Source organism: Lysobacter yangpyeongensis (genome assembly GCF_042655745.1).
Lineage (GTDB): Bacteria > Pseudomonadota > Gammaproteobacteria > Xanthomonadales > Xanthomonadaceae > Agrilutibacter > Agrilutibacter yangpyeongensis.
Genome location: NZ_JBHSNM010000008.1, coordinates 1 through 55,333, shown reverse-complemented (window position 1 = coordinate 55,333; position 55,333 = coordinate 1). Strand labels below are relative to the sequence as shown.

The following is a 55,333-nucleotide window of genomic DNA, read 5'->3' as shown; positions in this document are numbered from 1 at the left end:
GTGACCCGGAAGCGGCCGAGGCCCCACATCGCCAGCAGTACCAGCGCCGCAAGCGCGAGCATCGGCAGCGACAATCCGTGCGAATAGAACAGCGCGATGATCAGGATCGCGATCAGGTCGTCGACCACGGCAATCGTCGACAGCAGCAGCTTCATGCCCACCGGCACGCGCGAACCCAGCAGGGCCAGCACGCCCAGCGCAAACGCGATGTCGGTCGCGGTGGGCACCGCCCAGCCGCGCATCGCCGCGGCGTCGCCATGGTTGAACGCGGTGAACAGCACCGCCGGCACAAGCACGCCGGCGCTCGCGCACACCAGCGGCAGGATCAGTTGTTCGCGCCCGGCGAGTTGGCCGCTCAGGGTCTCGCGCTTGATCTCCAGCGCGACCAGCAGGAAGAAGACCGCCATCAGGCCGTCGTTGATCCACCACAGCAGCGGTTTGGCGATCGCGAAGTCGCCCGGGCCGATCTTCAGCACGAAATCGCGGAACGCCTCGTACTGGACGCTGGCGGACGAATTCGCGACGACCAGCGCCAGCGCCGCGGCGGCGATCAGGGTGATGCCGCCGGCCGCTTCGAGCCGGAAGAAATCGACCAGCGCCTGCAGCGCGCGCGGCAGTCGCCGCGCCGGACCCGGGGAATCGCTCATGCCGCGCTTACTTTCCTGCGAGCAGCCATTCGAAGGCGATCCACAGACCGTAGGCCACCAGCAGGAAACCGCCCTCGCCCTTGCTCACGCGCAGGTCGCCGCGCAGCACCGGATACAGCATCAGCGCGAATGCGAGCGCGCCCAGCAGTTCGTAGCCCAGCGGCAGTGCGAAACGGCCCGGCCCCATCAGCGTCATCGGCAGGGCCAGCGCGTGGTACGCGGCCATGCCGCCGACGATGACGAGGATGTTGAAGACGCTCGCGCCGATGACATGGCCCATCACCATGTCGCCCTGGCCACGACGCGCGGCGGCGATGGCGGCGGCGACTTCCGGCAACGCCGTGCCGATCGCCACGGGCAGCAGGCCGGTCAGCACCGGCGACAGACCCATGCCCTTGCCGATCGCCGCGGCACCGGCGGTGGACAAATCCATGCCGAACAGGTGCACGCCCTCGCCGCCGACGACGAGCAGCGACCCCGCCCACACCAGCGCGGCGCCGAGCACGAAGCGGATCAGGTTCTGCGCCAGCATCGTGCTGGTCTGCGCGTACAGCGCGATCTGCGCGCGCACCTCGTCGCTCTCGCGACGGCCGCGCGCGAGAGCGAAGAAGAACACCGCGACGAAGACCAGCAGGAGCACGCAGCCCTCGATCCGCGACAGCGTGCCGTCCGCGCCCAGACCGAGCACGGCGACCGTACCCAGCACCAGCACGAGCAGCAACGCACTCAGCGCGCGCCAGCGCACCACGATGGGCGCCGCGAACGCGGCCGCGCCCAGCGTCAGCCCGATGTTGGCGACGTTGCTGCCGACGGCGTTGCCGAGCGCGAGTTCGTCCTGGCCGTGCAGGATCGCCGTCAGGTTCACCGCGAGTTCCGGCAACGAGGTCGCGAACGCCACCAGCACCAGCCCGGTGGCGAAGGCCGACAAGCCGAAGCGCTGCGCCAGCCCGGCCGCGCCCTTGACGATGGAATCGCCGCCCAGCGCGAGCAGCACGAGGCCCAGCACGAACAAGCCGATGGCAGTCAGCATGGCGGTTCCCCTCCGAAGATTGCGGCGATCTTACCCTCTGCCCGGACGCCTGCCTCAGCTGCAGCCTTCGACGTAATCGACCTGCGGCGCGATGCCGATGCGCCAGCCGGTCACCGTTCCGCTGCCGTCGGTCTCGAACACCAGGAGGTTCTTGCCGCCGGCAGGATCCGTCACGCGCAGGTAGCGGGCGTTCTCTTCGTACTTGTGCGGCATCTCTTCCATGCCCGGATAACGCGCGCGGACCTGTGCGATGGTCATGCCCACCGCACCGCCACCGGGCGCGATGATCGCGGGTGCATCGACGTCGACCCGGACGAAGCGATCGCCTTCGATCATGAAGGACACCGGCCCGCCCTGCGGCTCGGGCTGCAGGTAGTAGCAGCCACCCGGCTCGTCCGCGGCACCGCGCATCTCCTTGCCCCAGGCCATGCGCACCTCCTCCGGCGTGGCACCGAACTTTGCCGGCCCGAAACCGGCAAAACCGATCGTGTCCGGTGCGGGCATCGGGCCGCTGGGGGCAGGCGACGGTGCAGGTGCGGCGTCGGGTACTGCGGTCTCGTCGGCGCGTGTGTCCGCGGCGGTGTCGGGCGCCGCCGTTGCGGCAGCAGACGTGGCGTCGCGATCGGCGCTGCGGTCCTCGTGGCCGGAGCACGCGACGACGCTCACTGCCAGCAGCACGGCGGGGAATGGTCTGCGCATGGACGAACTCCGGTCGGACCGTGAAAGTCTGCGGAGTGTCGCCGTGCCGCGTTAACCGCGTGCGAATTGAACGCGCCTTCACGGCGCGCGCATGCGGCGCGCCTGCAGACGCGGGACGTCCGGAGCTGACCGCGACGCCAGCGCCGCGGCCGCGCGATCAGGCGGGTGCGAAGTTCTTCTTCAACCCGGCCCAGCACGCCTGGTAATCGCGCTGGCGATGCGCCGCGTCGAGGGCCTGCCGCGTGGGCCGGATCACCGCGCGCGACTCGAACATGAAGGCCATCGTGTCCTTGATGACGTCGGGCCTGGACAGGTCCGCGTTGCTCGCCTTGGCGAAGGTCGCCGCATCGGGGCCGTGGCCGGTCATCGAGTTGTGCAGCGAGCAACCGCCGGGCGCGAAGCCTTCGGCCTTGGCGTCGTACACGCCGTGGATCAGGCCCATGAACTCGCTGGCGATGTTGCGGTGGAACCACGGCGGCCGGAACGTGTCCTGCGCCACCAGCCAGCGCGGCGGGAAGATCACGAAGTCCATGTTGCTGGTGCCCGGCGTGTCGCTGGGCGAATGCAGCACCAGGAAGATCGACGGATCGGGATGGTCGTAGCTGATCGAACCGATCGTGTTGAAGCGGCGCAGGTCGTACTTGTATGGCGCGTAATTGCCGTGCCAGCCGACGACATCGAGCGGCGAATGCCCGATCGGCGCGCGCCACAGGTGACCCTGGAACTTGGCGATCAGCTCGAAGTCGCCTTCGACGTCTTCGTAGGCCGCATTCGGCGCAAGGAAGTCGCGCGGGTTCGCCAGGCCGTTGGAGCCGATCGGCCCCAGATCCGGCAACTGCAGCATCGCGCCGAAGTTCTCGCACACGTAGCCGCGCGCCTCGCCGTCGGGCAATTCGACGCGGAAGCGGATGCCGCGCGGGATCACCGCGATTTCCGGCGGTTCAACCTCGAGCACGCCCAGCTCGGTGGCGATATGCAGGCGGCCCTGCTGCGGCACGATCAGCAATTCGCCGTCGGCGTCGTAGAAGTAGCGACCCTGCATCGGCTTGTTCGCGGCGTACAGATGCACGCCGATGCCGTGCTGCCCGGCGGGCGAACCGTTGCCGGCCATGGTGAACAGCCCGTCGACGAAATCGACCGGCGCCTGCGGCAGCGGCAACGGGCTCCAGCGCAACTGGTCGGGCGTGACCGGCTCGCTGCCGAAGTCGTTGTGGAAGTGCGAATGCAGGTACGGCGCGAAGCTGCCGTGCATCGCCGCCGGGCGGATGCGGTACAGCCAGCTGCGGCGGTTGTGCGAACGCGGCGCGGTGAACGCGGTGCCGCTGAGCTGTTCCGCGTACAGGCCGTGCGCGACGCGCTGCGGCGAATTGCGACCGACCGGCAGCGTGCCGGCGACCGCCTCGGTCGCGAATTCATTGCCGAAACCGGATTGGTAGCCGTTGCTTGCGATGGTCATGGCGAGCCTTTGAGTTTGCCTTTGCCTTGAAGCCCCTCTCCCACCGGGAGAGGGGTTGGGGAGAGGGGCGGCGCAGCGACAATGTCCCAGATCGCCTCCAGCACCGCCGCCCTGTTCTCCAGCACATCGAAATTGGAAAAGCGAAGCACCCTGAGCCCCTGCTTCTCCAGAAACCGCATCCGCACCCGATCCACTTCCACGCCGTGCTGCGAACCATCCAGCTCGATCACCAGCTTGAACGCATCGCAGTAAAAGTCGACCACGTACGGCGGAATCGGATGCTGCCGCCGGAACTTCGCTCCCTGCATACGCCCGGCGCGGAGGTGATACCAGAGTTCCTTTTCCACATCCGTCATGTTGCCGCGGAGCGCTCTGGCGCTTTCCAGAGTGGCTGTCGGCAGGCGTGCACGGGTGCGGGTGTTCTTCCTTGTCGGGTTGTTCATCGGAAGCAGGTCCTTTGCTTCTTCGGCATGTGGGTGTAGGTGGCTTCGTTGCCCCTCTCCCCAACCCCTCTCCCGGAGGGAGAGGGGCTCAACGCTTACAGCACGCCGCGACGCATCTGATCGCGCTCGATGCTCTCGAACAGCGCCTGGAAGTTGCCTTCGCCGAATCCTTCATTGCCCTTGCGCTGGATGATCTCGAAGAAGATCGGACCGATCGCGTTCTGGGTGAAGATCTGCAGCAGCTTGCGCTGCTTGGTCTCCGGGTCGGCGTCGATCAGGATCTTGTTCTTCGCCAGGCGCGGCACGTCCTCGCCATGATTCGGCACGCGCTGGTCGATCACTTCGAAATAGGTGTCCGGCGTATCCAGGAATTCCACGCCCTGCGCGCGCATCGCTTCGACCGTGTCGTAGATGTTGTCGGTGAAGCAGGCGATGTGCTGGATGCCCTCGCCCTTGTACGCGTCGAGGTACTCGTTGATCTGCGACTTGGGATCGCTCGATTCGTTGAGCGGGATGCGCACGATCCCGTCCGGCGCGGTCATCGCCTTCGACACCAGGCCGGTCTTGGCGCCCTTGATGTCGAAGTAGCGGATCTCGCGGAAGTTGAACAGCCGCTCGTAGTAGTCCGACCACTTCTGCATGTTGCCGAAGTAGAGGTTGTGCGTGAGGTGGTCGATGAAGGTCAGCCCGAAGCCGACCGGGTTCTGCTCGGCGCCCTGCACCGGCAGGTAATCCCCATACACCGAACCGCTGTCGCCGTACTTGTCGACCAGGTACAGCATGCAGTCGCCGATGCCCTTCACCACCGGCGCGTCGACGGCCTTGCTGTCGGCCTTGTCGGTGATCGCTTCGCCGCCGTTGTTGACGACGGCGTCGAACACCACGCTCGCCGGCTTCTGGAAGCGGATCGCGAAGCCGCACGCGCACGGGCCGTGCTTGCGCGCGAATTCCGCCGCGAAGCTGTCCGGATCCTCGTTCACCAGGAAGTTGACGCCGCCCTGGCGATACACCGTGATCGGGCGCGACTTGTGGTGCAGCACCGCGGTGAAGCCCATCTTGCGGAAGTAGTCATGCAGCAGTTCGCCCTGGCCTGCGGGCGCGGCGAACTCGACGAATTCGAAGCCGTTGATGCCGAGCGGATTCTCGAACGTGGTGACCTGCATGCCGAGATTCGGACCGGCGCCGGTGGAAGTGGAAGCGGTCTGGACGCTCATGCGGGGACTCCTGTTAACGTGGGTCGCGACAAGGCCCGCCGCGGGCGGGCTGGGCCGGAAAGCACTATAGTTTCATATGAAACCAACAACAAGCCACGATAGCACCGAAGCTTCAGGCAAGGGCAGCCCTTCGTCGGCCCCATCGGATGAACACGCGCGCTGGGAACTCGACCGTTTCCTGCCTTACCGGCTCAGCATCCTCTCCAACCGGGTCAGCCAGACCATCGCCGGCGCCTATGCACGCCGCTTCGGCCTGGGCGTGACCGAGTGGCGGGTGATCGCGGTGCTGGGTCGCTATCCGGGCCTCTCCGCCAACGGCGTCGCCGCGCGCACGGCGATGGACAAGGTCGCGGTGAGCCGCACCGTAGCGCGCCTGCTCGAACGCGGCCTGCTCCAGCGCGACACCCACGACGACGACCGCCGCCGCTCGGTGCTGGAACTCAGCCGCGACGGCTACCGCATCTACGACGAAGTGGTGCCGGTCGCGCTGGAATACGAACGCCGCCTGCTCGCGCCGCTCGACGCCGACGAGCGCGCGCAGCTGGACCGGTTGCTGCGCAAGCTCAACGAAGGCGTGGCGCACCTGGACGTGGAGCCGGATACGCCGCTGCCGCGCGACTGAAGCGGACGCAAACGAAAACGGCGGCCACAGGGCCGCCGTTTTCATTGGTGCGATGCAGGCGTCTTATTTCACGCCATGCATCAGCCGCTGGATCAGCGGCGCGATCAGGAACAGCAGCACGCCGGCGCCCAGCAGCAGCCAGAAGCCGAAGGTGTAGCCGGACTGCGCGGACGCAACGGTCATGCCGGTTTCGCCGCTGACGTGCTTGGCGAAGATGCCCGACAGGTTGTTGCCGATGCCCGTCGACAGGAACCAGCCGCCCATGCCGAAGCCGACCAGGCGCAGCGGCGCCAGCTTGGTGACCATCGACAGGCCGATCGGCGACAGGCACAGCTCGCCCACCGACTGGATCACGTAGACCATGAAGAGGGTCCAGAACGGGATCTTGCCGGCATCGTCCACGAGGCTCGACAGGGCGAACATCAGCAGCAGGAAGGCCAGGCCGTTGAAGATCAGGCCCAGGCCGAACTTGCGCGGGATCGACGGATTGGCCTTGCCCATCCGCATCCACAGCCACGCCAGCACCGGCGCGATGGTGATGATCGCCAGCGAGTTCACCGACTGGAACCAGCCCACCGGGAAGATCCAGCCGCCGAAGTCGCGGTCGACGATCTTGTCGGCGAGGAAGTTGAACGAACTGCCCGCCTGTTCGAAGAACATCCAGAACAGGATGTTGAACACGAAGATCAGCAGCATCGCGATCGCGCGGTCGCGCTGCACGGCGCCTTCGCGGATGCCTTCGATCAGGATCAGCACGCACAGCGCCACGAACATCGGCGCCAGCACCCACCAGTTCAGCGTTTCCGCCTCGATCGTCAGCAGGAAGTAGATGGCAGGGATCGCGATCAGGGCGCCGATCAGCGTGAACAGCACGCGCATCTTGTTCTCGCCGCCGACGGGCGGACGGCCGATGCCCGCCAGCTGGCGACGGCCGAACCAGAACCAGAGCAGGCTGATCAGCATGCCGATGCCGGCGGTGATGAACACCACCTTGTAGGACGGCATCGTCTCGGTGCCGAACACGCGATCGGCCAGCCAGCCGGTCAGGATCGGCGAGATCATCGCGCCCAGGTTGATGCCCATGTAGAAGATGGTGAAGCCCGAGTCGCGGCGCTCGTCGCCGACGCTGTAGAGCTTGCCCACCATCGTCGAGATGTTCGGCTTGAACAGGCCGTTGCCGGCGATGATCGTGGCCAGGCCGAGCTTGAACAGCTCCTGGTTGGTCGTCGCGATCAGGAACAGGCCCGCCGCCATGATCACGGCGCCCAGCAGGATCGAACGCTGGTAGCCGATCACCCGGTCGGCGACATAGCCGCCGAAGATCGCCGCGGCATAGACGAGCGCGAGGTAGGCGCCGTAGATGCTGTTGGCCGGGGCCTCACCGGTGCCGGAACCGCCGTAGAACTGCGCGACGATGTACAGCACCAGCGCCCAGCGGATGCCGTAGAAGGCGAAGCGCTCCCAGAACTCGGTCATGAAGAGCATCCACAGCGGCTGCGGATGTCCCATGGTCTGCTTGAATTCCGGGATCGGAGCGCCCGGTGTTGTCGTGCTTGCGGCACCGCTCATGCGGTTTCCCCCGTCGGTTTGATTCGGAAAAATGCGGCCCGCGGCGGCCGCGGGACGGGCGAGGATTACCGACGGCGGCAACGGGCGTCAAACCCAAAAACCGTGTTGCGCCGCAGCAACCGCCTGTTCATTCGGCCAACGGACAAGCTTGGACAGGCGGATCGGGATGGCGCGCCCGACCGAACGGACCGGCCCGGCCCGGCGACCCCGGACAGGCAGGCGTCATCCCGCGTCATCATCCCGCAGCGCATCGGCCAGCACGGCCGGGAACTCCGGATGCGCGCCGGCCAGGCGTTCGCACGCCTCCGCGAGTGAACACCAGGCCAGCTGCGCGTGTTCCTGCGGCTGGCGCAGCTGCGGTTCGCCGTCCCAGGCCTCCACCACGAACAGCTGCAGTCGCCAGGTCGCGCCCGCGTCGCCGCCGACCAGGATCGCGTCGGGCCGCAGCCGCGTGGCGGCGATCCCCAGTTCCTCGCGCAATTCGCGCCGCAGCGCCTGTTCGGCCGATTCGTGCGCTTCGATGTGCCCGCCGAACACACCCCACGCGCCGGGCAGCCACGCGCGATCTGGCGCGCGGCGGCCCAGCAGCAACCGGCCTCCGCGTACCAGCAGTGCGCCGACGCAATCGTGGACGATCGCGTTCACCGGCATCGATCCGCTAGGGCGATGGCCCGTAGCTCGAACCCGGACCGATCGCCGTGCGCACCTCGAACAGCTCCGGGAAGAACGTCAGTTCCAGCGCCTGCTTGAGGAAGCCGACGCCCGACGAGCCTCCGGTGCCGCGCTTGAAGCCGATGATGCGCAGCACCGTGCGCATGTGGCGGAAGCGCCACAGCTGGAACTGCGTTTCCATGTCGACGAGGTCCTCGCACAGCGAGTACTCGCGCCAGTAGGTGTTGGTGTCTTCGTAGATGCGCTCGAACACCGCGACCAGCGCGGGATCCGAGACGTGCGGCTTCGACCAGTCGCGCTGGCGCTGCGCTGCCGGCACGGCATGGCCCCAGCGGGCGAGATAGAGCAGCAGTTCGTCGTACAGGCTCGGCGATTCCAGCGCGCTCTTCAGCGCGGCATGGCCGGACTGGTCGTGCGCGAACACCTTGAGCATCTGCGCGTTCTTGTTGCCGAGCAGGAACTCGATGGTGCGGTACTGCAGCGACTGGAAGCCCGACGACGGACCGAGCACATCGCGGAATTCCATGTACTCCGACGGCGTCAGCGTCTCCAGCACCGACCACATGTTGGTCAGCTGGTCGAGCACGCGCTTGCAGCGCGCCAGCACCTTGCGGCACTGCCCTACCTGGTCCGCACGCAGATAGGCGATGGCCGCGTGCAGCTCGTGGATCATCAGCTTCATCCACAGCTCGGACACCTGGTGCTGGACGATGAAGAGCAGCTCGTCGTGGTGCGGCGGGTTCGACAGCGGCAGCTGCGCCGACAGCAGGCGATCCAGCTGCAGGTAGCCGCCGTAGGTGATGCGACCGGCCAGGTCGGTGTGGATGCCGGTTTCCAGGTCGCGCTGGTTCTTGTCGACGGTCATGGGACGGGCCTTTGCGGGGCGCAAAGGGTACCGCATCGCCCGCGGCGACCGCCCGCGGTGTGCACCGCGTCACGCCGATGCAACGCGGGCGTGGATAATGGCGCCCGCCTTGCGTCTGCAACGGCGTTCGAAGCGCCGGCCTCCTGGGCCGGACCGGCGCACCATCAAACGGGGAAATCGGTAATGAAACGACATGCACGCGGCATCGCCGCGCCTGCGGTTGTGGGACTGGTTGCGCTGGCCCTTGCGGGCGGAGCGCATGCGGACTGCATCGGCATCGGCGGTCCGGCCTACGCGCAGGACTTCGACACGCTCGCCCTCAGCGGCACCTCCTCGACCCTGCCCTTCGGCTGGGTCCTGCGCGAAACCGGCACCAATGCCAACGGCGCGTACGTTGCCGGCACCGGCAGCGGCAACGCCGGCGACAGCTACAGCTTCGGCGCGGCCGGTTCGGGCGAACGCGCGCTCGGCGGCCTGCGCAGCGGCAGCCTGGTGCCCGCGATGGGCGCCTGCTTCACCAACAACACCGGCGCCGCGATCAGCGCGCTCGACATCGCCTACGTCGGCGAACAGTGGCGCCTGGGCACGCTCGCCCGCGGCAGCGACCGCCTCGACTTCCAGTACAGCCTCAACGCCACCAGCCTGGCGGACGGCACCTGGATCGACGTCGACGCGCTCAACTTCGCCACGCCGAACCTGACCGGCGCCAGCGCCGGTGCGCGCGACGGCAATGCCGCGGCGTTCCGCACCGCGCTCACGGCGACGCTCGACGCGCTGTCGATTCCGGCCGGCGGCACGATCTGGATCCGCTGGAACGACATCGACGTGTCCGGTGCCGACGATGGCCTGGCGATCGACGATTTCGCGCTGGCGGTGCACGGCGCCGCCGGCGGCCCGCCGGTGCTCGAAGTCGGCGATACCAGCGCCGATGAAGGCGATACCGGCACCACGCCGCTGTTCTTCGGCTTCACGCTCAGCAAGCCGGCCGGCGCCGACGGCGTGATCGTCGAGTACGCGACGCACGACGGCACGGCGACCGCCGGCAACGATTACGCCGCGAAGACGGCCAGCGTGACGATTCCCGCCGGCGAAACGTCGGTGATCGTTTCCGTCGACGCGCTCGGCGACACCGCGCAGGAAGCCGACGAGACGTTCACCCTCGACGTCACCGGCGTCACCGGCGCCGACCTCGGCGATGGCCAGGGCGTCGGCACGATCCGCAACGACGATTTCGTCGTCACCGCCATCCACGACATCCAGGGCAATGGCGCGACTTCGCCGCTCGCCGGCCAGTTCGTCACGCTCACCGGCATCGTCACCGGCCGCAAGGGCAACGGCTTCTTCGTCCAGGCCAGCGATGCCGAAGCAGATGCCGATCCGCTGACCTCCGAAGGCGTGTTCGTGTTCACCGGCGGCACGCCGCCGGCCGCCGCGTCGGTGGGCAATCGCGTGCGCGTGCGCGGCACGGTGTTCGAATTCGTGCCGCCCTCCGATCCGGCCCAGCGTCCGCTGACCGAAATCGGCGGCAGCCCGACGGTCGCGCTGCTTTCCAGCGGCCACGCCCTGCCAGTACCGGTGGCGATCACCGCTGCGATGACCACGCCCGACGGCGGCTTCGACCAGCTCGAACCGCTCGAAGGCATGCGCGTCACCGCCGCGAGCCTGACCACCGTCGCGCCGACCGAAGGCAGCGCCACGCCGTACAACGCGACCGGCAGCGTCAACGGCATCCTCCAGGCCGTCGTCACCGGCGTGCCGCGTCCGTTCCGCGAAGCGGGCTTCGACGTGCGCGATGCGATCCCCGGCGGCGCCGGTGCGCAGCCGATCCCGCGCTGGGACGGCAATCCGGAAATCCTCACCATCGACAGCGACACGCTCGGCGGTGCGGCCTACCTGCTCGACCTGCCCACCGGCAGCGTGATCGAAGGCCTCACCGGTCCGCTCGATTACGGGTTCCGCCGCTACACGCTGCACCGCGATCCGGCGGTGGCGATCAACGTGATCCCGGGCCCGGGCCCGCGTGCCGCGCGGATGCCGGCGGGCAACGAGTTCACCGTCGCCTCGTACAACCTCGAGCGCTTCTTCGACAACATCAACGATCCCGACGTCGACGACAGCGTGGCCAATGCCGCGGCCTACCAGAAGCGCCTGCAGAAGGCCTCGCTGGGCATCCGCGACTACCTGCATTCGCCGGATGTGCTGGTCGCCATCGAAGTCGAGAAGCTCGCCGTGCTGCAGGCCCTGGCCGACCGCATCAACTCCGATGCCGTCGCCGCCGGTGAAGCCGATCCGCAGTACGCCGCATATCTCGTGGAAGGCAACGACGTCGGCGGCATCGACACCGGCATGCTGGTGAAGACCGCGACCGTCGGCGCCGGTATTCCGCGCGTGGAAGTCGTCGCGCTCAACCAGATCGGCAAGGACACCACGTGGGAACAGCCCGACGGCACGCCGGGCCTGCTCAACGACCGTCCGCCGCTGGCGCTCGACGCGGTGGTGCATTACGCCGACGGCCGCGCGTTCCCCATCACGGTCATTGGTGTGCACCAGCGTTCGCTGATCAGCTCGGAAGAAGACAGCGCCGGTGGCGATCGCGTGCGCAGGAAGCGCCAGCGCCAGGCCGAGTTCCTCGCCGACTACCTCCAGCAGCGCCAGCTCGCCGCGCCGCAGACGCGCATCGTCACGCTGGGCGACTTCAACGCCTTCGCCTTCAACGATGGCCTGGCCGACACCATGGGCGTGGTGAGCGGTACGCCGACGCCGGACGAGCAGACCGTGGTGCCGGGCGATGGCGCCGACCTCGTCGATCCGGACCTGGTCAACCTGGGCGAACTCGCACCGCCGTCGGAACGTTACTCGTTCGTCTTCGACGGCAACGCGCAGACGCTCGACCACGTGCTGGTGAACGAGGAACTGATCGTCACCACGCGCACGGCGGCGATCGACCACGCGCGCATCAACGCCGACTTCACCGAAACCAACCGCAGCGACGCGACCACGCCGATCCGCACGGCCGACCACGACCCGGTGATCGCCTACTTCGATCCGCGCGCGGTCGCCGACCTCGCGATCGTCGCCGCAGCGGACGCGGCAGCGGTGCCGGTCGACGGCACGCTCGCGTTCACCGCGACCGTGCACAACAACGGTCCGGAAGCGGCGGAATCGGTCGGCGTGGGCTTCGCGCTCGACGCGGTACTGCCGACGATGGCAGTGGCCGCGCCGTCGGGCTGGAACTGCGACGCCGCGCAGGTCGACGCGGGACGCACCTCGGTGGCGTGCCATGCCACCACGCTCGCGAAGGACGCCGACGCGCAGTTCGCGATCACCGCGACCGCCACGCCGGATACCGCGCACGCTACGGTGTCTCTGGCGGCGGCGGTCGATGCGCTGTCGCTCGATCCGCAATCCGGCAACGACCAGGCCTCGGCCTCGCTCGACGTCGTCGCGCGCGTGGATCTCTCGGCGACGATCGCCGGTCCGGCGAAGAAGCTGCACACCGGCGACATCGCGCCGATCGCGATCGAGCTGCGCAATGCCGGCCCGTACACCGCGCAACACGCGACGATGACGCTGCGCGGCGATGCGCCCGCCGGCAACGTGGCGATCTCGGCCCCGGCGGGCTGGAGCTGCACGGTGTCGGCGGTCGACAGCGGCAGCTTCGAGGCGCTCTGCGCCACGGCGTCGCTGCTGGCCATCGACGCGAACCAGCACTTCGACGTGGAGGTGACGGTGCCGTGGCGCTCCAACGCGACCCAGTACCTCACGCTGTCGGCGGACGCGGGTTCGGATTCGATCGAGACCGCGCCGGCCGACAACCGCGGGATCTACCGGAACCGCATCGTCGGCATCGGCGGTCGCTGACGCGAATCGCCACGAAAGGCAAGTGCGGAAAGCGCGGCTCCGGCCGCGCTTTTCGTTTCCGCACGCTGTGTTGCGGACATGCGGCCCCGTCTTGCCGCATTGCGCAACGGTCTGTTTACGCGCGGCGGGTATCATCGGCCGGCTAAAACAACGTGAGCCGGACCGCGAGATGACGATCGCCGCCACCTACCAGATCGAATACCTGCAATACCTCGGCCCCGACGGCAAGCTCGTCGGCGACCTGCCGCCCGCCTTCAGCGACCCCAAGGCACTGCTGCCGCTGTTCAAGCAGATGCTGTTCGTGCGCGTGTTCGACACCAAGGCGATCGCGCTGCAGCGCACCGGCAAGCTCGGCACCTACGCCTCGTGCCTGGGCCACGAGGCCACGCACGTCGGCATCGGCGCGTCCACGCGCCCGGAAGACGTGTTCGCGCCGAGTTACCGCGAGTACGGCGCGCAGTTCATGCGCGGCGTGAAGCCGCGCGAAGTGCTGCTGTACTGGGGCGGCGACGAGCGCGGCAACGACTTCTCCGGTCCGAAGCACGACTATCCGTGGTGCGTGCCGATTTCCACGCAGTGCCTGATGGCGGCCGGTGCGGCGCTGTCGTTCAAGCTGCGCAAGCAGGACCGCATCGCCGTGGCGTGCTGCGGCGACGGCGGCTCCTCCAAGACCGATTTCTACGCCGCACTGAACTCCGCCGGCGCCTACACCGCACCGCTGGTGCTGTGCGTGGTCAACAACGGCTGGGCGATCTCGGTGCCGCGTTCGGCGCAGACCGGCGCGCAGACGCTGGCGCAGAAGGGTCTGGCCGGCGGCCTGCACTGTCTGCAGGTCGACGGCAACGATCTGTTCGCCGTGCTCGAAGGCATGCGTCGCGCCACCGAACGCGCGCGCAAGGGCGAAGGCGGCAGCGTGATCGAATTCCTCACCTACCGCCTGCACGACCACACCACCGCAGACGATGCACGCCGCTATCGCGCCGACGAGGAAGTGAAGGCCGCCTGGGCGCGCGATCCGATCCCGCGCCTGCGCACCTTCCTCACCGCGCAGGGCCTGTGGAGCGAAGACGAGGAAAAGGCCTGGGCCGACGACTGCGGCAAGCGCGTCGACGAGGAAATCAACGCCTACCTCAACACGCCCGTGCAGCCGGTCGAGGCGATGTTCGACTACCTCTACGCCGATCCGCCGCCGGACCTGCTGGAACAACGCGCGGCTGCGCTCGCGCTGGAGGGCCGCTCGTGAACAAGGCCGACACCATGCCCAAGATCGACAACGCCGCCGCCACGTCCACGCCCATCACGCTGATCGAAGCGATCACCCAGGCGCTGGCGTACGAAATGCGCAACGACGACACCGTCGTCGTGCTCGGCGAGGACGTCGGCGTCAATGGCGGCGTGTTCCGCGCCACCGCCGGCCTGCAGCAGACGTTCGGCTCCGAACGCGTGCTCGACACGCCGCTGGACGAGACCACCATCGCCGGCCTCACCGTCGGCATGGCCTCGCAGGGCATGAAGCCCGTCGCCGAAGCGCAGTTCGACGGTTTCATGTATCCGATGGTCGACTTCATCGTCTGCCACGCGGCACGCATGCGCTACCGCACGCGTGGCCGCCTCCACTGCCCGATGGTGCTGCGCGTGCCGTGGGGCGGCGGCATCCGCGCGCCGGAACACCACAGCGAGGCGAACGAAGCGATCTTCACCAACGTCCCCGGCCTGCGCGTGGTGATGCCGTCCTCGCCGGCGCGCGCCTACGGCATGCTGCTCGCGGCGATCCGCGATCCGGATCCGGTGATCTTCTTCGAACCCAAGCGCATCTACCGCCAGTACAAGGAGCTCGTGCCCGACGACGGCGAGGCGCTGCCGCTGGACGTGTGCTACGTGCTGCGTGACGGCACCGACGTGACGCTGGTGACCTGGGGTGCGCAGGTGAAGGAAACGCTCGAAGCCGCCGAGAAACTCGCGGCCGAAGGCATCAGCGCCGAAGTCATCGACGTCGCGACGCTGCGCCCGCTCGACTTCGCCACGATTGCCGAATCGGTCAGCCGCACCGGCCGCTGCGTGATCGTGCACGAGGCCCCCAAGACCGCGGGCTTCGGCGCCGAAATCGCCGCGCGCCTGGCCGAGGAATCGATGTTCGACCTGCTCGCGCCGGTCGAACGCGTCACCGGTTACGACACGCACATCCCGCTGTTCCGGCTGGAGATGAAGTACCTGCCGAGCGTGGATCGCATCGTGACGGCGGCCAAGCGCACGCTGGCGGCGGGCTGAGCCATGGCACCCTCGGCGATCAACTTCGCGGACAAGCTCGGCCGTTTCGCCGAGCACTGGTCGCCGCGGGTGGTCGCCGAGATGAACGACTACCAGTTCAAGCTGGTGAAGATCCAGGGCGAATTCGTCTGGCACTCGCACGCCGATACCGACGAGACCTTCATCGTGCTCGCCGGCACGCTGCGCATGGGCTTCCGCGATCGCGAAGTCGTATTGAACAGCGGCGAGATGATCGTCGTGCCGCGCGGCGTCGAGCATTGCCCGCGCGCCGATGCCGAGTGCCACGTGCTGCTGGTGGAACCGCGCGGCGTGGTCAATACCGGCGACGCCGGCGGCGCGCTGACCGCCAGGAACGACGTATGGGTCTGAGGCGCGCGCGCGTGTTCCGCGACTACCGCACGCAGTACACGCGACCGATCCACTTCGCGCAGGGCGACATCGTCGCGCTGGGCGAGCACGACACCCAATGGCCCGCCTTCGCCTGGACGACCACGGCCGATGGCAACGCCGGCTGGGCACCGCATGCCTGGCTCAGGCCGCTGGGGGATGGCCGCGCCGAAGCCCTGCGCGATTATTCCGCTCAGGAACTGGACGCGGACGCCGGCGAAGTGCTGACCTTGCATGCCGAACTCGGCGGCTGGTGGTGGGCGGAGGACGCCGACGGCCACTGCGGCTGGGTACCGGGCGAACACCTGCATCCGCTCTGACCGATCCGCCCGCACCCAGCGAACGATCCACGCGAACCAACCACACGCACCACGAAACCGCGACCCGAACAGGACAAGAGACATCCCGATGAGCAACAAGACCTTCCTGCTTCCCGACCTCGGCGAAGGCCTCCCGGACGCGACCATCGTCGAGTGGTACGTGAAGGTGGGCGACACCATCCGCCTCGACGACAACCTGGTGTCGATGGAAACCGCGAAAGCGGTGGTCGACGTGCCCTCGCCCGTGTCGGGCAAGGTGCTCAAGCTCGCCGGCGGCCCGGGCGACGTGATCGTCACCGGCAAGATGCTGGCCGAGTTCGAGATCGACCCGAACCTGCCGCAACGCGCGGAGGGCCAGGACACGGGTCACCACCACGGCGGCCACGAAGCCGCGACACCGGCGAAGGCGCCGGAACCGGAAACGAAGACCGAAACCGTGCGCGAAGACAGCGGCACCGTGGTCGGCGCGATGCAGAGTTCCGATGCGGTCCGCACGGAAGCCGCGGTCGCGGTGGGCGGCGTCAAGGCGATGCCGGCGGTGCGCGCGCAGGCGCGCAAGCTCGGCGTCGACATCACTCGCGTGCGTCCGACCGGTGCCGATGGCGTGGTGACGATGGACGACGTGAAGCGCGCCGCCGCCGACGGTTCGGCGAAGATCGGCGCTGCAACGCCGGTTGCGCGCGCCGCAGCGCCCGCGCCTGCTGCGGCGCCCGCGGCTCGCAGCACGCTCTCGCAATCGGGCAAGCCGATGCGCACGCAGCCGCCGGGCGTCACCGCCACCGGCCAGCCCGAGCAGCTCAAGGGCGTACGCCGCAACATGGCGCGGGTGATGGCCGATGCGCACAGCAAGGTCGTGCCGACCACCCTGGTCGACGACGCCGACCTGCATGCGTGGATCGGCAAGCAGGACATCACCGCGCGTCTGGTGCGCGCGATCGTCACCGCCTGCAAGACGGTGCCGGCGCTCAACGCCTGGTTCGACGGCGACAACCTCACCCGCACCCTGCATCCGCACGTCGATGTCGGCATCGCGGTGGACACCGACGACGGTCTGTTCGTGCCCGCGCTGCGCAACGCCGACATGCTCGACGGGGCCGGCGTGCGCACGGCGATCCAGCGCCTGCGCGCACAGGTCGAGGACCGCAGCATTCCGCCCGGCGAGCTGAGCGGCTACACGATTTCGCTGTCGAACTTCGGCATGTTCGCCGGTCGCTACGCGACGCCGGTGGTGGTACCACCGTGCGTTGCCATCGTCGGCGCCGGCAAGCTCTCGCACGACGTGGTCGCGGTGATCGGCGGCATCGAAGTGCACCGCCGCATGCCGATCTCGCTGACCTTCGACCACCGCGCCTGCACCGGCGGCGAGGCGGCGCGCTTCCTCAAGGCGCTGCTGGACGACATGTCACTGCCGAACTGAGTCTTTCCCCTCCCCTTTGCGCGCAGCGCAAGGGGGAGGCTGGGAGGGGGTGCTCTTGATTTGCCCTGCTTCCCTGAAGGTCAATCGTTGCAGCAAAAGCCCCTCGCGCCTGCGGCGCTTCGTACCCCTCCCCAACCCTCCCCTTCGCTACGCGAAAGCGAGGGGGAAAAGGAGACTGCCATGGCCCATCGCAGCCGCCTTGCCGGCTTCATCATCGACTGCAACACCGGCGACCTCGACGCCGCCGCGGATTTCTGGAGCCAGGCGCTCGGCATGAGCGTCGCCGACCGCAACGCCGGCGACGACACCGCGCAGTACCAGCAGTTCGGCGATACGCCCGGCGACCTGCACATCGAGGTGCAGAAGGTCGAGCATCCCTCGCGCGTGCACCTGGACATCGAAGCCGACGACGTCGATGCCGAAGCCGCGCGCCTGGAGGCGTTGGGCGCGAAGAAGATCGCGTTCGTGAAGCGCTGGTGGGTGATGGAAGCACCCACGGGCCACCGCTTCTGCGTGGTGCGGATGAAGCATCCCGAGCAGGGCGAACCGCCGAACGAGTGGCCCTGAAACCGCGTCGCCCGCGCCGGCGCGCTGCGTTCAACCCAGGCCGATGCCGTCGAACTGCTGCGTGTCGTCGACCACGACGCGATCGCGACCATCCGCCTTCGCGCGATACAGCGCCTGATCGGCGCGATCGAAGGTCTGTTCCGGGCGATCGCGCATCGGATCGCCGGCCGCGATGCCGATCGACACGGTGATGGCGAACGGCAGCGGCGCGCGCGCCACGCGCTCGCGGATGCGGTAGGCCACTTCCGCTGCGCCATCCAATGCCGTGCCGGGCAGGTACACGAGGATTTCCTCGCCGCCGAAGCGCACGGCGATGTCGCTCTTGCGAATCGACGCCGTGACCGCATCCGCCACCGCGCGGAGCGCATTGTCGCCTGCCAGGTGCCCGTGCAGGTCGTTGACCAGCTTGAAGTGGTCGATGTCGAGCAGCAGCAGCGTGTACGGCATCCGCTCCGACGGATCGCGCCGGCGGGTTTCGGCCAGCATCTCCTCCATCGCCGCGCGGTTGAGCAGGCCGGTGAGCGGATCGCGGCTCGCGCTCTGCATCAGTTCCTCGTGGCGACGCTGCAGTTCCGCGCGCGCCTGTTCGGCCGTGCGCGCCGCGGCCTCGCGCGCGCTCAGCAACTGGCCCTGTTCGAGCATCAGCCGGCGCAATTCGAGCAGGTGCTGCGTCTGCCGCGCGAGCAGTTCCAGGCTTTCGATCTGCGCGGGCGCGAGATGACGCGGTTCGACATCGGCGACGCTCAGGGTACCCAGCGGATAGCCGTCCGGACTCAGCAGCGGCACGCCGGCATAGAAGCGCGGCGGCCGGCCGCCGAGGCGGCGTCGCTTGGCGGCGGGAAGCGGGTCGATGTCGAGATCGTCGATGACCAGGGTGCGATGCGGCTGATCGATGGCATGGCTGCATAGCGACAGGTCGCGGGAAACCTGCGACTGGTCGACGCCGATCTGCGCCTTGAACCAGACGCGGTCGCGATCGATCAGCGAAATGGACGCCGCGCAGACGCCGCACAGCGTCACGGCGAGGCGGACGATGTCGTCGAAGGCCTGCTCGGGGCCGCTGTCGACGATGGCGTAGGCATCCAGGGCCGCCTGGCGAGCGGCCTCGCTGTCGTTCGTCTGCGCCGGCACCCGTGCGGACATGGCGCACGATTGCGCCGCGACCCCGCGCCAGTCAAGTCGAACGACGGGGTGGCTTCACGCTTCTTCGAGCAGTTGCGCCAGCGCATCGACCACGTCGGCCAATTCGGCCGCGTCGTGCAGATGTCCGACCAGGTCCTCGCCCAGCTGCAGGGCATCGGCCTCGCCCCGCCGCAGCACGCGGCCGCCTTCGCGCTTGAGCCGGGCGATCAGCTGGCCGGCGTCCCGGGGCGAAGCGAACCCGACGCTCTGCAGCAGCACGCGCTCGCCATCGACGAACTTGAAGTAGAAGCGGCCATCGGCCTCGCGGTATTGCTTGAACGCCGGCAGCGCGGCCCTTTCCTTCTTCGCGCCGGCCGCCGCGGCACTGCTGGCGAGATTGCGCAGGCCAACGGCCTCGCGCAGGCGCGCCAGCAGCGGCGTCGCGTGCTGCGCGCGCAGGCGTGCGGCGCCGTCGCGCAGGATCGCCTCGATGTCGCCTGGCTTCGCCATCAGCGCCTCGTACTTCTCGCGCAGCGGCGCCACTTCGCCGTCGATGCGCTCGAACAGCTTCTGCTTCGCATCGCCCCAGCCGATGCCGTCGGCGAAGGCCTGGCGCATCGCCGCGGTTTCCTCCGCCGAAGCGAAGGCCTGGTACAGCTGGAACACGTTGGAGTTGTCCGCGTCCTTCGGCTCGCCGGGCGCGCGCGAGTCGGTGACGATGCCGGCGATCAGCTTCTTCAGCTGCTCGCGTGGCGCGAACAGCGGAATGGTGTTGTCGTAGCTCTTGCTCATCTTGCGGCCATCGAGGCCGGGCAGCGTCGCGACGTGCTCCTCGATCGCCGCTTCCGGCAAGGTGAAATGCTCGCCGTACAGATGGTTGAAGCGCTGGCCGAAGTCGCGCGCCATTTCGATGTGCTGCACCTGGTCGCGGCCGACCGGCACCTTGTGCGCGTTGAACAGCAGGATGTCGGCGGCCATCAGCACCGGATACATGAAGAGGCCGGCGGTGATCGCGGCATCGTCGTCGACACCTTCGGCGCGGTTCCTGTCGACCGCGGCCTTGTAGGCATGTGCACGGTTGAGGATGCCCTTGCCGGCGACGCAGCTGAGGAACCAGGTGAGCTCGGGGATCTCCGGAATGTCGCTCTGGCGGTAGAACCACACCGACCGCGGATCGAGCCCGCACGCCAGCCACGCGGCCGCGATTTCCAGCGTCGAACGCTGCACGCGCGCCGGATCGGACACCTTGATCAGCGCGTGGTAGTCGGCGAGGAAGTAGTAGCTCTCCACCTGCGGATCGCGGCTGGCGGCGATCGCCGGGCGGATCGCGCCGACGTAGTTGCCCAGGTGCGGAGTGCCGGAAGTGGTGATGCCGGTAAGGACGCGGGTACGGGACATTGCGAGCGTGGTTCACGAAGCGGAGCGGCAGTTTAACCGCTGCCGCCCGCCCGACCGGCACGACGCCGGGCGCCAACCCCGTTCGCGGCGCGAAGGCGTTTGGCCGGCTACCTCACCGGGAGATCGCGCCATGTTCCGCCGCTTCGCCACCGCCTTCTGCGTCGCACTCGCCGCCTGTGCGCCGGCGCAGGCCCGCCCGCTCGTCGACATCGCCGTGGTCGACCGCGACCGCGGCGACTGGCTCGCCCCGCTGCATCATCGCGGCCTGGACTGGATCGAAGGCGAGCCCGGCCACCGCTACGCCGTACGTCTCACCAACACCACCGGCGGACGTGTGCTGGTGGTGTTGTCCATCGACGGCGTGAATGCCGTGACCGGCCAGACCGCGCATCCCGCGCAAGCCGGGTACGTGCTCGACCCCTGGGAAACCACGGAGATCAACGGCTGGCGCAAGTCGCTCGACGATGTCGCGCAGTTCGTGTTCACCGATCTGCCCGACAGCTACGCCGCGCGCACCGGGCGGCCGGACAACGTGGGCGTGATCGGCATCGCCGTGTTCGAGGAAGCGCGTCCGTTTCCGTATCGGCCCGGGCCGATCTGGCGCCGTCCGCCGCCGGTCGCACGCGAGGATTCAGGAGCAGCGAAATCCGCGGCACCGGCGACCGAACAACGCGCGATGGCCCGCGATGAAGCCGCCGCGCAACAGACGCTCGGCACCGGCCATGGCGAGCGCGAATGGTCGCCGGTCTCGCGCACCGGTTTCGTCCGCGCGACACGCGCGCCCGCGCAGGTCATCGAGTTGCGCTACGACGATTACCGCACGCTGGTGGCGCGCGGCGTGATGCCGCGGCACTGGCAACCCGACTGGCGCGACGACGACCCCGAGGCCTTCCCCGGCGGCTTCGTCGCCGATCCTCCGCGCTGAGCGGTACGGTTACGCAAACGGGCCGCGAAAGCGGCCCGTTCCCTGGAGATGAAGCGGTCGATCAATGCAGCGAGCGGGTGAAGTCCTCGACCTCGCGTTCGGCGCGTTCGCGATCCCAGCCATAGCGCTCCTGCAGCTTGCCAGCGAGATATTGCGAGTTGCCTTCGTTGACATCGAATACGTCGTCGGTCAGGTCGCCCCAACGCGCCTGGATCTGTCCCTTGAGCTGCGTCCACTTGCCCTGGATGACGTCATTGTTCATGCGTGTACTCCTCGTGGATGTTTTGCGCATCGGCAACGCGATGCCGCGCAAGCGTGCCGGCGAGCGTGTTGCCGATGCATCACGAAGGCGTTAGCGGACGGTTCCGAACGCACGAATGCGGGAACCCTGCGCCCACAAAAAAGGCCGGAAACCGGCCTTTTTTGCCCATTCACCCGGTGCGTCAGCAGTGGGCGTCCTTGCAGTCCTCGGCCTTGTCTTCGACCTTCTCGCCGACCTTCTGCACGTCCTTGCCCGCGCCCGCCATCGTGTTGCAGGCGGTGAGGAAGCCGGACGAGAACGCAACCAGCAGCAGCAGGGAAATCAGACGCTTCATACCTTCTCTCCTTCGTGTCGGGGACTCGACCTGACGGGATTCGGCGTTTGCCTCGTCCGCTCCCGCATCTAACGCGGGGCGGCATGAACTCGCCGTGCAGAGCGGCGAGCGCGATCAGTACGTGTTCAGCTTCCGGAAGCGGCCCGAACGGCGCCCCGAAAAGCAGAAAGGCCGGATCGCTCCGGCCTTTCTTCGTGACCCGCCGCTTCAGCGGCTGGCCTTGTCCTCGACCTTTTCACCGAGCTTCTTCACGTCCTTGCCCAGGCCTTCCATGGTGTTGCAGGCGGACAGGACGGTCATCGAGAACAGGGCCAGCAGGGCCACGGCGATCAGACGCTTCATTCGAATTTCTCCGGCAGTACAAAAGGGCTACGAAAGGGCGGCACGCCGCGCGGGCGCATGGTGTGACGGGCAGGTGAAGCGCGCAAGGCCCGGCGCGCTGCCGCGCCGGTTGCCGTTCAGCGCGTCAGTCGCGCATCAGCGTGGATTTGCCGAACAGGCTCTCCACCAGATCGACCGCGACTTCGGCAGTGCGGTTGCGCGTGTCCAGCACCGGATTGAGTTCCATGATGTCGAGCGAGGCCAGACGGCCGCTGTCGGCGATCATCTCCATCACCAGCTGCGCCTCGCGATAGCCGGGGCCGCCCGGCACCGTCGTGCCCACGCCCGGCGCGATCCCGGGGTCAAGGAAGTCGACGTCGAAGCTCACGTGCAGGTGCGTGTCATCGTCGAGGCCATCGAGTGCTTCCTCCATCGCGCGCTTCATGCCGACCTCGTCGATGTAGCGCATGTCGTAGACGTCCAGGCCGTGCTCCTTCACCAGCCGCTTCTCGCCTTCGTCGACCGAGCGGATGCCGATCTGGCGGATCACGTCGGGCGCGATCGCCGGCGCGGAGCCGCCCAGGTGGGTGAGTTCGCGCGGGCCCAGGCCGCACAGGCAGGCGACCGGCATGCCGTGGATGTTGCCGGACGGGGTGACGTCGCTGGTGTTGAAGTCGGCGTGCGCGTCGAGCCAGAGCACGCGCAGCTTCCTGCCGGTCTCGCGGCAATGCCGCGCCACCGCGGTGATGGAACCCAGGCCGAGGCAGTGGTCGCCACCGAGCAGGATGGGCATGCGGCCATTGCGCAGTTCGGCGAGCACCGCCTCCATCACCGCGCGGTTCCACGTCGCGACTTCGGGCAGGTGCCGGTAGCCGTCGCTCGGCGGCTGCCAGGGATTGCGCGGACCGTCGAGGTTGCCGCGATCGACGACGTCGATGCCGCGCGCGGCCAGCGCCTGGGGCAGCCCGGCGATGCGCAGCGCTTCGGGCCCCAGGCGCGCGCCGAGATGGCCGGCGCCGATATCGGTGGGAGCCCCGATCAGGGACACGGGGGGATAGCTTCGGCTCATGCACGCGGTCCATGTGGCGGCGGTCGGCGTCGCAGGGCCGAGCCGGCACCGTGAAATGAGGTGGGTCGATCCCGGAGCGGCGAATCCGGCGGCTTCCGGTTCCCTGCTTGCGAACGCGGGGAAGCCCATAGTCTAGCCGGGCAGGCATGGCGATGCCGGCGGACGGAAGCGCGGCGGGGCGAGCGGTCGCCGCAGGGGACCCACGGCTGTTGCGGAAACAATCCCGCCAAAACTGGTGCCGGCTGTCGGAATCGAACCGACGACCTACCGCTTACAAGGCGGTTGCTCTACCAACTGAGCTAAGCCGGCAACGCGGCGCGGGCCGCGGCGTCGCATTCTAGCGGGCGCGCCGTCCCCGCGGTCAGCGCTGTGCCGGGCAGTCGGCCTTGCGGAACTGCGCGGCGGCGATCAGCCCCTGCGCGCGGCGGGGATCGAAGGCAGCGTCGGCCACCACATCCAGCCAGGCCGGCGCAACGGCGGGCCCACCCACCGCCTCGGCCTGCGCGGCAAAACCCGCGGCATTGAGGGCGTCGGCGCGCTTCTTCGCCGCTTCCTCGCTGCGATACAGGCCCAGCGCGATCGAATTCGCTTCCGCGCCTTCGCGCACGACCAGCAAATCGCTGAAGCCGGCGGCGCCGATGCGGGTGGCGATCGCCTGCGCCTGCTCCAGCGAGGGCAGCGGCGGCAGGTACACCCGCCAGCCATTCGGTGCCGCCGGTGCCTGCGCGCGCACGCGCACCGAGCGCACCAGCGGCTTGAGTCGCGTCGCGGCCGCGTCGGCGCCGGACGCGAAGGGGCCGAAGCTGAAGCACTGCGGCGCGGCGTTCGCGACAGTGGCGACGCTTGCGGGCGGCGCGGCGGGCGTGGCTTCGTTCGAGGCCGTGCTCGCGACCGGCGCCGGACCACGCGCCGCCGCATGCTCGCTCACCAGTTGCAGCCGCGTGACGCCCGGTGGCAGCTGCGGCGCCGCCGGCGGAGGCGGCGGATCGTGGGCGATCCACCACGCGGCGGCGCCGAGGTTGAGCACGGAAAGCAGGACAATGAGCGCGCGGGCGAGCATGCGTCGATTCTAGGGGCAAGCTTCTACGCCATGGAATCGACAGCGGCCCAGATCGCCAGACCTTCGAGGACGAGCGCGTGCGCCTGTTGTGCACCCGGCAGGCGCGCGGTCAGTTCCTCCACGCCGCCACCGTGCAGGAGCAGTTGCGCGGGCCGTCCCAGTCGCTGCTGCGCGACCTCGCGGCTGGCCTGGATCAGCGCGAGCGCCGCGCCTTCGCAGCCCGACGCCAGTGCGTCCTCGGTATCCGCGGCGAAGTCGGTGTAGTCGCCGCCGCGTTCGGCAAGTTGTGGGGCGCGTGCGTGCAAGGCCTCACGCATCAGCGTGGGCGACGGCGCGATGCGTCCGCCGAGATGGCAGCCCGAGGCATCGATCAGGTCGATGGTGAGCGCCGTACCGACGCCGCACAGCAGCACCGCGTCGCCGGTCCGTGCGTGCGCAGCGAGCATGGCGAGGAAGCGGTCGACGCCGAGCTTGTGCGGTTGCGCGTAGGCGATGCGCAGCGCGCCGAACGCGGCCTGCGTGCGCGCCAGCGAGATGCGGCGCGCGCGTTGCGCCAGCGCCTGCAGCAGGGCGACGCGCAGTGCTTCGCCGGCGACGCTGGCGACGTGGGCGACCTCGATGCGCGCCGGCAGGGCCCGGTCCAGCACGTTGGCCAGGTCGCCTTCGCGGTGCGATAGCGCGATGACCTCGCCGATGCGTCCCTCGATCAGCGGCGCGCACTTGAGTCGCGTGTTGCCGAGGTCGAACAGCCAGGTGCTCATGCGCCGCCCGCCCGGCGGACGCTGATTTCGCCGGCGTGCACGCGTTGTTCGCTGCCGTCGTCGAGACGCAGGCGCAAGGCGCCGTCCTCGGCCACGCCCAGCGCCGTGCCGGACTGCGTCGCGGTCGCCGAATGCAGCACCACGGCTGCGCCCGCCAGCGCATCCAGCGCGGCATAGCGGGCCAGGAAAGGCGCGAGGCCTTCGGCGTCGAACAGGTCCAGCGCCGGCAACAGGTGGCTCAGCACCGCGGCAGCCACCGCATTGCGACCGGGTGACGACTGCGCACCCGCGCGTGCCAGTCCGTCCAGATCGCACCAGGGCTGGTCGATCTGCGCGGCCACCGCGGCGGGCATGCGCACGTTGAGCCCCAGGCCGATGACGGCGCGCGCGGGCCCGGCATGTTCGCCGGCCCCTTCGACCAGCAGCCCACCCAGCTTGTGCAACCCGTCTGGCCCCACCTGCACCACGTCGTTGGGCCACTTCAGCCCGACGGTCGCGAATCCCAACGCGCGCAGGGCCTCGACCGTGGCGACACCGGCGACCAGGCTGAGCCCGCCCAGCCGCGCCAGGCCGCCGGCAAACGTTCGCGCCACCGAGAAATACAAATGCGCGGCCAGCGGCGAGGCCCACACGCGGCCGCGGCGACCGCGACCGCCGGTCTGCCGTTCCGCGAACAGCAGCTCGGCCAGGTCGTCCGCGCGCGCGGGACGGCGCAGCAGCTCGCTGTTGGTGGAATCGATCGACCACTGCACGTCCAGGCTGCCGATGCGCGCCAGCACGGCCGCCGGCAAGGCGACGCGCATGGCGGCCGGATCGAGCAGGTCCAGCGGCTGGGTGAGCGCGTATCCCCGTCCCGGCTGGGCCGCGATACCGACACCGGCTTCGCGCAGGCCCTCGATCCGCTTCCACACCGCAGCGCGGGTCTGCCCCGCGGCCTTGGCGAGGGCATCGCCGGTGGCGGGGCCGCGGATCAGTTGTTCGAGCAGGGCGCGATCGTCCATGCCGCGATTATGCGGGCCGGCGTCGCCTGCTGCAGCGCACCACGAGCCGCCCGACGAATGCAACTCCGGCGGCTGGAGGAGTGCGATATAGTCCGCCGGTTCCCGCGATCCGGGAGAGGACTCCCATGCGCCGCACCGTCGTCTGCCTGCTCATCGCCCTCGCCAGTGCGGGCGTCGCCGCACGCGAAGCCAAGCTGAGCGACGCCGACGGCAGCTGCCCGACGCGGACCCAGACCGCCGCCACGCGCGCACCCGATCGCGATCCGGCATCGATGGCGCTGCCGGTGAAGAAGGCCAAGCCCGCCCCTGCGCCGGCTGCCAGCACCGGTGGCGGCGGCGACGACGTGCGCCTGCCCTCGCCGCGCTGGCACCGCTTCCTGCCGGGCATGTTCCGCTAACTTGCTGCGCTGGCTGCGCCTCGGGCGCTCTCCGCAACCGATCGAACCCGGACTCTGGCGCGACATCCGCGCGGCACTGCCGTGGGCGGGCGCCCTGGATTCGCCCCGCGAGGCGCGCCTCGCCCAGCTGGCCGCCCGCTTCCTGCACGAAAAGACCATCACGCCGATCGGCGACCTCGTGCTCGACGAACGCGATCGCGGCCTGCTCGCCGCGGCCTGCTGCCTGCCCCTGCTCGAATTCGGCGAGGCCAGCCTGCGCGGCTGGTCGCAACTGATCGTCTACCCTGACGCCTTCCGCGTGAATCGCACGCACGTCGATGCGGCCGGCGTGCTGCACGAGTGGGAGGACGAGCTCATCGGCGAAGCCTGGGAGATGGGCCCGCTGATCCTGTCGTGGGCGGACGTCCAGGCCGATTGCGAGGATCCGCGGGCCGGTTTCTGCGTGGCCGTGCATGAGATGGCGCACAAGATCGACGTGCTCGATGGCGAACTCGACGGCACACCGCCCCTGCCGGGGCCGTGGCAACGCGGCTGGGCGCGCGACTTCCAGGCGGCCTACGACGCCCTGGCGCAGGAAGTCGACGCGGGCCGCGACACCGCCATCGACGGTTATGCCGCCGAGGCGCCCGAGGAATTCTTCGCGGTCGCCAGCGAATACCACTTCAGCGACCCGCAACTGCTGCGCGCCGAAATGCCCAAGGTGGCCGCACACCTGGAACGGTTCTACGGCCCCTCGCCGTTCGCCTGAGCGGCGATCACGGGCCGCGCATCACAGGCCCGGCGGCAGCCGCGCCTCGAAGCGCGCGCCACCCAGCTCTTCCGACTGCCGTACGTCCAGCGTGCCGCGATAGCTGCGCATCAGGTCCTGCACGATCGCCAGGCCGATGCCGTGGCCCTGCACGCGCTCGTCGCCGCGCACGCCGCGCTGCAGGATCAGCGCGACCTTTTCGGGCGGAATGCCGGGGCCGTCGTCGTCGACCGCAACCAGCAATCCGGGCCGCCGGTTCGCGACCTGCTCGCCGGGCTGCACCGTCAGCAGCACGCGCGAGCGCGCCCACTTGAACGCGTTCTCCAGCAGGTTGCCCAGCAGTTCCTGCAGGTCGCCGGGTTCGCCGAAGAAGACCGCGCCCGGTGCGACGTCGAATTCGCACAGCACGCCCTTGCTGGCGTACACCTTCTCCAGGCCCTTCACGATCTGCTCGGCATGCGGCTCGATCGCGATCGGCGCGGCGAACAGCTGATGCCCCGAGCGCGCCGCGCGCGCGAGCTGGTACGACACCATGTCATTCATGCGCCGCAGCTGCACGTCGAGCTCGTCGCGCAGTTCCGCTTCCGTGCCCGGATGGTCCAGGCGCGCGCGCAGTACCGCCAGCGGCGTCTTCAGGCTGTGCGCGAGGTCGGCCAGCGTGTTGCGCTGGCGATCGAGGTTCTCGCGCTCGCTCTCGATGAAGGCGTTGATGCTTTCGGTCAGCGGCTCGAGCTCGCGCGGATGCCGCTCGCTCATGCGCGAAGCCACGCCGCGCTGCACGCGCTTGAGCTCGTTGATCACGTTGCGCAGCGGACGCAGGCTCCAGCGCAGCACGATCGACTGCAGCAGCAACAGGATCAGTCCGGCGCCGCCGAGGTAGCGCCACAGCGCTTCGCGGAACACCGCGACCTGCTGGCTCAGCGCCGTGGTGTCCTCGAGTGCGTAGATGGTGTACGGGAAGTCGCCGCTGGGCGTGCCGCCGGGCCACACCAGCCCGAGGCCGTAGCGGTAGACCTCGCCGCGCTCGCCGCCGATCTGCGTGATGGGCAGCGGGCCTTCGAACTTCTCCTCGTTGGGCGCCAGCATCCTGGCTTCGGGCAGGATCGGGCCTTGCGCCGAACGGGAATCCCAGTGCGCGGCGGGCAGCAGGATTTCCGCGTACAGGCCGCTGCCCGGCCGGTTGAAGTCGGGGCTGGGCGGGTTGTAGGGCTCGATGATGTCGCCGCTGCGCGAGAAATCCGTGTCGGCGGCGTACGCGAGCGCGTAGCTGCGCAGGCGCTCGCGGAAGTTGGTTTCCGCCGTCTCCCGGAATGCCCGGTCCAGCGCGTAGCCGGCGAGCGCCAGGAACGCGACCAGTCCGAGCGTCGCCGCAAGCAACTGGCGGAACTGGATCGACGAGAGATGCTGCCGGTTCATCGATCGCTACTGTCCGTGGGCCATGCGAACTGTTCGCCGGGCCAATGATGGCATGGGGGAAACGTCGGATTCACGGGTACGTCGCGGTTCCGGCCGCCGTGGAAGCAGTGTCGCTTGTCGGCATGGACGCGCAAGGAGCGCAACTCTCGCACGCACGGACTGCCTGAACCCGCTTCGCGCAACGCATGCGCCCGTGCAGGGCGCATGCGTCCGATCACTCAGTCGCCGCTGCGCGGAATGGCGAAGCGATAGCCGCGACCGCGTACCGTTTCGATCGGCTTGAGCGAACCGTCCGGATCGAGCTTCTTGCGCAGGCGCCCGATGAAGACTTCGAGCACGTTGGAATCGCGGTCGAAGTCCTGCTGGTAGATGTGCTCGGTGAGGTCGGCCTTCGAGACCAGTTCCCCGGCATGCATCATCAGGTACTCGAGCACCTTGTACTCGTAGCTGGTGAGATCAACGTTGGCGCCGTTGACGCTGACCGTCTGCGCGGCAAGATCGAGCGTGACCGGTCCGCATTCCAGCGACGGCTTGCTCCAGCCGGCGGCGCGGCGCACCAGCGCGTTGATGCGCGCCAGCAGTTCCTCGACATGGAACGGCTTGACCAGATAGTCGTCGGCGCCCTGCTTGAGGCCCTCGACCTTGTCCTGCCAGCTCGAGCGGGCGGTGAGGATGAGGACGGGAAACTTCTTGCCTTCCTCGCGCAGGGCCTTGATCAGGTCCATGCCGGACATCTTGGGCAGGCCAAGGTCGATGATGCCCAGGTCGAACGGCACCTCGCGGCCCATGTACAGGCCTTCCTCGCCGTCCTGGGCGGCATCGACCGCAAAGCCTTCGCGCTTGAGGCGGGCGGCCAAGGTCTCGCGCAGGGGGGCTTCGTCCTCGACCAGAAGAATGCGCATGGCGGACTCCTTCAGCAGTGCGGCCGTCATGGCCGGGTGCATTCAGGTTAGTCGTTCAGGTTGTCGCCGGGACGTGTACGGGGGACCGGACCCCCATCTGGATTCAGCTTCTTGAACGAAGCCCGAACCCGACGCCGTGCCGACCGACTCAATCGTCGTCGCGATCGCGCGGCCGCTGCTCGCGCTGCGGGCCCTGCCCCTGCGGATCGTCCATGTAGACCCGGACGCGCCCCTGGGAGTCCACCACCTTGACCCGGTTGACGTTGCGGCCGTCGAAGGGCACGCGTTCGGCGCTGAGGATCCGGCCGCCGGTGCGGCGCTCCACCCGGCGCACTGCGTCCGACAGGGCGCGGTGATCCTCGCCGCGGTCGTGTCGCTCGTCGCGCCGGGACTCGTCGCGCTGGGCACGCTCGAAACGATCTCCCGCATCGCGTCCGGCCCCGCTGCGGTCCAGCAGACCGCCCGGACCTTGCGCCATCGCCTGTCCCGCCGGCACCACGAGGGTGGCGGCCAGCAGCAGCAAGGGAGCGAGACGGGGAGCAGTACGGGGCATGGGCATGAAAGGGCAGCAGTGCCCGCAGGCGAAACGACGAGTGTGCATTCTTGGAACGAAGCAGTGAATCCGGTCTGAACTTTTCCTTCACATCATGGTCGCGGTTCAGCGCGCGGCGCGGCGCAGTTCAAATGCCGCACTGCGCTCGCGCAACAACTCAGAAGATCTCGCCCACGCAGCAACGCAGTGAGCCACCCGCGGCTTCGATGGCATCCAGCTCCACGGCGGCAACCGCGAAGCCCGCCGCGCGCAGGCGCTCGCGCGATGCGGGCTGCAGCGCGCGAGCGGCCGCGGCGCTCATCCACACCGTGTCCGGCGTCAGCGCAATCGCATTGCCGACGAAGCCGCGATGCTCGGCCTCCGAACACAGCACCGCGTGCGGCGAATACAGCGCGGCGATCGCCTCGACGACGCCGGAATCGGCGAAGCCGCGCGGGCACACGATCGCCGCCCGGCCCGCGAGCACCGCGAGCACGACGTTGGTGTGGTACTCGCCAGGCGCGAGGTCGAACAGCAGGGTCGCGCGCAGGCCGAAGGCCTCATGCATCAGACGCGCGCCCGCTTCGTCGCAACGCTCCGACAACCCGCAGAAGCCGAGCCCTCGCGCGCGGTCGATCACCAGCGCGCCGGTCAGCTCGCAGGGATGCTCCTGCGTGGACAGGTCGATCTCGGCGTAATCGAGCACGCCGGCGAAGAACCCGCGGATGTCCTCACGCGCGGCTTCGCGCTGGCGCACGGCATGGCGCATGCGCCCGACGATGTAGCGACCCGCCGCGGTCGCGAACACGTTGTTGGGAAACAGCGCATCGGGGGTATCGGCGCGACCGGCGAAGCACACCGTCGGCAGCACCGACGAGAACGCGCGGTGCAGGTCGCGATGCTGCATGGACGCACGTGTCGCGTCGAACGCCGCCGCCTGCGCCATGTAGCGATTGTCCTGCGCCGACTGCTCGGCGAGTGCGAACCCGTCGGGGGCCACCAGGAACGCGGCCCGCGCCGTGGCCGGCCCGAAGTCGTCGCCGCAGGCGCGGGCGAAGGCGAGGAAGGCGTGCGTGTCGCGCGTCAGCATGCGTCAGGCATCCACCGCGGCGAAGGACTCGGTCAGCGCCAGCGCCTGTTCGACCAGCGACCAGTCGGCGCCCGGCCTGTGCGCGCCTTCGCTCAGCACCTGGCGGAACGCGCGGCCGCCGCGTTCGCCGGCGAACAGCCCCAGCACGTGGCGCGTGATGTGCTTGAGGAACACGCCGCGGGCCAGTTGCTCCTCGACGTACGGGCGACAGGCGCGCAGCAGCTCGGCACGGCTGCGCAGTTCGCCACCGAACCAGGCCACGTCGAGCCGGTGCAGCAGGTACGGATCGTGATAAGCGGCGCGTCCGAGCATCGCGCCATCGGCATGGTCCAGATGCTGCGTGGCCTCGTCCATCGACGCGATGCCGCCATTGACCACCACCTGCAACTGCGGACGCTCCCGCTTCAACCGGTACGCCCAGTCGTAACGCAGCGGCGGCACTTCGCGGTTTTCCTTCGGCGACAGGCCCTGCAGCCAGGCGTTGCGCGCGTGCACGACGAACGTCCGGCAGCCCGCGGCGGCCACGCTGTCGATGAAATGCTCGAAGCGGTCCCAGTCGTGATCATCGTCGACGCCGAGCCGGCATTTCACCGTCACCGGCGCGTCGCAGGCCGCGATCATCGCAGCGACGCCTTCGGCCACCAGCGCCGGCTCGCGCATCAGGCACGCGCCGAAGCGGCCCGCCTGCACGCGATCGGACGGACAGCCGCAATTGAGATTGATCTCGTCGAAGCCGGCTTCGGCGCCGATACACGCGGCCTGCGCGAGCAGCGCCGGCTCGCTGCCGCCCAGCTGCAGCGCCACCGGGTGTTCGCTCGCATGCATGGCAAGGAGTTTGCTTCGGTCGCCGTGGATCACCGCGTTGGCGTGCACCATCTCGGTGTAGAGCCGCGCGTGCGGTGCGAGCGCGCGATGGAAAGCGCGGCAGTGCGAATCCGTCCAGTCCATCATCGGGGCGACGGAGAGGCGCAATTGCGCGGGTGCGATGGCGGGAGAGGCGGTCATCAGGCGCCCATTGTAAGGCTCGGGCTCCACGCGCCCCGGCGCCTGTCCGCCGCCACCGCCCGGTTGCGTTCACGAAGTCGTTGGGGGAGCGGCATCGCATTGTCCGCGACACACGGTCGCAGACCGAGGCAGAAATGAGCAAGACGCAACCTTCCCCCGGACGTCGTGGTTCCACGACCGCATTGGCACTGTTCCTGAGTGCGCTCGTGCTGAGTGCCCTCGTGGCCGCGGCCGCCGTCTACGTGGCCGGCAACGCCAGCGCGCCGCGCGAGCGCGATTTCGCCGCCGCGGTCGCCGCTGCCAGTGGCGATCCGGCGATCCTGGCCGCGGTGCAGACGAAGGCCAACCAGAACCGCGTGATGGGCGGCGACGCCGCGTCCGTCGCGGCGTTCCAGACCCTGCGCCCCGTCGGCGCGCTGACCGCCCTGCCCGCGCAGGGCGATCCGGTGAAAGGCACGTTCTCGCCGGTGTTCGACTGGCCGCTGATCGGCATCCATGCGGTGCTGACGCCGGACGGCCGCGTGCTCAGCTACGGCAGCACCGCCACGGGCGCGCGCACCGGCTATTACGTCTACGACGTCTGGGACCCGCAGCTGGGCCTGGGCAGCGCATCGCACAACACGCTGCCGAACTCCACGCAGGTCGACATCTTCTGCAACGCGCAGCTGCTGCTGCCCGACGGCAACATCGAGATGTGGGGCGGCGATGTCGTGAACCTGGAGAAGGGCCGCGCGCGGCTCGAACCCAACGACGATTCCGCCCGCTTCAATCCGCTCGACAACAACCTGGTGCGCACGGGGAAGATGTTCCGCAAGCGCTGGTATGCGACCGCCACGACCCTGCCCGATGGCGAGGTGTATATCCAGGGCGGCACCGGCGGCGAGGACTTCCCCGAAGTGCGTACCGGCACCGGCAGCTTCCGCCTGCTCAGTGGCGCATCCACCACCTACCTGGGGGGCTTGTATCCGCGCAACTTCGTCGCGCTCGACGGCAACATCTTCGGCACGCGCTACGAGGAGATGTACCGCGTCGATCCCGCCGGCACCGGCGTGCTCACGCGGGTGGGCCGCTACACCGGCGGCAACATGGGCGCCAGCTCCACCGCGGTGATGTTCCGCCCTGGCCAGATCCTGCAACTGGGCGGCGGCTACGACCTCGACTTCGCCAGCCCGCTCGCGCACGTCATCGACATCACCACCGCGCGGCCGGTGGTGCGCCAGGTGGCCTCGCCGCACTACCGCCGCCACTGGGGCAACAGCACGATGCTGGCCGACGGCCGCGTGTTCGTCTCCGGCGGCAGCGTGGCCGACAACGATCCGGTCAACGGCGTCGATTACACCGCCGAGATCTACGACCCGATCGGCGATACCTGGCGCGATGCCGCGACGGCGCAGCGCATGCGCCTGTACCACTCCACCGCGCTGCTGCTGCCCGACGCCACCGTGCTGACGCTCGGCGGCGGCGCGATCGGACCGCAGCTGAACCTCAACGCCGAGATCTATTACCCGCAGTACCTGTTCGATGCGAACGGCGCGCCCGCGACCCGTCCGATCATCTCCGCTTCGCCGATGACGGCGAATCCCGGCCAGACCATCGCGCTGTCCACGCCCGATCCCGGATCCATCACCCGCGTGACGCTGGTGAAGACCGGTTCGGTCACGCATTCCTTCGACATGGACCAGCGCTTCCTCGAGCTGCCGTTCTCGGTCTCGGGCGACTCGGTGCGCGCGATCCTGCCGGCCAACCCGTTCGAGACGCCGCCGGGCTACTACATGGTGTTCGTGTTCGATACGCGCGGCGTGCCGTCGGAAGCGGCGATCCTGCGCATCAACACGCTCGACCCCGCGCGCCTCACAGTGAACAAGGTGGTGGTGAACAACGACGGCGGCAACAAGCTGCCATCGGCCTTCTCCTTCTCGATCAACGGCGGGGAGCCGATCCCCTTCGAAGCGGACGGCAGCAACGTGGTCAACCTGCCCGCCGGTACCTACACCGTCACCGAACCGGCCAGTCCGGATTACGCGGCGACGCTGTCGGGCTGCAACGGCATCGTGCTCGCCGCCGGCGGCAGCGCCACCTGCACCATCACCAACAACGACATCCCCGGCTTCTTCGCCAGCATCGGTTCGAGCAAGGACGTCTATCTACCCGGCGAAACCGTCACGCTCACCGCCCGCGTGACCTACATGGGCAGCCCTGTCGGCGGCGCGCGCGTCAACTTCGATGCGCTCAAGCCCAACGGCGTCAACCACGTCTACGCGACCGCGACCACCGACAGCAGCGGCAACGCCAGCGCCTCGTTCGTTTCCGGCACCGGCGCCAGTTCGATCGGCACCTACCAGTTGTCGGCCACCATCACCAGCGGCTCGCGCTCGACGCAGGCCACGGCCACCTTCGCGGTGCTCAAGCCGCTGCCGGCGACGCTGACCGTGCGCAAGATGCTGGTGAACGAGAACGGCGGCAGCAAGGAGGTGTCGGACTTCAGCTTCTCCGTCAACGGCGGTGCCCCCATCGCCTTCATCGAAGGCGGCAACGTGCTGAATCTCGCCGCCGGCACGTACACGGTCGTGGAGACACCCGCGCCCGGCTACACGCCCAGCTACGCCAACTGCAGCAACCTGGTGCTCGCCGCCGGCGACATCGCGACCTGCACGATCACAAACTACGACGTGGCATTGCCGACAACGACGGGCCTGGTTGCCACCGCCGGCACCAGCAAGCCGCTCTACGCCGCCGGCGAAACGGTGACGATGTTCGCGCACGTGGTCAACGGCGACGCGCCGGTGGCCGGCGCACGCGTGAACTTCGACGCGCTCAAGCCGAACGGGATCAACCACGTGATCCTCGCCGGCACCACCAATGCCAATGGCGACGCCAGCGTGTCGTTCGTGTCCGGCACGGGCACCAGTTCGCTCGGCACGTACCAGCTGACGGCCACCGCCACCAGCGGCGGAATGTCGGCGCAGGGGCTGGCCACGTTCGACGTGTTGAAGCAGGCGGCGCTGCCGGCGACGCTGACGGTCACCAAGATCGTGGTGAACGACAACGGCGGGACCCTGGGCCCGGCGGACTTCCGCTTCTCGGTCAACGGTGCGGCGGCGGTCGCCTTCGAGGTTGACGGCACCAACGTGCTGACCGTGCCTGCCGGCACCTACACCATCACCGAACCCGCGACCGCCGGCTACGTCGCCAGCCTGTCCAACTGCACCGGCCTGGTGCTCGCGGCCGGCGGCGCCGCCACCTGCACGATCACCAACGACGACAACGCGGCGCTCGCGGCGACGGTCGTCTCCAGCAAGCCGGCCTACATCCGTGGCGAAACGGTGACGCTGACGGCGCACGTCAGCCGCGGCGGCGCGCCGGTGTCCGGCGCGCGCGTGAATTTCGATGCGCTCAAGCCCAACGGCGTCAACCACGTGATCCTCGCCGGCACCACCAATACCGACGGCGATGCGGTCGTGTCGTTCGTTTCGGGCACTGGCCCCAGTTCGATCGGCCCCTACCAGCTGACGGCGACCGTCACCAGTTCGGGCGAAACCACGCAGGCCACCGCAACCTTCGTGGTGCAGTAGTCGTCACCCTGCGGGCGGCTCGGACGACAGATGCGCGATCGCGGCAGTGGCGGCGTCGCGGTCGTTGTCGTCGAAGGGCTCGATGCGCAGTTCGGCCACGGTGCCCTCGTCCAGGCAACGCACGTTGACGTCGACGCCGTCGGGATGGCTGCGCGGCACGTAGAAACTCTTGATGCCGCAATGCCGGCAGAACAGGTGCCGCGCCGTGCCGGTGTTGAAGCGGTATTCGGCGAGATCGTCCGCGCCGGCCACCAGACGGAAGCGACTGGCCGGCACGATCAGGTGCAGGAAGCCGGTCATCCGGCAGACGGAGCAATTGCAGTCGAGTGCGACCAGTGCGGCCGGTGCCTCGACCTCGAAACGGACGCGACGGCAGTGGCAGCCGCCGCGATGGGTGGTCGTTGGCTTGTCCATCCGATCTAGTGTCGCGCCTTCTTCGCGGATTTGCCTGGCGAAGATGCGTCGTCGCGGCTACCCGTCTTCGCCTTGCTCTTGCGTCCTTTCGCCTTGTCCTTGCCGTGGTTGGGAAAGTCGCGACGCAGTTCGTCGTCGAGGTCGATCGGGCGCGCCCAGCGATCGTAGGTGGGCACGAAGCCCTTCTTCAGCCGGTGGAATTCCGGCGAGCCCGGCTTCACACCCAGCCGCTGCGCGAGCGCGCCCCAACCCTGGCTGCGATCGGCTTCGTACAGATCGACGACGTGCCGGCACGGACGACCGAGCACCGCCGCCAGCGCGCAGGCGTAATACACATCGCCCGACGTCCACTGCCGCGTCTGGAGCAACTCCAGCACCAGCGCGCGCGGTGCGTTGTGGTAGCGCACCATCTCGTCGACGAAGGGTTCGGGATAGCGCGCGCCGTACCGGTTCATGTCGCCGAGCCAGGTGTCGACCCACGCATCGCCGCTGCGCGGGTTCCAGCCGATGGCGACGTCCTGCGCGGCCGCATTGCCCAGCGCCAGGCCGCTGGCGGCCAGCAGCAGCGCCAGCAGCCTGCGCATCAATCCGGACGGTGGAAAAAACGACATGAACAACCTCCCGTGGATCGCGTGACGCGACGGCGGCGTGCGTCAGGGTTCGATCACGAACTTGCCGAACGCGATGCCCAGGTCCCAACCCTGCCCCTTGCCGGCGAGCGCGAGCGACACGCTGCCCTTGGTCATGGCCATCGCCTTCGCCGATTTCGACGCGCCGGCATGGGCCTCGCTGCTCGCGTAGGTGCCCAGCACGTCGTTGATGGTGTAGACGCCGGAGAACTCGCCGCTGCCGTTCTCGATCCGCGACCTGCCCACCGTCAGGCCGCCGCCCTTGGCGCGGATGTGCACCGGCATCGTCTGCCCGTTGTCGCAGCTGACCACGCCGCTGCCGGAGGCGGTCTTGTAGAAGATCGACCAGCCGGACAGGTTGAAGCTGAGCTTGCAGGTGATCGGGCCGGCTGCGAAGGCGGCCGGCGAGGCGGCAAGCAGGACCGTGCAGAGCAGGACGGCCAGACGACGGTTTGGACGACGGTTCGGACGACGATTCATCGCGAGGCTCCCGTGCTTCGATGCTGGGTTCGAAGGGGCAAGGCTAGCACCGGCGCCGCGCCCGGAAACAGCAGCGTGCGGTGGGATGCGTGCGCGATGCCGGCGACATCGGCCACGCCGCCCGCAGCTGCGTCCGGTCTTCAGTCACGGTCGCGCCAGCGCCGCCCGTCCCAGTAGCGACGGTCGTAGCGGTCGCGGTCGTGGCTGTAGTAGTAGCGGTTGTCGTAAGGCCGGCGGTCGTAGCGCGGATCGTAGTAACGCGTCACGCAGCGGCCGTGGCGGTCGCAGCTCACCCGCGAGGTCGCATGGTTGCGCCAGTAGCCGTACGCCTGGCCGTAGGGCGGCCCCGCGCGGTAGTGGCGCGGTGCGTAGCGGTAGTAGACCGGACGCCCGTAGCGGTTGCGCTCGACGATCAGCCGATCGCGGTAACCGTAGTTGCCATAGCGGTAGTACGGATACCCGTCGTGGTAGATGACGTCGGCAACGTCGACGAGCACCCGGACCAGATCGTCACCGTCCTGCGCGTGCGCCGGCACGGGCGCAGCGAGCATCGCCATGCCCAGGCCGGCGGCGAGTGCGGTGGAAGCAAGCCAGCGGGACAGCGTGGCCATCAGTGTTCTCCTCTCACGCCTGCACGGCGGCAGGCACGGGGGCGACGATGCGACCGGGCTGGTGAATTGATTCGTAATTTCGCCGTCGGGCGACGGGCCCGCTCAGGCGCCAGTTAAGGCGTAGACCTGCCCGGTAACGCGCCCTGAAGCGCAGGCGACTCGGTTCCAGTCCGGTCGGCTGATTCGGGAGTCCAGTCGGCTGGTTCCGGAGTCCAGTCGTTGAACCCGGTGGGCCGGTTCCTGAGTTGCCGGCGTCGGAGCATGCAGGCCCACGAGCGTCCGCTCCGTCATCCAGCCCGGTGGGCGTCAGGCGATCGCCGCATCCAGCGACTTCACCGCCGCAGGCAGGCCCGCGGGCGCGTCGACACGCCGCAGGCGCGGCGCCGCGTCGTCGATCGTCGCCTCGGTCTCGTGGGCCCATGTAACGTGGTAGGGCATGTAGATGCCCCATCCGCCCAGTTCCAGCACCGGCGCGATGTCCGAGCGCAGCGAGTTGCCAATCATCGCGAAGCGCGACGGCGGCAGATCGAATTCGGCGAGCACGCGCGCGTAGGTGGACGCGTCCTTTTCGCTCACGATCTCGATACGGTGGAACAGATCGGCCAGGCCGGACTGCTTCACCTTGTTTTCCTGGTGGAACAGGTCGCCCTTGGTGATGAGCACGATCTCGTGGTCGGCGGCGATCGCCTCGACCGCCTCGCGAATCCCGGGCAGCAGTTCCACCGGATGCTGGAGCAGTTCCTTGCCCAGCGAGACGATGCGGTGCAGGTCGGCGGCACTGATGCGCGCCTCGGTGATCTCCACCGCGGCTTCGACCATCGACAGCGTCATGCTCTTCACGCCGTAGCCGAACAGTGCGAGGTTGCGCATCTCCACGGCATACAGGCGTTCGTGCGTGCGCGCGTCGCGGAGGTCCACGTAGTGCTGCACGATGCGTTCGAATTCGGCCTGGGCGGCGTGGTAGTAGTCCTCGCTGCGCCACAGGGTGTCATCGCCGTCGAAGCCGACCAGGCGGATCGTGGTGTCGTCTGAAATCATGCACGCCAGTATGCCAGCGCGCGAAACGGCCAAACGAAAAGCGGCCCGAAGGCCGCCTTTCGCGTGGGGGATGCGCTGGTACGACGAGGCCCGCAACGTCCAGCGGCGGGACGCGGACGGATCCGCGCCCCGCCGTGCCGGCAGGTCAGGTCACCGGCAAACCGTCGTTGCGTGACCGGCTGGCTGCAACTGCGACTTGCTGAAACCGAAACCGCGAATTACTTGTAGTCGTCCTTCTGTGGCGACGAGGTCTGAACGTAGGCCTTGTATTCGTCGGCGCTCAGCGCGCCGTCGGCATTGGAATCGGCCTTGTCGAACACCTGGCCCAGCGCCGGCACGGCGGCCGCTTCGGCCTTGGTCAGGCTGCCGTCCTTGTCGAGGTCGATGTCGTTCCAGCTCTTCTTCGGCGCGTCGCCCTGCATGGTGGCGGCCGAAGCGTCGTTGGACGTGGTGGTCTGGGTATCGGTGGTGGTCGACTGCGTGGTCGACGTATCGGTCGGCGGCGTGGACTGCTGCGCCGAAGCGTCGGTCGCCGAGGTGTCGGTCTGGGCGAACGCCAGCGGAGCGGACAGGGTGGCGACGAGAGCAAACGTACCGAGCAGGGTCTTGCGGGACAGGTTCATCGTTTTCTTCTCCTTGAGTGTCGTGCGCGGCGAATGGCAGATCGGGGGATATGCCCCGCACGGTCGGCACCTTGCCGCCGCGCGGATGAACGCACGCACCTGCGCGCCGGCGGCCTCCACACGGCATTAACCACAATCGCGATGAAACGGTTTATGGCTGGCCGCTGAACCCGCCCAAAGCGTGCCGCGTGTCGAAGAGCAGCCGTACGCGGCACCTGAATGGAACAAAACGTTTACGAACAGGGCTACGGCGACCTCAAAGCCCCCGGAAATCCAGCCGTTCGCTCACGCATCGCTGTCGCGCGCCGCGCTCGCGAGCAGCTCGCCGCCGGCGCCGAACGCGATGGCGATCTCCATCGGCCGGCAGCACACCGGGCAATCCTCGATGTAGTTCTGCAACCCGGCATCCGCGTCGATCATCAGTTCGACACGCTCGCCGCAATACGGACAGGGCACGGCAACGGTGGGCAGCATGGCGGTCTCCGCTGGAGCGCGATGGCGCCTCGTCAGCCTAAGCCGGCCGCCCCTGTTTTCATCACGCGTGGCTAACCTTTGCGGAGCAAACTGCTTTCGCGCGCTGGGGAGCCGCGCGGCGCGCTGCAGGTCACGATCGCGGCCCAGCCCAGCAGTGCGCGATCCAGCAGTGCGCGATCCAGGAGTGCGCAATGAAGACCCGACGCGTTTTCAGCACCCCCGACCTTCCCACCGCCCGCGCCGCCATCCAGGCCGCACGCGAGGCCGGCATCCGCGACGACGACATCTCCCTGGTCGCGCGCCCGGACATCGAAGTCGGGCACATCCCCAACCGGCGCAAGGAAGCCGACAGCGATTTCGTTCCGGCGGCGTTGCGCGGCGCGCTGTTCGGCGGCATCGCCGGACTGCTGGCGGGCGCGATCGCCGTACTCGCGTTCCCGTCGATCGGCATGAGCTGGGGCGGCGCGGGCCTGGTGGCGCTGGCCGGCGTGCTGGTGGGCGCCTTCGCCTCGTCGCTGGTGGGTTCGTCGCTGCCCGATCCGGTGCGGCAGAAGTTCGACGGCGAGATCAAGGCGGGACGCATCCTGGTGCTGGTCGATGGCGCCGCCGAAACCCTGCCTGCGGTGGAAAGCGCGGTAACGCGCACCGGCGCGATGTCCCTGCCCTTCGAGACGCCGACCGCGCTCATCCGCTGAAGCGCACGGCACGGCGGCTTACGGTTTCCTTCATCGGCGTCTCACCGACGCGGAACGGCGCGCGCGCCAACCTGTCGCGGTCGCTTCCTCAAGCGGGAGATCACCGATGGCAAGCAGCAAGAAGAGCGGGTACGACGCGGCGGGCGTGCAGGAACTGCTGTACCAGGCGCTGGAAACCGAGATCGGCGGCATCGAGATCTATACCCATGCGCTGAAGAACGTGCAGAACGACGATCTGCGCCGCGAATGGGAGGAATACCTCGAACAGACGCGGCGGCACCGGCAGATCCTGCTGGAGGTGTTCCGCTCGCTCGGCCTCGATCCGGAAGTGCGCACGGCCGGGCGCGAAGTCGTCGCCCATCTCGGGGCCTCGCTGGTCGAAGCGATCGACAAGGCGCGCAGCGACGCCGATCCCGCTGCCGCGCAGATCGTCGCCGGCGAATGCGTGGTGCTCGCCGAAACCAAGGACCACGCGAACTGGGAACTGATCGGACAACTGGTCAAGCACGGCCAGGGCGACGCCATCGACGTGCTGCGCCATGCGCACGAACAGGTCGAGGACGAAGAAGACCACCACCTCTACCACTCCACGGGCTGGACCCGCGAACTGTGGATCGAAGCGCTCGGCATGCAGGCGGTGTTGCCGCCGCCGGAGGAAGTGCGCGATGTGGAAACCAAGATCGGCGCCGCGCGCGCGGAACAGTCGCGCGATCGCATGATGTAGGTGGCGGCGATCTCGCGCCGTGACGACAAGGGCGCCTTCGTGGCGCCCTTGTGTTGTCTGCTTCATTGTTCGCGCTCGGGTCCGTAGCTGTCTTCGCGACGCTCCATCGGGCGCTGGACCCTCACTTGCGATTCGCCTTGAGCCACGCCTGGTATTCGGCATGGGTCACCATGCCGTCGCTGTCGGCGTCGATGCGCGCGAAGTCGGCCTTGAAGGCCGCATCGGCTTCGCTTTCGCTGGCGCTGATGGCGCCGTCGGCATCGGTATCCAGGCGCCGCAGCGTGGTGCCCAGGCCCGGTGCATCGCGGGCGGGGGCGTCCGCGCCTTGTCGTGCATCCATCTCCGCCCGGGTGCCGTCACGGTATTCGGCATCGGTCACGAAGCCGTCGTGGTCCGCGTCCAGCGTGGCGAAGCGGTTGTTGAAGTCGGTATCGACGGCGCCCTCGGTGGAACTGATCCGGCCATCGCCATCCGTATCCAGCTGCGCCCACAGATCGCGCTGCACCACCGACGAATGCTCCATCGCGTGTTCGCTGCCCTGCGCCGTGGGTGGTGCCGGCGGTGGCAGCGCGGTGTCCGCCTGATCGGTCGTGGTCGTCATCGGTTTGTGGATGTCGCGCAGCGTCTGTTCCGGCGACGCCGGTACCGGTGCGGCCGGCGGTGCGGCGCGCGGAACCTCCGGCGGGCCCTTGCCTGCCTGCTGCGACCACGCCGCCGGCGACAGCAGCGCCATCGCCAGCGTGGCGGCGATCAGTTCGCGCTTGCTTGCGTTCATGGTGTTCCTCCTCGCTTGCATGGCGTGCGTACACGCGCGCGGTGGCATCACCTTGGCGGCAAATACCTGTAGATGCGGTGAGGAATCCAGCTGCGACAGGCACGCAACACGGACGCAGCGCGCGAGCGGGCCGCACGCCCGTTCATCGGCCACGCACCAGCGCGCCACCACTGCGTGCATGAACCGTGGCCTGCCGGCGATGCTGCCGCGCGTCATCGCCGCGCGCGGAACCGGCGCGCGGTAACCAACCACACGCGAACGATCAGGGAGCCGCGCGGCCCTTCGCCGACGCCACGCGGGCGAGCGCGAGGCGATAGCTCGCATGCAGGGCCTGCACCTTGGCGATGTAGTCCTGCGTTTCGCGGTACGGCGGGACGCCGCCGAAGCGCGCCACCGCACCGACGCCGGCGTTGTACGCCGCGGCCGCCAACGTCAGGTCGCCGCGATACCGACGCAGCAGCGCATGCAGGTGGCGCGCGCCGGCATCGATGGACTGCACGGGCGAATACGCGTCGGTCACGCCGTAGCTGCGCGCGGTTTCGGGCATCAGCTGCATCACGCCCTGTGCGCCTTTCGGCGACAGCGCCTTCGCATCGAAGCCGCTTTCCGTATGCGCGATGGCGCGCAACCAGGCGTCGTCGACGCCGTGCCTGCGGGCGGCGGCGCGGAACTGCGCCGCGTAGCGATCCACTTGCGGTCGTCCCACATTGCCGAGCCCCGCGTGCGCGGGTTCGCCCGGCGGCGTGGCGACCGTGAACGCCAACACCGGCGTGGATCCGGGCAGGTTGCGCGTGCTGTAGACGGTGCGGCCATCCTGCTGGCGCTCGTACAGCGAGCCACTGACGACGCCGAGCGCACCCCACAGGTTCGGCAGCTTTACCGCGTCGTCGTCGATGTGTTTGGCCACACAATGCGAACCGGGTTCCGGCGCGGTGGCCAGGCTGACGCTGCCATCGCGGACGCAGCGATACACGGTGCGCGCCTGCACGGACGCCATCGCGAACGACAGCGCGAACAGGATGCCTGCCAGGATGAGGCGGCGCGCGACCATGCCCGCAGTCTGCACCGCGCGCCAGCGGCGGGGATGTGCCGATGGTTTGGCGGTGGCCGTGGCGAGGCGGAATCCGCCGGGTCGGGAGTCCTGTTCACCGACGCCGCTGGGACATGCCGTCCAGAACACCATTCGAACATGCCGTTCGAACATGCCGTTCGAATACGCCGTCAAAGCGCTTCCGAAAACCCCGTCCGAAAACGGCGAGCGGGCCGGTCCAGCGCTCGGCAGCATCGCGGTTCCTTCGCACGACAGAAACGCCCATGACCCGCCGCCTTCCCGCCACCGCCTCTGCCCTGCTGCTCTGCCTCGCGCCCGCCGTCCACGCCCAACCGCAGCCTCAGGCCGACGACCGGGCGACGGTCGCCGCGCTCGACCGCGCCTATCAGGCGGCCGTGAAGGCCAACGATGCGCCGGCGATGGCGCGGATCCTCGCCGACGATTTCGTCCTCGTGCTCGGCAACGGCACCACGTACGGCAAGGAGGATCTGCTGCGCGAGGCACGCGAGCACAACCGCCAGTACGAGCAGCAGGACGAACTCGCGCAGACCGTGCGCGTGTGGCGCGACACCGCGGTGGTCACGGCGAGACTATGGCTGAAGGGAACCAACCGCGACGGCTCGCGCTTCGACTACAAGCTGTGGTTCAGCGACACCTACGTGCGCACGCCGGACGGCTGGCGCTACGTGCTCGGGCAGGCTTCATTGCGCCTGCCCGAGTAACGCGGGTCAGCGCGGTCGCGCCATCAGCGCTTCGATCTCGTCGGCGCTGCGTGCAAGCCCGCGCGTCAGTACTTCGTGACCGTCGCGGGTGATCAGCACGTCGTCCTCGATGCGGATGCCGATGCCGCGCCACTTCGGCTCGACGGTGGTGTCGTCGGCGGCCACGTACAGGCCCGGCTCGATGGTGAACACCATGCCGGGCTCGAGCAGACGCGATTCGCCGTCGATGCGGTATTCGCCGACGTCGTGCACGTCCAGCCCGAGCCAGTGGCCGGTCTTGTGGCGATAAAAGCGGCGATACAGGCCGTCGGCGAGGTTCTTCTCGAGCCGACCCTTGAGCAGCCCGAGGCGCAGCAGGCCCTCGGTCAGCGTGGTAACCGCGGCGGCATGCCCGGCCTCGTACGGCGTGCCCGGCACGGCCTGTTCCAGGGCGGCCTGCTGCGCGGCGAGCACCAGTTCGTGCAGCGCGCGCTGTTCCTTGCTGTAGCGGCCGTTCACCGGGAAGGTGCGGGTGATGTCGGAGGCGTACCCGCGGTATTCGGCGCCGGCATCGACCAGCACCAGGTCACCGTCGTCCATGCGCGCATTGTTGGCGCGGTAGTGCAGCACGCAGGCGTTGCGTCCGGCGCCGACGATGCTGCCGTAGGCCGGCTCGGCGTCGTGGTTGCGGAAGACACGCTCGATCTCGGCCTGCAGTTCGTATTCGTGCATGCCGGCGCGCACCGCCTGCATCGCGGCCTGGTGCGCGCGCACGCTGATGTCCGCGGCGCGCTGCATCAGGCGCAGTTCGTCGCGGTCCTTGAACAACCGCATTTCGTCGAGCAGGTGGCCCAGTTCCAGGAACTCGTGCGGCGGCTGCGCCCCGTGCCGCACCTGCGCGCGCACGCGATTGAGCCAGCCGATCAGCTTGAGGTCGAATTCCTGGTCGCGGCCGAAGTGGTAGTAGACGCGCGTGCGGCCTTCGAGCAGGCCCGGCAGGATGTCGTCGAGGTCGCCGATCGGATAGGCATCGTCGAAACCGAACGCATCGACCGCGCCTTCCGGCCCGTAGCGCGGGCCGTCCCAGGCTTCGCGCTCGGCGTCGCGCTCGCGGCAGAACAGCAGCGTCTCGCCGTGCCTGCGTCCGGGCACCAGCACCAGCACCGCATCGGGTTCGCTGAAACCGGTGAGGTACCAGAAGTCGGAATCCTGGCGGTACGGATAGTGCGTATCGCGGCTGCGCACGACTTCCTTCGCGGCGGGCAGGATCAGGATTGCCTCGTTGCCGGCCATGCGCATGAGTTGCCGGCGCCGGCGCGCGTGGGTGCGGAACGGAACCGCAAGCGGCTTGCCCGGACTCATGCGTGCGTCGGTGCGAGAGGACCGCAGCGATCGGCCGCGGTGCGGCGCGCAAGCGGAGCGCGGTGGTGCGGGTTCCGCGAGGCCGACGCCATCAGTTGAACCGTTGCCGGTGCTGGGCGGCCATCACGCAGTCGCCGTGCAGGAGCAGGGCGGCGACGCGCACGAATTCCTCCAGTTCCACCAGGGCTTCCTCGTCCTCTTCGTCGCCGTCATCCTGCGGCTGGGCCGCGGCCAGCCGGGCCAGGTCGGCCAGCGCTTCGCTGCTGTCTTCCGACAACGCGGGAGTCGCCCCGGCGGCGAGCCCGAAACCGCCGAGGAAGCCGCGGCACCAGTCGAACAGGGCGCCGCTGCGTTCAGACAGCGAGGCATCGGCGTCGGGCAGCAGCAGTTCGAATTCGAAGCTGCGATCGGCCAGTTGCGCGGCGCTGGCCTGCCCCAGCTCGTCCAGCGCGCTGCCGGCCTTCACGGCAGGCAGGCCGGCGTCGGCCAGGACATTGCCCGGCCACTCCGGCGAGGCGGCGCCGCCGCCCGCCAGCCAGCCGCACAGGCCGCCGTGGAGCTCGGGCACGGTGACGGCGAGCGCGAGGGCGCGGATTTCGGCCTCCAGGGCCGCAAAGGCAGGCAGATCGGGGGCGTTTGGCGACGGCACGTGAGGCTTCAGGCAACGGGGGATGGCGGCAGTTTAGCGGTACCCGAATGGCTGGCGGCAGGCACCGGGTGTCATACACTGGCCGCATACGCCCAACGGCTGGGGTCCGTGCGCTTTTTTCCGTCCATCATCGCCTGCCTGGTCGCAGGCCTGCTTGGCGCAGGCGTTGCGAGCGATGCTGCAGCGCTGACGCGTGACTACTACTTCGCGCGCCTGGGCAGCGAGCGCGGCCTGGGCCAGAACACCGTCAACGCGATGGTGCAGGACTCGCAGGGCTTCGTCTGGGTGGCCACGCAGGGCGGCCTGCACCGCTACGACGGCCAGCGCTACGTGCAGTACCGGCACGACCCGCGCGATCCGGCGAGCCTGCCCGACAGTTACGTCACGGCGCTGGCGATCGAGGGCGACCGGTCGTTGTGGGTCGGCTCCTATTCGCAATACGTGTCGCGCCTGGACCTCGCCAGCGGCGAGATCCGCCGCTACGAAGTCGCCAGCGGCGACCATTCGCAACGCCAGGTTGCGGCCCTGCTGCCCCACGCGGGCAAGGTCTGGGTGGGCACGCTCGCCGGCCTGGAACGGCTGGATCCGGCTACCGGCACGCGCGATCGCGTCATCACCCTCGACCCCAAGGCGCTGCGCGCCTGGCCGCGGCAGAGCCTGGTGGCGGGGCGCGAGGGCGATGTCTGGTACGGCACGCCGACCGGCCTCTACCGCATCGGGCCGCGCGGCGGCGTCGAGCGCCTGCGTTCGGACGTGTCCGTGCGTGCGCTTGCGTTCGATCATCGCGGGCAGTTGTGGATCGCGGCGGAACAGGGCTTGTTTCGCCTCGCCTCGGACGGGCGCTCGCTGCTGCGCGCGTGGCCCGAGAGCGGCGAGCCCGACGTCGAAGTGATCGCCATCGCCGAGGCCCCGGACCACCAGCTCTGGCTGTCGCTGAGCAAGCGCGGCGTGCTGCGTTTCGACCCCGCCAGCGGGCGCAGCCTGGCGCTGCACGAACAGTCCGGCGTGGCCTCCGGGCTGCCCGAGGACGGCTTCAACACGCTCATGGTCGACCAGGGCGGGATGCTGTGGCTGGGCGGGCAGTTCCGCGGCGTCACCGTGACCGACCCGCTGGGCACCCGTTTCACCTACGTGCTCAACCTCGACAGCGGCGACGGTCCGCACAATCCCGCCGCCGACGACAGCGTGCGCGCGATCGCCCAGGACAACACCGGCGCGTTGTGGCTGGGCACCGACGATGCGCGTTTGCTGCGCTACGACCCGGCCGCCGACCGCTTCAGCGACTTCAGCACGCGCCTGCCGCTGCCGGCAGGCCAGTCGCCACCGCGCGTCCTGGCGTTGGCGCGCAATCCCGATGGCACCTTGTGGGTCGCCACGGAGCGCGGGCTGGCGCGGCTGGATCCGCGCCGCGGCAGCTTCGAGCCCGTCCCGCTGGGTAGCTACACCACCAACTCCATCCGCAGCCTCCTGCTCGCGCGCAACGGCGCGCTGTGGATCGGCACGGCGAACAACGGGGCGCTGCGCTATACGCCCGCCGACGGCGAAGTGCTGCATTACGGTTACCGCGAGAACGACCCGAACCAGCTCTCGCATCCGGCGGTGCACGCATTGCTCGAGGACCGGCGCGGCCGGATCTGGTTGGGTACCGGGGACGGACTCGACCTGTTCGACCCTGCCACCAGCCGTCTGCGCCATTTCCGCCACGGCATCGACGCACCCGGCAGCCTGCCCGGCAACCTGGTGCGCGCCCTGTGGCAGGCGGCGGACGGCAGCGTGTGGGTCGGCACGCACGCCGGCCTGAGCCGCGTGATCGAAAACGCCGACGGCAGCATCGCCTTCGCCCATCCGCTGGCCGAGGCCTTGCGCGATCGCCCGGTGCCGGTGGTGTTCTCGATCATGGAAGCGCCCGCGGGCACGCTGTGGCTCGGCACGGACAACGGCATCGTCCGTTTCGATACCGCGAACGCCCGCTATCGCTTCTACGGTATCGCCGACGGACTGCAGGACGTGGAATTCAATGGCGCCGCCGCCGCCATGCTCGGCGACGGCCGGCTCGCGTTCGGCGGCGTGCGCGGGCTCAACCTGTTCGATCCGCGACGCGTCACCGACACCACCTACCTGCCACCGGTGCGGCTGCTCTCCGCCCGCGTCGGCGCCGACGCACCGGGCAACGATGACGTGCTGTGGCAACCGCGTGCCCTGTCCATTCCCGACGGCGCCAACCTGCTGCGGCTGCGCGTGGGGGCGCTCGACTTCGCTCCCGCGGGCGACATCCAGTACCGCTACCGCCTGGACGGATTCGACATCGGCTGGATCGAGAACGGCCACCAGCAGGACATCACCTACACGCGGCTGCCGCCGGGCGACTACGTGCTGCGCGTGCAGTCGACCAATCGCGACGGCGTGTGGACGCCGCAGGAGCTGAGCGTCCCCGTGCACGTCCTCCCGCCCTGGTGGCGGCATCCGCGCGTGCTGTGGATCGCCGCGCTCGGTGTGCTGGGACTGGTCGCCGTGCTCTGGTGGCGGCATCGGCAGCGGATGCGGCGCGAGCGCGAACTGTTCGACGCCATCCGCGAGCGGGAACAGCGACTGAAGCTGTCGCTGTGGGGATCCGGCGAGATCTTCTGGGACTACGACCTGCAGCGCAACGAGATGTACGCGATGCGCATCGACGAGCAGGGCGAGACCGACGCCGACAGCGCGGTGCAGATGGAAGTGGTGGAACAGCACGAAATCCACCCGGACGACCTGCCGCGCGTGCGCGAACTGATGCGCCAGCACCTGCGCGGGGAAACCTCGCAGATGCTGTCCGAACACCGCGTGCGCCTGCCGGACGGGCACTGGGCGTGGATGCTGGCGCGCGGGCGCGTGGTCGATCGCGATGCCCGCGGCCGCGCCCTGCGCATCGCCGGCACCGCCCGCGACGTCACCACCACCCGCAATGCCGAGCGCGAACGCCGCATCGCCAGCGAAGTGCTGCGCAGCATGGCCGAAGCGGTGTGCGTGTTCGACCGCGACTTCTGCTTCGTGTCGGTGAATCCCGCCTTCACCCGCATGACCGGCTACAGCGACGTCGAAGTACTCGGCCGCGACACCGGAATCCTCAACAGTCCGCAGCACGATCCCGAGTTCTACCGGCAGATGCGCTTCCGCCTCGAACGCGACGGCCGCTGGTCGGGCGAAATCTGGCAGCAGCGCAAGGACGGGCAGGAGTTCCTGTGCTCGGTGCAGGCCAGCATCGTGCTCGATGCCACAGGCCAGCGCTCGCATTACGTCGGCGTGCTGGGCGACATCACCGACCAGAAGCGCGCCGAACAGGAACTGCGCTACCTGGCCAATTACGACACGCTGACCAGCCTGCCCAACCGCACGCTGCTGTCTGAACGCCTTTCGCGCGCGATCGTGCGCGCGCGCCGGCAGGGCAAGCGCATCGCGGTGCTGTTCCTCGACCTCGACCGCTTCAAGGACATCAACGATTCGCTCGGCCATGCTGCCGGCGATCGCATCCTGCGCGCGGCCGCCGCGCGCCTGCAGGGGACCGTCGGACCCCAGCACACCGTCGCGCGCCTGGGCGGCGACGAGTTCACCGTCGTGCTCGAGGATCTCGATGCCGTGGAAGAAGCCGAGGACGTGGCACGTCGCCTGATCGACGCGTTCGGCGAACCGCTGGACATCGACGACCGCCACGACGTGTCGATCTCGCCGTCGATCGGCATCAGCCTGTATCCCGACCACGCGCAGATCCCCACCGATCTGCTCAAGCACGCGGACACGGCGATGTACCAGGCCAAGGCCGCCGGGCGCCGCACGTTCATGCGCTACACCGACGCGATGGACATCGAGATCCGCCAGCGCGCCACGATCTCCGCGGCCCTGCGCAAGGTGCTGGACCGCCACGAACTGCGGCTGATGTTCCAGCCCAAGCTGTCGTTGAGGCACATGCGCATCACCGGGGTCGAGGCACTGCTGCGCTGGTACAGCCCGGAGCATGGCGAAATCCCGCCCGATCGCTTCATCCCGCTGGCGGAAGAGACCGGCCTGATCCTGGAAATCGGCGAATGGGCCATCCAGGAAGCGTGCTCGACGCTGGAAATGTGGCGCGACCAGGGCCTGCTGGACGTGTCCATCGCCGTGAACGTGTCGGCGCTGCAGCTGGCGCGCGGCCATCTTCCCGACGTCGTCGCCCGCGCGTTGTCGGGTCGCAACATCCCGCCCGATCGCCTGCAGCTGGAGCTCACCGAAACCGTGATCATGGCCAACGCGGAACAGAACGCCGCGATGCTGCAGGCCATCCGCGGGCTGGGCGTGGGCCTGGCGATCGACGACTTCGGGACCGGCTATTCCTCGCTTGCCTATCTCAAGCGCCTGCCGCTGACGACGCTCAAGATCGACAAGGAATTCATCGGCGACCTCACCCGGGATGCCGACGACGAGGCGATCACCGGCGCGGTGATCGCGATGGCCCACTCGCTGGGCCTGAACGTGGTGGCCGAAGGCGTGGAAACCGAGGAACAGGTCCGGTTCCTGCACGAGCACGGCTGCGACGAGATCCAGGGCTATTGGCTGGCACGGCCGCTGCGTGCGGACGAATGCCTCACCTTCCTGCACAGCTGGGCCTCGGCCACCGCGGATGCCGACCAGCAGGCGATTTCCGGCTGACGGCCGCGGCCCCGCCGCTTGCCTTGACCCGCCTCCCCCGCCTCCCCATCATCCGCCCATGGATCGCGCCCAACTCATCGCCGAACTGCAGAACCTCTCGGCCCGCCTCGACGAGCTGGGTGCCCAGGCACGTCGCCTCAACGAGGAAAACCGCAGCCTGCGCCTGCAACAGGAGCAGTTGGTCAACGAGCGATCGACCCTGCTGGCGAAGAACGAGCAGGCCCGCACGCGCGTCGAGGCGATGATCGCGCGGCTCAAGTCGCTGGAGCAGCACACGTGAGCGCGAAGAACAGCGAGCCGGTCAGCATCCGCCTGCTCGATCGCGAGTACACCATCGGTTGCGAACCCGACGAGCGCGACAGCCTGATGGCGGCGGCGAAGCTCCTCGACAACAAGATGCGCGAGATCCGCGGCAACAACCGCATGGCCGCACTCGATCGCGTCGCCGTGCTGGCGGCATTGAACCTCGCCCACGAACTGCAGCAACTGCGCGACGAGGGCTCCGGACGCGATCGCGAGCTCGTGCGCACGCTCGACGACCTGCATCGCAAACTGGACGGCCTGTTCGACAACGCTTCGCGCTGATGCGGCTGCATCGCCTCGCCTGAACCGCAGCGGGCGTCACGCCGACGAGCGGAGTAGCCCGTTCGGGAGAGAACGCTATAATCCGCGCACGTCCTCTGCTGTGCGCGACAGCCTGCGCAAACATTCGCCTTGTCCCTTAATGACGACCACGGGGGCGCAGCGGAAGCCCGGAGTGCATGTCCGCCTCGCAGCGGAAAGCCCGAAGGCATCCAAGCGTCCCCACTTGAACCCCGGGTTCAAGGTCGTTTCGCAGGCATCGCACACCGGCGGAGGACTTTTCATTTCTGCGCAACGCAGCTGCGTTGCGCCATTCCGCCGCAAGCCGCCGATGCGGTCGCGCGCTCCGGCAACGATGTCCCGATGAGCGCCCGGCAGTCCACGCATGAATGAAGTAGCGTCCGCGGCCGCGCGCCGCCAGTTGCGCCAGGAAATCAGGACGCGCCGGCGCTCGCTGCCGGCGTCACACCGCATCGCCGCCGCGGATGCGCTCGCCAACCGCCTGCTCGCCCTGCCGTTAGCACCGCACTCGGGATACGTCGCCGGCTACTGGGCGATGGATGGCGAAATCGCACTGCATGCCTGGCAATTGCGCCTGCCGCGCGAATGCATTTACTGCCTCCCGGTGCTTTGCGACGACCAGACCCTGCGCTTCGCGCCCTGGCGTTCCGGCGATCCGTTGTGCACCAACCGCTACGGCATTCCCGAGCCGGATGTGTCCGCATCGTCGCTGCTCGAGCCCAGCCGGATGGTGATGGTGGTGATGCCGCTGGTGGGCTTCGATGACCACGGCAACCGGCTCGGCATGGGCGGCGGCTGGTACGATCGCAGCTTCGCGTTCCGGCAGGGTTCCGCCGCACCGCCGTGGCTGGTGGGCGCCGCGTTCGCGCTGCAGCAGACGCCTCCCGTGCAAGCCCAACCCTGGGACGTGCGCCTCGACGCGGTATGCACCGAGGATCGCAGTTTCAAGTTCGTTTCCGTTTCTCCCTGATCGTTTGCCCGCCGCTCCCATGACCGCACGCCGCCGCTACTGGCTGATGAAGTCCGAACCCGATGCGTTCTCGATCGACGACCTGCAGCGCGTCGGCACCGAGCCATGGACGGGAGTGCGCAACTACCAGGCGCGCAACTTCATGCGCTCGATGCAGGTCGGCGACGGCGTGCTGTTCTACCACTCCAACTGCGACGTGCCCGGGATCGTCGGCATCGCCAAGGTGGCGAGCACGCCGTATCCCGACCCGACGCAGTTCGACCGGAAGTCGGATTACTACGATCCGAAGGCCACGCAGGAACAGCCGCGCTGGGACTTGGTCGACGTCAGCTTCGAACGCAAGCTCGCGCGCACCATCGCGCTCGAGGAAATCCGCCGGCACGCCGACGAACTCGGTGAAGGCTTCGCACTGACCCAGCGCGGCTCGCGCCTGTCGGTGCTGCCGGTGACGGCGGCGCAATGGAAACTTCTTCTTTCCCTGGAATGAGCCCGTGAGTGAAGCCAAACGCCTGGCCGGCGAAAAGGCCATCGATTACATCGAGGATGGAATGATCGTCGGCGTCGGCACCGGCTCGACCGTCGCCTACTTCATCGACGCGCTGGGACGGATCAAGGACCGCATCCGCGGCGCGGTTTCCAGCTCGCAGCAAAGCACCCAGCGCCTGCAGATGCATGGCATCGAGGTGCTCGACCTCAACGCGACCGGCCCGCTGTCGCTGTACGTCGACGGCGCCGACGAATGCGATCCGCACAAGCGTCTGATCAAGGGCGGCGGTGCCGCGCTCACGCGCGAGAAGATCATTGCCGAAGCGAGCGAGAAGTTCGTCTGCATCATCGATCCGGCCAAGCGCGTCGACGTGCTCGGGAGGTTCCCGCTGCCGGTGGAAGTCATTCCGATGGCGCGCAGCCTTGTCGCCCGGCAAATCCTGGCCAAGACCGGGGGTCACCCGGTGTGGCGCGACGGCGTCGTGACCGACAACGGCAATGTCGTGCTCGACGTGCACAACCTGTCGATCACCGATCCGGTCGCGATGGAAGCCTTGCTCAACCAGATTCCCGGCGTGGTTTCGGTCGGCCTGTTCGCACGACGTCCCGCCGATGTCGTGATAGTGGGCGGCGAGCCTCCGCTGGTCTTGTAGCTGGCGCGGGGCAGAGGACGACATGCGCATGCGCGAGCACGACTGCTCCGAGCCCGGATTGCTCGCGGCACTGCAGGACGACGGTTTCCGGTTCGTCGAGGCGCCGGCGATGCGCCGGTTGCTCCAATCGCATGGCGCGCTGAACGACTGGGAGGCCTTTGTCGGCAGTTGGGACGAGCTGGTTCCCGACGCATACCTGGCACGGACCGGCCGTCACCGGCGCCGTCGCTACGCGGTATTCAGTGCCACGGCCGACGGCGCCATCCGGCGCGAACCGCATCAGCCCCACTTCCAATCGAGCACCTACAACGCGCTGCAGGGCGATATCGAGCGCTGGTTCGAACCGATCGCGCCCGCAATCGGCGATGGCGCTTCCCTGCGGACCATGCTCGCGTTCGTCTGCGGTCTGTTCCCGCAGATGGCGCCGGCGGTTCGCCGTTGGCACATCGAGGTCCATCAGTTCCGCATTGAAGCCCGGCCGGATGAGCCCGGCGAGCCAACTCCGGAAGGCGTTCACCGGGATGGCGTCGACTACGTGCTCGTGCTGCTGATCGATCGGCAGAACATCGCGAGCGGCACCACGACGATTCATGCTGCGGACGGCACGTTGCTGGGCAGTTTCACCTTGACGAACCCGCTGGACGCGGCGCTGGTCGATGACTCGCGCGTCTTCCACGGGGTAACGGCCGTGACGCCATTGGATCCATCGCAATCGGCACATCGCGATGTACTGGTGATCACCTTGCGGCGCGACGATTGACGATGCTTGGCGCGGGCGCGTTTGGCGCTGCGGTCTGACCTAAGGCAGGCCCCGTGCCGGCTAACCTAGCCCGGGTCTCGGAACGGGAAACGCTCATGTCGAGTCGGCACGGATGGGGAATCGGCCTTTTGCTGGTCTCCCACGGTCTTGCAGCATCCGATGGGCCAGTAGTGCAGCAGTGGATGCCCGCCCACATCTCCAGCGCTCAGTTCGAGTCCCATGCGGCATTCGATCCGCGTACCGGGGACCTGTATTTCGTGCGCAGCTCTCCGGAATTCCGCGGATGGCATCTCATGCTTTCGAAGTGCCGACCGAGCGGCTGGTCAGACCCGCAGCCGCCCGCGTTCGCAGGAGACGGGCAGGAGGCAGATCCCTGGTTCACGCCCGACGGGGCGCATCTGTACTTCATTTCCTCGCGCTCCGACGACGGCGTCAAACGCGACGACCTGGACATCTGGCGACTGGATCGTGACGCGGCCGGCCAGTGGGGGCGCCCCCAGCGGCTGCCCGCACCGGTGAATTCCGTTGGCGCGGAATGGTTTCCACGGCTCGCTCCGGATGGATGGCTGTACTTCGGTTCGAATCGTCCCGGCGGCTTGGGTGGAAACGACATCTGGCGCGCGCGAGAGGACGCCGCAGGCGAATGGACGGTCGAAAACCTTGGGCCGACGCTGAATTCCGAAGGAAACGAGTACGAACCACTCCCGTCACCGGACGGCACTTCGATGATCCTGATGGCCGATGGCGGGCTGTACCGCAGTGATCGCCACGGAAACGATTGGTTGCCTCGCACGAAGCTCGGCCCTGGGATCAACGTCAACGGCACCGAAATCGGCGCGACCTTTTCTCCCTCCGGTAAATCGCTGCTGTTCTCGCGCGATCTCAAGGGGACGCACTCCGGGGAGTTCTTCGTGTGGCACATCACAGGAGCCGAGCGTTGGCCGGCGCCTTGCGATGAGGGCTTGCCGAACGAGTAGGCAAATGCCTTGACGACGTGATTGCGCTCGGCCGCCGGGAGGTATG

The 55,333-nt window shown here is 68.6% G+C and carries 54 protein-coding genes, 1 tRNA gene, 1 other RNA gene and 2 pseudogenes (1 of these 58 cut by a window edge); 23 read left to right on the top strand and 35 right to left on the bottom strand.

What is annotated here, in order from left to right; genetic code table 11:
• From nhaA to hppD, 6 genes are all read right to left on the bottom strand, one after another.
• Nucleotides 1-647: the 5' portion of a Na+/H+ antiporter NhaA gene (gene nhaA, locus ACFPN1_RS15300; RefSeq protein WP_386756056.1), read on the bottom strand. 580 nt of this gene lie to the left of the window's left edge; only the first 647 of its 1,227 coding nucleotides appear in the window; its start codon is at nt 645-647; its stop codon lies beyond the left edge, outside the window.
• A gap of 7 nt (nt 648-654) precedes the next feature.
• The gene (locus ACFPN1_RS15295) at nt 655-1,677 is read right to left on the bottom strand and encodes a sodium:calcium antiporter (RefSeq protein ID WP_386756055.1); all 1,023 of its coding nucleotides are present in this window, start codon (nt 1,675-1,677) and stop codon (nt 655-657) included.
• A gap of 54 nt (nt 1,678-1,731) precedes the next feature.
• On the bottom strand, nt 1,732-2,376 hold the full coding sequence (locus tag ACFPN1_RS15290) for a hypothetical protein (protein WP_386756054.1): 645 nt from the start codon (nt 2,374-2,376) through the stop codon (nt 1,732-1,734).
• 157 nt (nt 2,377-2,533) lie between these two features.
• Entirely contained in the window at nt 2,534-3,832 is a 1,299-nt protein-coding gene (gene hmgA / locus ACFPN1_RS15285; protein ID WP_386756053.1) for a homogentisate 1,2-dioxygenase, read from the bottom strand.
• A complete protein-coding gene (locus ACFPN1_RS15280; protein ID WP_386756051.1) occupies nt 3,829-4,275 on the bottom strand; it encodes an endonuclease domain-containing protein in 447 nt (148 codons plus the stop codon). Before ACFPN1_RS15280 ends, hmgA begins: the two co-directional genes overlap by 4 nt.
• Nucleotides 4,276-4,370: 95 nt before the next feature.
• The gene (gene hppD / locus ACFPN1_RS15275) at nt 4,371-5,489 is read right to left on the bottom strand and encodes a 4-hydroxyphenylpyruvate dioxygenase (RefSeq protein WP_386756050.1); all 1,119 of its coding nucleotides are present in this window, start codon (nt 5,487-5,489) and stop codon (nt 4,371-4,373) included.
• A 76-nt stretch (nt 5,490-5,565) separates the two neighbouring features.
• Here hppD and ACFPN1_RS15270 point away from each other — a divergent pair, with 76 nt between their 5' ends.
• Nucleotides 5,566-6,111, top strand: coding sequence for a MarR family winged helix-turn-helix transcriptional regulator (locus ACFPN1_RS15270; protein WP_386756049.1), 546 nt, complete (start codon nt 5,566-5,568; stop codon nt 6,109-6,111).
• A 63-nt stretch (nt 6,112-6,174) separates the two neighbouring features.
• Here the strand turns inward: ACFPN1_RS15270 and ACFPN1_RS15265 are convergent, their stop codons facing one another.
• The 3 genes from ACFPN1_RS15265 to ACFPN1_RS15255 all read right to left on the bottom strand — a co-directional run bounded on the left by ACFPN1_RS15265 (nt 6,175) and on the right by ACFPN1_RS15255 (nt 9,217).
• Entirely contained in the window at nt 6,175-7,680 is a 1,506-nt protein-coding gene (locus ACFPN1_RS15265; RefSeq protein WP_386756048.1) for a peptide MFS transporter, read from the bottom strand.
• A 222-nt stretch (nt 7,681-7,902) separates the two neighbouring features.
• Nucleotides 7,903-8,325: an NUDIX domain-containing protein gene (locus ACFPN1_RS15260; protein WP_386756047.1), complete on the bottom strand. Its 423-nt coding sequence runs from the start codon at nt 8,323-8,325 to the stop codon at nt 7,903-7,905.
• A gap of 13 nt (nt 8,326-8,338) precedes the next feature.
• Complete coding sequence (locus tag ACFPN1_RS15255; protein ID WP_386756045.1) at nt 8,339-9,217, bottom strand: tryptophan 2,3-dioxygenase; 879 nt, start codon at nt 9,215-9,217, stop codon at nt 8,339-8,341.
• Nucleotides 9,218-9,400: 183 nt separating this feature from the next.
• Here ACFPN1_RS15255 and ACFPN1_RS15250 point away from each other — a divergent pair, with 183 nt between their 5' ends.
• The 7 genes from ACFPN1_RS15250 (at nt 9,401) to ACFPN1_RS15220 (ending at nt 18,037) form a co-directional block, all read left to right on the top strand.
• On the top strand, nt 9,401-13,078 hold the full coding sequence (locus ACFPN1_RS15250; protein ID WP_386756044.1) for a Calx-beta domain-containing protein: 3,678 nt from the start codon (nt 9,401-9,403) through the stop codon (nt 13,076-13,078).
• Nucleotides 13,079-13,247: 169 nt separating this feature from the next.
• On the top strand, nt 13,248-14,321 hold the full coding sequence (pdhA, locus tag ACFPN1_RS15245) for a pyruvate dehydrogenase (acetyl-transferring) E1 component subunit alpha (protein WP_386756043.1): 1,074 nt from the start codon (nt 13,248-13,250) through the stop codon (nt 14,319-14,321).
• A gap of 14 nt (nt 14,322-14,335) precedes the next feature.
• Nucleotides 14,336-15,346 (top strand): alpha-ketoacid dehydrogenase subunit beta, encoded by a 1,011-nt coding sequence (locus ACFPN1_RS15240; protein WP_386756110.1) that lies wholly within the window; start codon nt 14,336-14,338, stop codon nt 15,344-15,346.
• A 3-nt stretch (nt 15,347-15,349) separates the two neighbouring features.
• On the top strand, nt 15,350-15,715 hold the full coding sequence (locus tag ACFPN1_RS15235; RefSeq protein WP_386756041.1) for a cupin domain-containing protein: 366 nt from the start codon (nt 15,350-15,352) through the stop codon (nt 15,713-15,715).
• Nucleotides 15,706-16,053, top strand: coding sequence for an SH3 domain-containing protein (locus ACFPN1_RS15230; RefSeq protein ID WP_386756040.1), 348 nt, complete (start codon nt 15,706-15,708; stop codon nt 16,051-16,053). The genes ACFPN1_RS15235 and ACFPN1_RS15230 overlap by 10 nt, the downstream gene beginning before the upstream one ends.
• Nucleotides 16,054-16,141: 88 nt before the next feature.
• On the top strand, nt 16,142-17,470 hold the full coding sequence (locus tag ACFPN1_RS15225) for a dihydrolipoamide acetyltransferase family protein (protein ID WP_386756039.1): 1,329 nt from the start codon (nt 16,142-16,144) through the stop codon (nt 17,468-17,470).
• Between the two features lie 180 nt (nt 17,471-17,650).
• Nucleotides 17,651-18,037 (top strand): VOC family protein, encoded by a 387-nt coding sequence (locus tag ACFPN1_RS15220; RefSeq protein ID WP_386756038.1) that lies wholly within the window; start codon nt 17,651-17,653, stop codon nt 18,035-18,037.
• A gap of 30 nt (nt 18,038-18,067) precedes the next feature.
• On the opposite strand, the gene ACFPN1_RS15215 is transcribed toward ACFPN1_RS15220, so the two are convergent.
• Both ACFPN1_RS15215 and ACFPN1_RS15210 read right to left on the bottom strand, forming a co-directional pair.
• Nucleotides 18,068-19,180, bottom strand: a complete 1,113-nt coding sequence (locus ACFPN1_RS15215; RefSeq protein ID WP_386756037.1) for a GGDEF domain-containing protein — start codon at nt 19,178-19,180, stop codon at nt 18,068-18,070.
• Nucleotides 19,181-19,312: 132 nt separating this feature from the next.
• Nucleotides 19,313-20,557, bottom strand: a pseudogene (locus ACFPN1_RS15210) (tryptophan--tRNA ligase); the annotation flags it as partial.
• A 130-nt stretch (nt 20,558-20,687) separates the two neighbouring features.
• Here ACFPN1_RS15210 and ACFPN1_RS15205 point away from each other — a divergent pair.
• Entirely contained in the window at nt 20,688-21,482 is a 795-nt protein-coding gene (locus ACFPN1_RS15205; protein ID WP_386756036.1) for a hypothetical protein, read from the top strand.
• A gap of 61 nt (nt 21,483-21,543) precedes the next feature.
• Here the strand turns inward: ACFPN1_RS15205 and ACFPN1_RS15200 are convergent, their stop codons facing one another.
• The 8 genes from ACFPN1_RS15200 to birA all read right to left on the bottom strand — a co-directional run bounded on the left by ACFPN1_RS15200 (nt 21,544) and on the right by birA (nt 26,290).
• A complete protein-coding gene (locus ACFPN1_RS15200; RefSeq protein WP_386756035.1) occupies nt 21,544-21,744 on the bottom strand; it encodes a CsbD family protein in 201 nt (66 codons plus the stop codon).
• A gap of 181 nt (nt 21,745-21,925) precedes the next feature.
• The gene (locus ACFPN1_RS15195) at nt 21,926-22,078 is read right to left on the bottom strand and encodes an entericidin A/B family lipoprotein (protein ID WP_386756034.1); all 153 of its coding nucleotides are present in this window, start codon (nt 22,076-22,078) and stop codon (nt 21,926-21,928) included.
• 207 nt (nt 22,079-22,285) lie between these two features.
• Nucleotides 22,286-22,420, bottom strand: coding sequence for an entericidin A/B family lipoprotein (locus ACFPN1_RS15190; protein ID WP_386756033.1), 135 nt, complete (start codon nt 22,418-22,420; stop codon nt 22,286-22,288).
• A gap of 124 nt (nt 22,421-22,544) precedes the next feature.
• Nucleotides 22,545-23,468 (bottom strand): arginase, encoded by a 924-nt coding sequence (gene rocF, locus ACFPN1_RS15185; RefSeq protein ID WP_386756032.1) that lies wholly within the window; start codon nt 23,466-23,468, stop codon nt 22,545-22,547.
• Between the two features lie 233 nt (nt 23,469-23,701).
• Nucleotides 23,702-23,777 (bottom strand) — tRNA-Thr (locus ACFPN1_RS15180).
• 52 nt (nt 23,778-23,829) lie between these two features.
• The gene (locus ACFPN1_RS15175) at nt 23,830-24,528 is read right to left on the bottom strand and encodes an SPOR domain-containing protein (protein WP_386756031.1); all 699 of its coding nucleotides are present in this window, start codon (nt 24,526-24,528) and stop codon (nt 23,830-23,832) included.
• Between the two features lie 23 nt (nt 24,529-24,551).
• Entirely contained in the window at nt 24,552-25,289 is a 738-nt protein-coding gene (locus ACFPN1_RS15170; protein WP_386756030.1) for a type III pantothenate kinase, read from the bottom strand.
• The gene (birA, locus tag ACFPN1_RS15165; protein WP_386756029.1) at nt 25,286-26,290 is read right to left on the bottom strand and encodes a bifunctional biotin--[acetyl-CoA-carboxylase] ligase/biotin operon repressor BirA; all 1,005 of its coding nucleotides are present in this window, start codon (nt 26,288-26,290) and stop codon (nt 25,286-25,288) included. Before birA ends, ACFPN1_RS15170 begins: the two co-directional genes overlap by 4 nt.
• Before the next feature lie 364 nt (nt 26,291-26,654).
• On the opposite strand from birA, the pseudogene ACFPN1_RS15160 reads away from it, so the two are divergent.
• Nucleotides 26,655-27,436 (top strand): annotated as a pseudogene (locus ACFPN1_RS15160) (M90 family metallopeptidase).
• A gap of 21 nt (nt 27,437-27,457) precedes the next feature.
• Here ACFPN1_RS15160 and ACFPN1_RS15155 read toward each other — a convergent pair.
• From ACFPN1_RS15155 to dusA, 5 genes are all read right to left on the bottom strand, one after another.
• Nucleotides 27,458-28,828 carry an ATP-binding protein gene (locus ACFPN1_RS15155; protein WP_386756109.1) on the bottom strand — a complete coding sequence of 457 codons (1,371 nt, stop codon included), beginning with the start codon at nt 28,826-28,828 and terminating at the stop codon, nt 27,458-27,460.
• Nucleotides 28,829-29,070: 242 nt separating this feature from the next.
• The gene (locus ACFPN1_RS15150) at nt 29,071-29,754 is read right to left on the bottom strand and encodes a response regulator transcription factor (protein ID WP_386756028.1); all 684 of its coding nucleotides are present in this window, start codon (nt 29,752-29,754) and stop codon (nt 29,071-29,073) included.
• A gap of 148 nt (nt 29,755-29,902) precedes the next feature.
• Nucleotides 29,903-30,307 carry a PepSY domain-containing protein gene (locus ACFPN1_RS15145; RefSeq protein ID WP_386756027.1) on the bottom strand — a complete coding sequence of 135 codons (405 nt, stop codon included), beginning with the start codon at nt 30,305-30,307 and terminating at the stop codon, nt 29,903-29,905.
• A gap of 157 nt (nt 30,308-30,464) precedes the next feature.
• Nucleotides 30,465-31,376: an arginine deiminase-related protein gene (locus ACFPN1_RS15140; RefSeq protein ID WP_386756026.1), complete on the bottom strand. Its 912-nt coding sequence runs from the start codon at nt 31,374-31,376 to the stop codon at nt 30,465-30,467.
• A 3-nt stretch (nt 31,377-31,379) separates the two neighbouring features.
• Nucleotides 31,380-32,381 (bottom strand): tRNA dihydrouridine(20/20a) synthase DusA, encoded by a 1,002-nt coding sequence (gene dusA / locus ACFPN1_RS15135; RefSeq protein ID WP_386756025.1) that lies wholly within the window; start codon nt 32,379-32,381, stop codon nt 31,380-31,382.
• A 134-nt stretch (nt 32,382-32,515) separates the two neighbouring features.
• Here dusA and ACFPN1_RS15130 point away from each other — a divergent pair, with 134 nt between their 5' ends.
• Nucleotides 32,516-35,953: a galactose oxidase-like domain-containing protein gene (locus ACFPN1_RS15130; protein ID WP_386756024.1), complete on the top strand. Its 3,438-nt coding sequence runs from the start codon at nt 32,516-32,518 to the stop codon at nt 35,951-35,953.
• Nucleotides 35,954-35,956: 3 nt separating this feature from the next.
• Here the strand turns inward: ACFPN1_RS15130 and ACFPN1_RS15125 are convergent, their stop codons facing one another.
• From ACFPN1_RS15125 to ACFPN1_RS15095, 7 genes are all read right to left on the bottom strand, one after another.
• Complete coding sequence (locus ACFPN1_RS15125; RefSeq protein WP_386756023.1) at nt 35,957-36,367, bottom strand: GFA family protein; 411 nt, start codon at nt 36,365-36,367, stop codon at nt 35,957-35,959.
• Nucleotides 36,368-36,372: 5 nt separating this feature from the next.
• Complete coding sequence (locus ACFPN1_RS15120; RefSeq protein WP_386756022.1) at nt 36,373-36,978, bottom strand: hypothetical protein; 606 nt, start codon at nt 36,976-36,978, stop codon at nt 36,373-36,375.
• Nucleotides 36,979-37,020: 42 nt separating this feature from the next.
• The gene (locus tag ACFPN1_RS15115) at nt 37,021-37,476 is read right to left on the bottom strand and encodes a hypothetical protein (protein ID WP_386756021.1); all 456 of its coding nucleotides are present in this window, start codon (nt 37,474-37,476) and stop codon (nt 37,021-37,023) included.
• Nucleotides 37,477-37,616: 140 nt separating this feature from the next.
• Nucleotides 37,617-38,087 (bottom strand): hypothetical protein, encoded by a 471-nt coding sequence (locus tag ACFPN1_RS15110; RefSeq protein WP_386756020.1) that lies wholly within the window; start codon nt 38,085-38,087, stop codon nt 37,617-37,619.
• A gap of 306 nt (nt 38,088-38,393) precedes the next feature.
• A complete protein-coding gene (locus tag ACFPN1_RS15105) occupies nt 38,394-39,125 on the bottom strand; it encodes an HAD family hydrolase (RefSeq protein WP_386756019.1) in 732 nt (243 codons plus the stop codon).
• 218 nt (nt 39,126-39,343) lie between these two features.
• Complete coding sequence (locus tag ACFPN1_RS15100) at nt 39,344-39,748, bottom strand: EF-hand domain-containing protein (protein WP_386756018.1); 405 nt, start codon at nt 39,746-39,748, stop codon at nt 39,344-39,346.
• A gap of 285 nt (nt 39,749-40,033) precedes the next feature.
• Nucleotides 40,034-40,222, bottom strand: a complete 189-nt coding sequence (locus ACFPN1_RS15095) for a CPXCG motif-containing cysteine-rich protein (protein ID WP_386756017.1) — start codon at nt 40,220-40,222, stop codon at nt 40,034-40,036.
• A gap of 191 nt (nt 40,223-40,413) precedes the next feature.
• Between ACFPN1_RS15095 and ACFPN1_RS15090 the strand changes: the two genes are divergently transcribed.
• On the top strand, nt 40,414-40,917 hold the full coding sequence (locus tag ACFPN1_RS15090; protein ID WP_386756016.1) for a hypothetical protein: 504 nt from the start codon (nt 40,414-40,416) through the stop codon (nt 40,915-40,917).
• Nucleotides 40,918-41,023: 106 nt separating this feature from the next.
• A complete protein-coding gene (locus ACFPN1_RS15085) occupies nt 41,024-41,641 on the top strand; it encodes a ferritin-like domain-containing protein (protein WP_386756015.1) in 618 nt (205 codons plus the stop codon).
• A gap of 121 nt (nt 41,642-41,762) precedes the next feature.
• Here the strand turns inward: ACFPN1_RS15085 and ACFPN1_RS15080 are convergent, their stop codons facing one another.
• Complete coding sequence (locus ACFPN1_RS15080) at nt 41,763-42,416, bottom strand: EF-hand domain-containing protein (RefSeq protein ID WP_386756013.1); 654 nt, start codon at nt 42,414-42,416, stop codon at nt 41,763-41,765.
• A 262-nt stretch (nt 42,417-42,678) separates the two neighbouring features.
• A complete protein-coding gene (locus tag ACFPN1_RS15075) occupies nt 42,679-43,413 on the bottom strand; it encodes a lytic transglycosylase domain-containing protein (protein WP_386756108.1) in 735 nt (244 codons plus the stop codon).
• A gap of 317 nt (nt 43,414-43,730) precedes the next feature.
• Here ACFPN1_RS15075 and ACFPN1_RS15070 point away from each other — a divergent pair, with 317 nt between their 5' ends.
• Nucleotides 43,731-44,189, top strand: coding sequence for a nuclear transport factor 2 family protein (locus ACFPN1_RS15070; protein WP_386756012.1), 459 nt, complete (start codon nt 43,731-43,733; stop codon nt 44,187-44,189).
• 6 nt (nt 44,190-44,195) lie between these two features.
• Here ACFPN1_RS15070 and ACFPN1_RS15065 read toward each other — a convergent pair whose 3' ends face one another.
• Nucleotides 44,196-45,530 (bottom strand): aminopeptidase P N-terminal domain-containing protein, encoded by a 1,335-nt coding sequence (locus ACFPN1_RS15065; RefSeq protein ID WP_386756011.1) that lies wholly within the window; start codon nt 45,528-45,530, stop codon nt 44,196-44,198.
• A gap of 91 nt (nt 45,531-45,621) precedes the next feature.
• On the bottom strand, nt 45,622-46,179 hold the full coding sequence (locus tag ACFPN1_RS15060; RefSeq protein WP_386756009.1) for a UPF0149 family protein: 558 nt from the start codon (nt 46,177-46,179) through the stop codon (nt 45,622-45,624).
• A gap of 108 nt (nt 46,180-46,287) precedes the next feature.
• Between ACFPN1_RS15060 and ACFPN1_RS15055 the strand changes: the two genes are divergently transcribed.
• From ACFPN1_RS15055 to ACFPN1_RS15015, 9 genes are all read left to right on the top strand, one after another.
• Nucleotides 46,288-50,838: an EAL domain-containing protein gene (locus tag ACFPN1_RS15055; protein WP_386756008.1), complete on the top strand. Its 4,551-nt coding sequence runs from the start codon at nt 46,288-46,290 to the stop codon at nt 50,836-50,838.
• A gap of 58 nt (nt 50,839-50,896) precedes the next feature.
• A complete protein-coding gene (locus ACFPN1_RS15050) occupies nt 50,897-51,118 on the top strand; it encodes a TIGR02449 family protein (protein ID WP_386756007.1) in 222 nt (73 codons plus the stop codon).
• A complete protein-coding gene (locus ACFPN1_RS15045) occupies nt 51,115-51,423 on the top strand; it encodes a cell division protein ZapA (RefSeq protein ID WP_386756005.1) in 309 nt (102 codons plus the stop codon). The genes ACFPN1_RS15050 and ACFPN1_RS15045 overlap by 4 nt, the downstream gene beginning before the upstream one ends.
• A gap of 89 nt (nt 51,424-51,512) precedes the next feature.
• Nucleotides 51,513-51,700, top strand: a non-coding RNA gene (ssrS, locus tag ACFPN1_RS15040) — 6S RNA.
• A 105-nt stretch (nt 51,701-51,805) separates the two neighbouring features.
• Nucleotides 51,806-52,411, top strand: coding sequence for a 5-formyltetrahydrofolate cyclo-ligase (locus ACFPN1_RS15035; RefSeq protein ID WP_386756004.1), 606 nt, complete (start codon nt 51,806-51,808; stop codon nt 52,409-52,411).
• A gap of 19 nt (nt 52,412-52,430) precedes the next feature.
• Nucleotides 52,431-52,898 carry an EVE domain-containing protein gene (locus tag ACFPN1_RS15030; protein WP_386756003.1) on the top strand — a complete coding sequence of 156 codons (468 nt, stop codon included), beginning with the start codon at nt 52,431-52,433 and terminating at the stop codon, nt 52,896-52,898.
• Between the two features lie 4 nt (nt 52,899-52,902).
• Nucleotides 52,903-53,550, top strand: coding sequence for a ribose-5-phosphate isomerase RpiA (gene rpiA / locus ACFPN1_RS15025; RefSeq protein ID WP_386756001.1), 648 nt, complete (start codon nt 52,903-52,905; stop codon nt 53,548-53,550).
• Between the two features lie 28 nt (nt 53,551-53,578).
• The gene (locus ACFPN1_RS15020; protein ID WP_386756000.1) at nt 53,579-54,310 is read left to right on the top strand and encodes a 2OG-Fe dioxygenase family protein; all 732 of its coding nucleotides are present in this window, start codon (nt 53,579-53,581) and stop codon (nt 54,308-54,310) included.
• A gap of 182 nt (nt 54,311-54,492) precedes the next feature.
• Nucleotides 54,493-55,287, top strand: coding sequence for a TolB family protein (locus tag ACFPN1_RS15015; protein WP_386755999.1), 795 nt, complete (start codon nt 54,493-54,495; stop codon nt 55,285-55,287).
• Nucleotides 55,288-55,333 lie beyond the last annotated feature (46 nt).

Bases quoted from the DNA above. Each gene is read 5' to 3' on its own strand.
- ACFPN1_RS15295 (WP_386756055.1), bottom strand. From the start codon at position 1,677: ATGCTGACTGCCATCGGCTTGTTCGTGCTGGGCCTCGTGCTGCTCGCG.
- ACFPN1_RS15290 (WP_386756054.1), bottom strand. From the start codon at position 2,376: ATGCGCAGACCATTCCCCGCCGTGCTGCTGGCAGTGAGCGTCGTCGCG.
- hmgA (WP_386756053.1), bottom strand. From the start codon at position 3,832: ATGACCATCGCAAGCAACGGCTACCAATCCGGTTTCGGCAATGAATTC.
- ACFPN1_RS15280 (WP_386756051.1), bottom strand. From the start codon at position 4,275: ATGAACAACCCGACAAGGAAGAACACCCGCACCCGTGCACGCCTGCCG.
- hppD (WP_386756050.1), bottom strand. From the start codon at position 5,489: ATGAGCGTCCAGACCGCTTCCACTTCCACCGGCGCCGGTCCGAATCTC.
- ACFPN1_RS15270 (WP_386756049.1), top strand. From the start codon at position 5,566: ATGAAACCAACAACAAGCCACGATAGCACCGAAGCTTCAGGCAAGGGC.
- ACFPN1_RS15265 (WP_386756048.1), bottom strand. From the start codon at position 7,680: ATGAGCGGTGCCGCAAGCACGACAACACCGGGCGCTCCGATCCCGGAA.
- ACFPN1_RS15255 (WP_386756045.1), bottom strand. From the start codon at position 9,217: ATGACCGTCGACAAGAACCAGCGCGACCTGGAAACCGGCATCCACACC.
- ACFPN1_RS15250 (WP_386756044.1), top strand. From the start codon at position 9,401: ATGAAACGACATGCACGCGGCATCGCCGCGCCTGCGGTTGTGGGACTG.
- pdhA (WP_386756043.1), top strand. From the start codon at position 13,248: ATGACGATCGCCGCCACCTACCAGATCGAATACCTGCAATACCTCGGC.
- ACFPN1_RS15240 (WP_386756110.1), top strand. From the start codon at position 14,336: ATGCCCAAGATCGACAACGCCGCCGCCACGTCCACGCCCATCACGCTG.
- ACFPN1_RS15235 (WP_386756041.1), top strand. From the start codon at position 15,350: ATGGCACCCTCGGCGATCAACTTCGCGGACAAGCTCGGCCGTTTCGCC.
- ACFPN1_RS15230 (WP_386756040.1), top strand. From the start codon at position 15,706: ATGGGTCTGAGGCGCGCGCGCGTGTTCCGCGACTACCGCACGCAGTAC.
- ACFPN1_RS15225 (WP_386756039.1), top strand. From the start codon at position 16,142: ATGAGCAACAAGACCTTCCTGCTTCCCGACCTCGGCGAAGGCCTCCCG.
- ACFPN1_RS15220 (WP_386756038.1), top strand. From the start codon at position 17,651: ATGGCCCATCGCAGCCGCCTTGCCGGCTTCATCATCGACTGCAACACC.
- ACFPN1_RS15215 (WP_386756037.1), bottom strand. From the start codon at position 19,180: ATGTCCGCACGGGTGCCGGCGCAGACGAACGACAGCGAGGCCGCTCGC.
- ACFPN1_RS15205 (WP_386756036.1), top strand. From the start codon at position 20,688: ATGTTCCGCCGCTTCGCCACCGCCTTCTGCGTCGCACTCGCCGCCTGT.
- ACFPN1_RS15200 (WP_386756035.1), bottom strand. From the start codon at position 21,744: ATGAACAATGACGTCATCCAGGGCAAGTGGACGCAGCTCAAGGGACAG.
- ACFPN1_RS15195 (WP_386756034.1), bottom strand. From the start codon at position 22,078: ATGAAGCGTCTGATTTCCCTGCTGCTGCTGGTTGCGTTCTCGTCCGGC.
- ACFPN1_RS15190 (WP_386756033.1), bottom strand. From the start codon at position 22,420: ATGAAGCGTCTGATCGCCGTGGCCCTGCTGGCCCTGTTCTCGATGACC.
- rocF (WP_386756032.1), bottom strand. From the start codon at position 23,468: ATGAGCCGAAGCTATCCCCCCGTGTCCCTGATCGGGGCTCCCACCGAT.
- ACFPN1_RS15175 (WP_386756031.1), bottom strand. From the start codon at position 24,528: ATGCTCGCCCGCGCGCTCATTGTCCTGCTTTCCGTGCTCAACCTCGGC.
- ACFPN1_RS15170 (WP_386756030.1), bottom strand. From the start codon at position 25,289: ATGAGCACCTGGCTGTTCGACCTCGGCAACACGCGACTCAAGTGCGCG.
- birA (WP_386756029.1), bottom strand. From the start codon at position 26,290: ATGGACGATCGCGCCCTGCTCGAACAACTGATCCGCGGCCCCGCCACC.
- ACFPN1_RS15150 (WP_386756028.1), bottom strand. From the start codon at position 29,754: ATGCGCATTCTTCTGGTCGAGGACGAAGCCCCCCTGCGCGAGACCTTG.
- ACFPN1_RS15145 (WP_386756027.1), bottom strand. From the start codon at position 30,307: ATGCCCCGTACTGCTCCCCGTCTCGCTCCCTTGCTGCTGCTGGCCGCC.
- ACFPN1_RS15140 (WP_386756026.1), bottom strand. From the start codon at position 31,376: ATGCTGACGCGCGACACGCACGCCTTCCTCGCCTTCGCCCGCGCCTGC.
- dusA (WP_386756025.1), bottom strand. From the start codon at position 32,381: ATGACCGCCTCTCCCGCCATCGCACCCGCGCAATTGCGCCTCTCCGTC.
- ACFPN1_RS15130 (WP_386756024.1), top strand. From the start codon at position 32,516: ATGAGCAAGACGCAACCTTCCCCCGGACGTCGTGGTTCCACGACCGCA.
- ACFPN1_RS15125 (WP_386756023.1), bottom strand. From the start codon at position 36,367: ATGGACAAGCCAACGACCACCCATCGCGGCGGCTGCCACTGCCGTCGC.
- ACFPN1_RS15120 (WP_386756022.1), bottom strand. From the start codon at position 36,978: ATGTCGTTTTTTCCACCGTCCGGATTGATGCGCAGGCTGCTGGCGCTG.
- ACFPN1_RS15115 (WP_386756021.1), bottom strand. From the start codon at position 37,476: ATGAATCGTCGTCCGAACCGTCGTCCAAACCGTCGTCTGGCCGTCCTG.
- ACFPN1_RS15110 (WP_386756020.1), bottom strand. From the start codon at position 38,087: ATGGCCACGCTGTCCCGCTGGCTTGCTTCCACCGCACTCGCCGCCGGC.
- ACFPN1_RS15105 (WP_386756019.1), bottom strand. From the start codon at position 39,125: ATGATTTCAGACGACACCACGATCCGCCTGGTCGGCTTCGACGGCGAT.
- ACFPN1_RS15100 (WP_386756018.1), bottom strand. From the start codon at position 39,748: ATGAACCTGTCCCGCAAGACCCTGCTCGGTACGTTTGCTCTCGTCGCC.
- ACFPN1_RS15095 (WP_386756017.1), bottom strand. From the start codon at position 40,222: ATGCTGCCCACCGTTGCCGTGCCCTGTCCGTATTGCGGCGAGCGTGTC.
- ACFPN1_RS15090 (WP_386756016.1), top strand. From the start codon at position 40,414: ATGAAGACCCGACGCGTTTTCAGCACCCCCGACCTTCCCACCGCCCGC.
- ACFPN1_RS15085 (WP_386756015.1), top strand. From the start codon at position 41,024: ATGGCAAGCAGCAAGAAGAGCGGGTACGACGCGGCGGGCGTGCAGGAA.
- ACFPN1_RS15080 (WP_386756013.1), bottom strand. From the start codon at position 42,416: ATGAACGCAAGCAAGCGCGAACTGATCGCCGCCACGCTGGCGATGGCG.
- ACFPN1_RS15075 (WP_386756108.1), bottom strand. From the start codon at position 43,413: ATGGCGTCCGTGCAGGCGCGCACCGTGTATCGCTGCGTCCGCGATGGC.
- ACFPN1_RS15070 (WP_386756012.1), top strand. From the start codon at position 43,731: ATGACCCGCCGCCTTCCCGCCACCGCCTCTGCCCTGCTGCTCTGCCTC.
- ACFPN1_RS15065 (WP_386756011.1), bottom strand. From the start codon at position 45,530: ATGAGTCCGGGCAAGCCGCTTGCGGTTCCGTTCCGCACCCACGCGCGC.
- ACFPN1_RS15050 (WP_386756007.1), top strand. From the start codon at position 50,897: ATGGATCGCGCCCAACTCATCGCCGAACTGCAGAACCTCTCGGCCCGC.
- ACFPN1_RS15035 (WP_386756004.1), top strand. From the start codon at position 51,806: ATGAATGAAGTAGCGTCCGCGGCCGCGCGCCGCCAGTTGCGCCAGGAA.
- ACFPN1_RS15030 (WP_386756003.1), top strand. From the start codon at position 52,431: ATGACCGCACGCCGCCGCTACTGGCTGATGAAGTCCGAACCCGATGCG.
- ACFPN1_RS15020 (WP_386756000.1), top strand. From the start codon at position 53,579: ATGCGCGAGCACGACTGCTCCGAGCCCGGATTGCTCGCGGCACTGCAG.
- ACFPN1_RS15015 (WP_386755999.1), top strand. From the start codon at position 54,493: ATGCCCGCCCACATCTCCAGCGCTCAGTTCGAGTCCCATGCGGCATTC.